This is a genomic window from Listeria sp. ILCC797, assembly GCF_900186185.1.
GTDB lineage: Bacteria > Bacillota > Bacilli > Lactobacillales > Listeriaceae > Listeria > Listeria goaensis.
Window position 1 is genome coordinate 1 of sequence record NZ_FYBS01000013.1, and the last position, 57,671, is coordinate 57,671.

Genomic DNA, 57,671 nt, shown 5'->3' on the forward strand with positions numbered 1-57,671 from the left:
TTTCATTGTCTGGTAGTTATGGCGAGAAGGTCACACCCGTTCCCATCCCGAACACGGTAGTTAAGCTTCTCTGCGCCGATGGTAGTTGGGGGCTTCCCCCTGTGAGAGTAGGTCGCTGCCGGGCAATTTGGAAGCACTTGGAATTATATTCCAAGTGCTTTTTGTTTGTAAACTTATTTGGGCGTGGAGCTTGCTAGAAGGGGCATTTTTCGTGTATAATTAAAGTCAATTATAGTCAAAGTCAATTTGGACGGCTGGGAAGGAGTATTCGGATGAGAAATATTTCTGATATTATTGAGGCCTACTTGAAGCAAGTTTTAGAATCGAATGAAGCTGTGGAGATTAAGCGGAGTGAAATTGCGAGTAAATTTGAATGTGTTCCTTCGCAAATTAATTATGTTATAAATACGCGTTTTACGATGGAACGTGGCTATATTGTTGAAAGCAAACGTGGCGGAGGCGGTTATATTCGGATTATTAAGGTTCGGATGAATGATAAGGTGCAGCTTTTGGATGCGATTATCGGGATGCTTCGAGATAAGAAGGTGTCACAGGCTTTTTCGGAGGATGTCATTTTACGGCTGTTGGAAGAGGATGTTGTGACGAAAAAAGAAGCGCGTATGATGGTTGCTGCTCTTGATCGCGAGGTTTTAATTATTCCACTACCAGATCGGGATATTTTACGGAGTCGTATTTTGGAAGCGATGCTAGTGGCGTTAAAATACGATTGATTGGGGCGGATGTTGAATGCTATGTGAGAAGTGTGGCAAGAATGAGGCGGTTACGCGAATTCAGGAGTTGCATGCTGATGGGACGATGAGTGTGTATTACTTGTGTGAAGACTGTGCGATTGAAGGTGAAATGGGGCAGTTGGATACTATTAATGATCTTGCGTTAGAGTTTTTATCCCTACTGGAGGAAGTTGCTTCTAAGCATTGTGCGCATTGTGGTTTGGAGTATGCGGCTTTTCAGGAGTCGAAACGTCTTGGTTGTGCGGAATGCTATGAGAGTTTTGCGGAACAGTTGGCTCCGACTTTGAGACGGGTGCAAAATGGGCATGTACGGCATATTGGGAAGGTTCCGAAGATTTTTCAGGAGGAGATGGATACGGCGGTTGTGCTATCTGAACTTTCTGAGCAGCTCCAGAAGATGGTTGAGATGGAACGGTTTGAGGAGGCTGCTAGGCTGCGGGATCAGATTCGAGATTTGAAGTCGAGGAGGGAGAATTTGAATGGGGAAAGCGAATAAGATACTTTTGCCGGTTCTGAGTTCTTGGCTTGACTTGGATGGGGATGATTCGGATGTTGTGATGAGTTCGCGAATTCGAATTGCTCGCAATTTGGCGGAGGAGAAATTTCCTGCTGCGTTTGAAAGTGAGGCGCTTATATCACAGGTTGCTGGTGTTTTAGATGATGATTATGCGCTTTTTAAAATGGCGGACTTGTCGCTTTTGGAACGGGCGCTGCTTGTTGAAAAACATTTGATTAGTCCGTATTTGATGAACAAGAGTAAACTAGGCGCGGTTTTCATAAATGAAGCGGAAAATACAAGTGTGATGATAAATGAGGAGGACCATTTGCGAATTCAATGTATGGAACCGGGGCTTAGGCTTTTTGATGCTCTTGAACGGGCTATGCGTATTGAATCCGAAGTGGAGGACGTGGTGCCCTTTGCGTTTAATCCGGAACTTGGGTTTTTAACCAGTTGTGTGACAAATGTTGGTACTGGGCTGCGTGCTTCGGTTATGGTGCATTTGCCGGGACTTGTTTTGACGAAGCGATTTGGGAAAATGGCGGAAGCGATTAGAAGTGTTGGTTTTGTGGTAAGAGGAATATACGGGGAAGGTAGTGGCTCTCTCGGGCACATTTTTCAGATTTCGAATCAGGTGACACTTGGTAAAACGGAAGAAGAAATTGTGATGGATTTGACGCAGATGATGGAGCAGGTCATTATGCAGGAGCGTGTGAGCAGGACTCATTTGAAGCAGAAATTCCATATTACACTGGAAGACCGTATTTTTAGATCTTTTGGTTTGTTGAAAAATGCGCGTATGCTTACCATGCTGGAAAGTGCGAGCGCCATTTCTGATTTGCATTTAGGTATGGAGCTTGGTATTTTTGAGCATATTACTCGCCAAAAGATAAATGAATTGATACTATTTTCCCAACCAGCTTTCTTACGAAGGGCTGCAGGGCAAGATATGTTAGAGTTAGAAGAAAAAGTTATTCGTGCTTCTGTTATTCGTGACATTTTGCAAGACGTCTAACGGGAAGTGCCTTAAGGAGGAAAACGATATGATGTTTGGCCGGTTTACACAAAGAGCACAAAAAGTACTTGCTTTGTCACAAGAAGAAGCTATGCGTCTAAATCATAACAATTTAGGCACTGAGCATATTTTGCTTGGGCTTGTTCGTGAAGGTGAAGGTATTGCTGCGAAAGCGTTATATGAACTAGGCATTAGTGCTGAAAAGGTTCAACAAGAAGTAGAAGGTTTAATTGGTCAAGGTGAAAAAACAGTGACGACCATTCAATATACACCGCGTGCTAAAAAGGTTATCGAATTATCGATGGATGAAGCGCGCAAACTTGGACACACTTATGTAGGAACAGAACATATTTTACTTGGTTTAATTCGTGAAGGTGAGGGCGTTGCGGCGCGTGTACTTAGCAATTTAGGTGTGAGTTTGAATAAAGCGCGTCAGCAAGTCTTGCAACTTTTAGGCGGCGGGGATAGTGCGGCGTCTGGACGGCAGACGAATACACAGGCGACGCCGACACTTGATAGCTTGGCGCGTGATTTAACAGTGATTGCCCGGGAAGAGAACTTGGATCCGGTTATTGGTCGCGCGAAGGAAATTCAGCGTGTGATTGAAGTATTATCAAGACGGACAAAGAATAACCCCGTTTTAATTGGAGAGCCGGGGGTTGGTAAAACAGCGATTGCTGAGGGGTTGGCGCAGCAAATTGTGCGAAATGAAGTTCCGGAAACACTTCGCGGAAAGCGTGTGATGACGCTTGATATGGGGACTGTTGTTGCGGGTACGAAATATCGTGGTGAGTTTGAAGATCGTTTGAAAAAAGTGATGGATGAGATTCGTCAAGCTGGCAATGTGATTTTATTCATTGATGAGTTGCACACACTGATTGGTGCTGGTGGAGCGGAAGGCGCGATTGATGCTTCGAACATTTTGAAGCCACCTCTTGCTCGTGGGGAGCTCCAATGTATTGGGGCGACGACACTTGATGAGTATCGTAAATATATTGAAAAGGATGCGGCACTTGAAAGACGTTTCCAACCGATTAAAGTGGATGAGCCGAGTGTTGAAGAATCGATTCAAATTTTACACGGCTTGCGGGACCGTTATGAGGCACACCACCGTGTGGCAATTACGGATGAGGCGCTTGATGCGGCTGTTCGCTTGTCGGATCGCTATATTTCCGACCGTTTCTTGCCGGATAAGGCAATTGACGTGATTGATGAAGCAGGTTCGAAAGTGCGTTTAAAAGCGTATACGACACCTTCTGATTTGAAAGAGATGGAGCTTGAACTTGCGGAGCTGAAGAAGGAGAAAGACGCCGCTGTCCAAGGTCAAGAGTTTGAAAAAGCGGCATCATTCCGCGACCGTGAGCATAAACTTCGGAAAGCTTTGGAAGAAGAAAAGCTTAGTTGGAAGGAAAAACAAGGCCGAGATAACAGTCAAGTAACAGAAGATGTGGTGGCGGAAGTTGTAGCGAGCTGGACTGGAATTCCGGTTATGAAACTAGCGGAAACGGAAACAGATAAGCTGCTAAACATGGAAAAATTACTGCACGAACGTGTGATTGGGCAAGACGAAGCGGTTAAAGCTGTGTCACTTGCGGTTAGACGTGCTCGTGCAGGGTTAAAAGATCCGAAACGCCCAATTGGGTCATTTATTTTCCTAGGTCCGACTGGGGTTGGGAAGACGGAATTAGCACGCGCGCTTGCTGAATCGATGTTTGGTGATGAGGATGCGATGATTCGCGTGGATATGTCGGAATACATGGAGAAATTCTCGACGGCACGATTAGTTGGGGCACCGCCTGGCTATGTCGGCTATGAGGAAGGCGGACAATTGACGGAAAAAGTTCGTCAAAAACCGTATTCTGTTGTTCTTTTAGATGAAATTGAAAAAGCGCATCCAGATGTGTTCAATATGTTATTGCAAGTTTTGGATGATGGTCGTTTAACAGATTCGAAAGGTAGAGTTGTTGATTTTCGTAATACGGTTATCATTATGACTTCCAATATTGGAGCGCAAGAAATGAAAGTGGATAAATCGATGGGCTTTAACGTTACTGATGTGACGAAGGACCATAAGGCGATGGAACATCGGGTCTTGCAGGAACTTAAAAAGGCGTTTCGCCCAGAGTTTATTAATCGGATTGATGAAACCATTGTCTTCCATTCGCTAACGGAAAAAGAATTGAAGCAAATTGTAACGCTGTTAACTGGGCAGCTTACAAGCCGGTTAGCGGAGCGTGACATCCACGTAAAACTGACAGACGGTGCGAAGTCTAAGATTGCGAAGGAAGGCTATGATCCGGAATACGGGGCGCGGCCGTTAAAACGTGCGATTCAAAAAAGTATCGAGGACCGCCTTTCAGAAGAGCTTTTGCGTGGTAATGTTCAGGTTGGGGATACAATTGAGATTGGCGTAAAAGATGGTGAGTTTGAGGTTCGTAAAAAGGATGCTAAAAAGAAGAAGGTAACAGCTAAAAAAGCAAAAGTAAAATAAGGCGTAAAGGCTTTTTTCGCGGGGAATCCGTGAGAAAAGCCTTTTTTTGAGGTGTCACAAACTTGAAAATACTTTTTTCACCAAAAAGAATATGCGTTCGTTTGTTCTATGTTACAATGGATTAGGTGGAGGGTGAGAATTATGGCAAAAGCGAGAAGAACAACTAAATTTGTCTGTGGCTCTTGTGGTTACGAGTCGCCAAAATGGATGGGGAAATGCCCAAATTGCGGAGAATGGAACCAAATGGTGGAGGCGCTCGAACCATCGAAGAAAGCGACAAGACAGACGTTTACACATACGGGTGAGGCGTCTAAGGCGACTAAAATTACGGATGTTGTGAGTGAACTGGAGAAACGCGTGCAAACGAATATGCCAGAGCTAAATCGTGTGCTTGGCGGCGGTGTGGTCGTTGGCTCGATGGTTTTAGTTGGCGGGGACCCTGGAATTGGGAAATCAACGCTTCTTTTGCAAGTTTCGGCGGCACTAACTTTGGCTGGAAAACGCGTGCTTTATATTTCTGGTGAGGAATCAGTTAAGCAGACGAAGCTTCGTGCAGAACGGCTCCATGTTTCAGGCGACAATTTATATGTATACGCGGAAACGAACTTGGAAGCCATTCAAGAAACGATTAATTTTATTGAACCGGATTTTGTTATTATTGATTCCATTCAAACGGTGTATCATCCGGATGTTACGAGTGCGGCGGGTAGCGTGTCACAAGTAAGAGAATCAACGGCCGCATTAATGCGGGTTGCGAAATTGCAAAATATTACAGTGTTTATTGTGGGGCACGTTACGAAAGAAGGCGCAATAGCTGGGCCTAGACTTCTTGAACATATGGTAGATACGGTGCTTTATTTTGAAGGTGAACGTCATCACGCTTACCGAATTTTACGCGCGGTCAAAAACCGGTTTGGCTCTACGAATGAAATTGGGATTTTTGAGATGCGTGATGTGGGGCTTGTTGAGGTTCAGAATCCTTCTGAAGTGTTTTTGGAGGAGCGGCTTGAGAATGCTTCTGGCTCTACAGTTGTGGCTTCCATGGAGGGAACAAGGCCGGTTCTTGTGGAAATTCAAGCACTTGTGTCTCCAACGATGTTTGGGAACGCGAAACGAATGGCAACGGGGCTTGATTACAATAAAGTGTCACTTATTATGGCGGTTCTTGAAAAACGAGTTGGTTTGCTTTTGCAAAATCAAGATGCGTATTTAAAAGCGGCGGGTGGCGTTAAATTAGATGAGCCAGCTGTAGATTTAGCTATTGCGGTAAGTATCGCTTCAAGCTATCATGATCGTCCGACAAACAGTACGGACTGCTTTATTGGGGAGCTTGGACTTACGGGTGAAGTGCGCCGTGTTGCACGAATTGAGGAACGTGTGAAGGAAGCGGCGAAGCTTGGATTTAAACGCATTTTTGTGCCAGCGAATAACCGTTTGGAAATTAAAATGCCGAGTGGTGTTTCAATTATTGCAGTTGAAACGATTGCAGAAGCGTTAAAGAAAGCCTTGCCGAAATCTTAAGCTTTCTTTTAAGGAGAAAATTTGCGGGTTGTCTGTTTCATGGTGTAAAATGAAAGATGTATGAAGCAACGCACAAATATGAAATGAAGGGAGGAAAAAAGATGCTGAAATGGGTAATTAGAGCTTGTTTTGTTTTACTTGGTGGTACAGCGGGTGTTTTTATTTTGCCAGCCGTTTACGCGAAAATGGGTTTGGCAGACCACTTATGGCTTAATAATCCTTATGCCAATGCTTTTGTTGGTGCAATTATATTTTATCTTATTACTTTTTGGGCGGTGAAATATATAGAAGCCGCACTTAATTGGCTTGAGGAAAGATTAACAAAGATTTCGAGTGTGACCATTGTATACGGGGGACTAGGCCTGATTATTGGGCTGGTTATTGCATTTTTTGCAGGCAATGCGTTCAGTCAAACAAGGATTCCAATTATCAATTCGGTTGTGCCGATCGTTTTAACGCTTGTTTTGGGCTACCTTGGTTTTCGTGTGGGGATTAGTCGGCGGAATGAGCTAGGGACGCTGTTTTCTGGGAAAAATGTACGTAAGAAAGCGGCGGATTCGGCTGGTAGAGAAACTCAAAATAGCGACTCGATGGACTATAAAATTCTAGATACGAGTGTTATAATTGATGGGCGCATCGCGGATATTTTAATGACAGGATTTTTAAATGGCGTGATTGTGATACCGCTGTTTGTTTTGGCAGAACTGCAACATATTGCTGACTCCTCGGATACGTTAAAACGGACTCGTGGTCGCCGTGGGCTGGATATTTTAAATCGTATTCAGAAGGAAGATAAGATTAAAGTTGAAATGTATGAAGGCGACTTTGAAGAAATTCCGGAAGTGGACAGTAAACTGGTTAAGCTGGCTAAAATAATGGGTGGCACGGTTGTAACGAATGATTACAATTTGAATAAGGTTTGCGAATTTCAGAATGTACCGGTGTTAAATATTAATGATTTGGCGAATGCGGTTAAACCGGTTGTTTTACCAGGCGAAAAAATGACAGTTCTTGTCGTGAAAGATGGCAAGGAGCATAATCAAGGCGTGGCGTATTTAGATGATGGCACGATGATTGTTGTGGAAGACGGGCGTAAATTTATGAATGAAACGATTGAAGTTGAGGTTACAAGTGTACTTCAGACGTCGGCAGGAAGAATGATTTTTGCAAAACCAAATTGATATTTGGATATTAGGCAGGAGTTAGTGTGAATGAACTATGAACTGATTTTTTTAGCGGCTGGGCAAGGAAAACGGATGAATGCCAAGCGAAATAAAATGTGGCTAGAGTTATTTGATGAGCCGATTTTTGTGCATGCTTTAAAGCCGTTTTTGGCTGATAGCCGCTGTAGTCATATTGTAATTGTTTGTCAGGCGGAGGAAACGGGTTTGGTGAGCGCGGCGCTTGGAAATCTTGAGTTAGCTGATACGTTTGTTGAAGTTGTGGCTGGGGGAACTGAACGGCAGTATAGTGTCAGGAATGGGTTAGCCAAATGTGACGCGGAGCAAATTGTTCTTGTCCATGATGGTGCTAGACCTTTTGTGACGCTTGATATTGTGGACCGGTTGCTTGATGCAGTTTCTGAAAAAGATGCTAGCATTTGTGCGGTGAAGGTGAAAGATACGGTGAAACGTGTTTCGCTTGGCCTAGTTCGAGAGACGGTTGATCGGGAAAATCTTTGGCAAATTCAGACGCCGCAAGCTTTTAAGTCATCGCTTTTAAAAGAGGCGCACGAGAAGGCGTTCGCGGAAGGCTTTCTTGGAACAGATGAAGCGAGTCTTGTTGAGCGTCTTTCTGCCCCGATAAGTGTTGTGGAAGGTAGTTATTACAACATTAAGTTGACAACGCCTGAGGATATGCCGCTTGCGAAGGCGATTTTTGGTGAGATGGGAGGGAATGTTAGATGATTCGAATTGGTCAGGGCTATGATGTGCATCAGCTTGTGGCGGGTAGGAAGCTGATTATTGGTGGGATTGAGATTCCATATGAGAAGGGCTTACTTGGGCATAGTGATGCGGATGTGTTGCTTCATACGGTGACGGATGCGATTATTGGTGCTGTGGCTAGGCGTGATATTGGGCATTTCTTCCCGGATACGGATATGGCTTATAAGGATGCGGATTCGGCTGAGCTTTTGCTTAAAGTGTGGCAAGAGGTTAAGGCGGAAGGATACAAGTTATCCAATTTAGATTGTACGATTATTGCTGAGAAGCCAAAAATGGCGCCTTATGTGGATGCTATGAAAATACGGGTTGCGGAGCTTTTAGATGCTTCGCCGTCAGATGTGAATGTGAAAGCGACGACGACGGAAAAATTAGGTTTTACGGGTCGTGGCGAAGGAATAGCGAGTTTAGCGGTTGTACTGCTTGAAAAGTAAAAGGAGTGAATAGTTTTGGTTGAAAATAAGAAGGTTCGTGTACGGTATGCGCCAAGTCCAACTGGTTTTTTGCATATTGGGAATGCGCGTACGGCACTTTTTAATTATTTATTTGCAAGACATAATGATGGGGACTTTGTGATTCGTATTGAGGATACGGATTTAAAGCGTAACGTCTGGGACGGCGAGGAAAGCCAACTTAGAAATTTGAAATGGCTTGGGATTGACTGGGATGAAGGCATTGATAAGCCAGGTAAGTACGGACCGTATCGCCAGTCGGAACGTAAAGCGATTTATGATCCACTTTTGGAACAGCTTTTAGAAGAAGGTAAGGCGTATAAGTGTTATTGTACGGAGGAAGAACTCGAGGCGGAACGCGAGGCGCAAAAAGCACGTGGTGAAATGCCACGTTACGGCGGGAAATGTCGCCATCTAACTGATGCTGAACGTGCTGAAAAAGAAGCAGCAGGGCTAAAACCGAGCATTCGTTTTGCTGTGCCAGAAAATGAGACGATTACATTTAATGATATGGTAAAAGATGATGTTTCTTTTGATACGAATGGCATTGGCGACTTTGTTATTGGGAAAAAAGATGGTATGCCAACGTATAATTTTGCGGTGGCTGTGGATGACCACTTGATGGAAATGACGCATGTTCTTCGCGGTGATGACCATATTTCCAATACGCCGAAACAAATTATGATTTATGATGCGTTTGGTTGGGAAGCACCAATTTTTGGTCATATGACGCTGATTGTTAATGAAAGTAGACGCAAACTCAGCAAGCGTGATGGTTCAATCATTCAGTTCATTGAGCAGTATCGCGACTTAGGCTATCTTCCAGAAGCGCTATTTAACTTTATTGCGATGCTTGGATGGTCGCCAGAGGGTGAGGAAGAAATTTTCTCGAAGGAAGAATTTATTAAAATTTTCGACCCGAATCGGCTTTCGAAATCGCCGGCACTCTTTGATACAAACAAATTGACGTGGGTGAACAACCAATACGTGAAGAAGCTACCGCTAAACGATGTGGTCGAACTTTCTTTACCACACTTGCAAAAAGCGGGCGTGGTGCCTGAGCAATTGGATGCGGAAGAACTAGAATGGGTACACAAATTGGTGTCGCTATATCATGAACAAATGAGTTATGGCGCGGAAATCGTGGGCTTGACGGAAATGTTCTTTGCGGATGCTGGCCAATTGAATTTCGACGAGGAAGAACAGGCGGTGCTAGCTGAGGATACGGTGCCGGTTGTCATTCGTGCCTTCGCAAATGAGGTGGCAAGTTTGGATCCGTTCGTGGCGGATGAAGTCAAAGCGGCCATCAAACGCGTGCAAAAGGAAACTGGTGTGAAAGGAAAAGGCCTCTTCATGCCGATTCGTATTGTCGCAACTGGTGAGATGCACGGCCCTGAATTGCCGCTTGCGATTGAAGTTTTGGGCAAGGAAAAGGTTTTAAGTCGTCTAAATGGCTGGCTGAAAAAATAAACTGAAAGGACGTTGTGAGGCAGAAGCGCCTCCGCGTTCTTTTTGCTTTATTCCCAAATAATAATGGTTGCGATTCTCGTTTTTGTTGTTATAATAGAAGTACTATAGTTGTCCGAAAACGGTGATGGGAAGAAGTACGGAGTTGCGCGCTTACAGAGAGAGCCATGTTGCTGCGATTGGCTTAGCTCAACAACTCCTGAAATGCATCCCTGAGTTCTAGTGGGAAATGCGAAGAGTATCACTAGACGTCAACAGGTCGTTACCCCTGTATACAAGGTGGGGCTTGATATTTCAAGCCCAATCAGAGTGGAACCGCGCAAGACGTCTCTGTATGGGGGTGTCTTTTTGTTTGGGCTCTTACGGGCTAAGCCCGTTAGAGCCCAAATATAAGAACGAGCAAAGCGAGTTGTTAATCCAAGGTTTTAACCTTACGGGCTAAGCCCGTTAGAGCCCAAATATAAGAACGAGCAAAGCGAGTTGTTAATCCATGCAGTGAAACTAAAAGGGCTAAGCCCGCATGAAGACTACACGTGCATGAGCGAAAGCGAGTTCAGACCCACAAACGCCCCCAAAAAAATCCCAACCCAATGGAGGAACTGAAAATGGCAAGGAAATTTATAGAGGATTTAGATACTGTCATCAAAAATGACCCGGCGACGCGCAAAAGAATCGATGCTTTTTTCACAAATGCAGGGGTCCACGCTATCTGGATTTACCGTGTGGCACACTTTTTCTATCAACATAATATGATTGTGTTGTCGAAGATGCTATCACAATTTGCGCGGTTTATGACAAATATTGAAATTCACCCTGGGGCTGTGATTGGCAGACGCTTGTTTATTGACCACGGGGCGGGGGTTGTCATTGGGGAGACGGCTGAACTTGGAACGGACGTGATTTTGTTTCATGGCGTTACACTTGGCGGGACGGGAAAAGATACAGGGAAGCGGCATCCGACGGTTCGAAACGGGGTGCTGATTTCAGCGGGCGTTAAAATACTTGGGCCTGTTGAAGTTGGTACGGAAGCAAAAATAGGGGCTGGAGCTGTTGTTTTAAAGGATGTTCCACCGTGTGCGACAGTAGTCGGAATTCCTGCAAAAGTGGTGCGGCTAAACGGGCGCACAGTGGCGCATACAGAGCCAAACTTGGAAAGCCTTTTTGAAAGAATCGAACAGTTAGAAGAAAAAATAGCGAAATTTGAACGAGGAGCTGGTGAATAAGATGTCTTTGCAAATTTATAATACGTTGACGCGTGAAAAGGAGATTTTCAAACCGATAAATGATGGGAAAGTAAAAATGTATGTCTGCGGACCGACTGTGTACAACTATATCCACATTGGGAATGCGCGGCCGATTATTGTGTTTGACACGGTGCGCCGGTATTTCACGTATCGCGGGTATGATGTGCAGTTTGTATCGAATTTCACGGATGTGGATGATAAGTTGATTCGCGCGGCGGAGGAGCTCAAGCTTACGGTTCCGGAAGTGGCGGATAAATTTATTGGCGCGTATTTTGATGATGTCGACCAGCTAAACGTGGCGAAAGCGACGGTGAATCCTCGTGTGACGGAAAATATGGATGAAATTATTGATTTTATTTCGGCACTCATTGAAAAGGGCTTTGCGTATAAGTCTGGCGGGGACGTGTATTACCGCACGAAAAAATTTGATGGCTACGGGAAATTATCGCATCAGCCGCTGACGGAGCTTCAGATGGGCGCGCGAATTGAGGCGAATGAATTGAAAGAAGACCAGCTTGATTTTGTTCTTTGGAAAAGTGCGAAACCAGGCGAGATTTTTTGGGAGAGTCCGTTTGGCAAGGGGCGTCCGGGCTGGCATATTGAGTGCTCGACGCTTGCACGCAAATATTTAGGCGACACGATTGATATCCACGCAGGCGGTCAAGATTTGATTTTCCCACATCATGAGGATGAAATTGCGCAATCGGAAGCGTTAACGGGCAAAACTTTTGCGAATTACTGGATGCATAACGGCTTTTTAAACATTGATGGGGAAAAAATGTCGAAGTCGCTTGGGAATTTTATTACGCTACATGACGTTTTAGAGGACCATGACCCGAATGTGATTCGGTTTTTCATGCTTTCTGTTCATTACCGCAGACCGATTTCGCTTAGCGATGCGACACTAAATGATGCGGAAAATGGGCTTGAACGCCTGCGGACGACGTATCACAATTTGGACTACCGGATTCAGTCGGTGGAGGAAGATTTTAGCGACGCGGAGCACAAAGAAGAATGGCTTGAGCAACTTACGGAGCTAAAAATGCAATTTGAAGATGAAATGGACGATGATTTCAATACGGCGAATGCGATTACAGCTTTTCATGAGCTTGCTAAACGCGCGAATATTTATTTGACACGTGACCACGTTTCGGTGACTGTTTTACGTGAGTTTTATAGCATGATGCGTTTGTTTGCAGAAGTTTTAGGGGTTCGCCTTGCGGGAACTTCGGCAGCCACGCTTGATGACGCTGAAATTGATGCCCTCATTGAGGAACGCTTACAAGCACGAAATGAGCGAAACTTCGCGCGCGCCGATGAAATTCGTGATTTGCTCAAAGAAAAAGAGATTATTTTGGAAGACACAGCACACGGTACGCGCTGGAAACGAGGGTAAGAAATGGCGAAGGTGAAAGACTACAAACAGCTGAACGGCCTTGCGCTCGCGTACATGGGCGATGCGGTTTACGAGCAACATATTCGGCTCTACTTATTAAAACTAGGGAAAACAAAACCCAATCAGTTGCAAAAAAAAGCGACGGAATTTGTTTCGGCGAAAGGGCAGGCAAAAGTTTTAAACACGCTCTTAGAACGCGGCTTTTTAACGGAAGACGAAACGGCTGTTTATAAACGTGGTCGCAATGCGAAATCCTACTCGCTACCTAAAAACACAGATGCGGCGACATACAATTTATCGAGCGCATTTGAGGCGGTCATTGGTTATTTGTATTTGGGTGAGGAAGAAAATCGGCTTATGGAATGGCTAGATGCGGCAGTTCAGATTATCGAGGAGGGGAACTAATATGGAACAAAATGAAGAATGGATTGGCGGCAGAAACCCTGTACTCGAAGTGCTCCGTTCAGGTCGCGACATTCATAAAATTATTATTTCAGAAGGCTCGCAAAAAGGAGTCATGAAACAAATTATTGGCCTTGCCAAAGAGCGACACGTGGAAGTGCGTTTTGTCCCAAAAGCAAAGGTTGATAAAGTAGTACCGGGTTCAAATCAAGGTGTGGCGGCGCAAATTGCGGCGTATCGCTACTTTGAGTTAGAAGATTTATTTCGCGCAGCGGAACAAAAAGATGAGTTGCCATTTTTCATTATTCTTGATGAACTGGAAGATCCACATAACTTGGGCTCGATTATGCGTACAGCTGATTCTGTAGGGGCGCACGGGATTATTATTCCGAAACGCCGTTCAGTAAGCTTGACGCAAACAGTGGCGAAGGCTTCAACAGGTGCGATTGAATATGTTCCCGTTGTGCGCGTGACGAACATTACGAAAACGATGGAAGACTTGCAAAAAAGAGGTTTATGGATTTTTGGTACGGATGCGTCTGGCAGCAGTGACTACCGCACGATGGATGCGGATTTGCCGCTCGCGTTTGTGATAGGCAGTGAAGGCCGCGGAATGAGTCGCCTTGTGCGCGAAAAATGTGACTTCCTGATTCACTTGCCAATGGTCGGAAAAGTAACGTCTTTAAATGCATCGGTCGCAGCTAGTATTTTGCTCTATGAAGTTTATAGGAAGAGAAATCCACTGGAATGAACCGCGTTTTGCTGGTTGATGGCTATAATGTAATCGGTGCATGGCCTGAACTTGCTCGTCTAAAAGATTATGACCTCGAAGCAGCCAGAAATACTCTTATCGCCTGGATGGCGGAATACAAAAGTTATACAGGCTACCGCGTAGTAATCGTATTTGATGCACAATATGTGCGCAAAGTGGAGCGGAAAATAACACGAAATAAAGTAGAAATTGTTTTTACAAAAGAAGATGAGACTGCGGACGAATATATTGAACGAAAAGCAATTGAATGGAAAAACGCTAAAACGCAAATTATGGTCGCAACAAGTGATTATACGGAGCAGTGGGCGATTTTTGGGCAAGGCGCGTTACGAATTTCCTCACGCGAATTGCTTTTTGAAATTCAAGAAATGAGCCGTACAATTGACCGGAAAATGAAACGGATTCGTGCCGAAATGCCAAAATCAAAGCTGGATTTAGATTCTGAAACAATAAAACGCTTAGAAATGTGGCGCAGAGGCGAAAAATAAAGGTTGACGATGCGGGAGTGAACTCTGTATAATAAAGCAAAATCTTTAGCAAAGGAGCCAAATCGAATTGACGAAAGAACAAAATCAGGAAATGGATTTGCTGACACTTGCTAGAGGAGGAAACACGGAAGCGCTTGAATATTTCTTTGATAAGTATCAAAGCGTGGTTTACTGGAAAGCGACCCAATATTTTTTGCAGGGTGCCGACCGTGAAGATTTAATTCAAGAAGGCATGATTGGGCTTTTTAAAGCTATTCGGGATTACAATCCGGAGAAAGCGGCTTCGTTTAAATCATTTGCAGAAATTTGTATTAATAGGCAGCTTTTATCGGCGGTCAAGCGCGGGGCACGAAAGAAAAATAATCCGCTTAATCAATCGATTTCTCTTGACACACCAATGAGCTCGGACGATGAGCTAGACTGGACGCTCATCGATGTCATCTCGGAAAAGCAAGCGGAAACCCCGGAAGATTTTTTAATCAAAAATGAAGATTTTACAAATGTTGCAAAGAAGCTCGAGGCGCTCACGAGTGAATTCGAGCGAAATGTTTTGAAGCAGTATTTAGAGGGAAAAAGTTATCATGAAATGGCGGTAGCTTTTAAGGTGAAGGAGAAAGCAATCGATAATGCTTTGCAGCGCATCAAACGAAAGATGACGAAAGACTTATGAACGGCTTTATGGCGGTTTTGTCACAAAAATTCGTTTGACTTGAACTTTATGAGATGATATATTTATAGAGATGCAAAGTCTTCTAATAAGACTACGCAAATGAGAGTAGCGGAGTTGACAGAAGCATATGAAGAAAAAAACATCACTTGCTTGTAGCGAGTGCGGTTCAAGAAATTATTCAATTAGTGCCAGTGGTTCGCATAAACAAGTTCGTTTAGAGGTTAAGAAATTTTGCCGGCACTGTAATAAACACACTTTACATCGAGAAACAAAATAGTTTTAATTGGAGGTTTAAACATGTCTGCGATTTCAAGATTTTTTAAAAACGTGACGTCTGAAATGCGAAAAGTGACTTGGCCAACTAGAAAAGAATTGACAAGTTACACGGTAACAGTTGTCATTACGGTTATTTTATTTGCTGTATTCTTTATGCTGTTAGACTTTGGAATTGAACAGCTTATTCAACTTATTCTGTAATGCTGGGCAATTTTAAAAATTAATGGTATAATACTACTTGTGATGAAACCCGAGTGAATCCGGGTTTTTTGTTTTGGCTGAATCGAAAACAAAGGAGGATGGTGACAAAAGGTGTCGCCAACTAACAAATGGAAAAAAATTGGTATGTCGTCCACACTTACTCGGGCTATGAAAATAAAGTAAAAGCTAACTTGGAAAAACGTGTTGAATCAATGGGCATGTCGGATAAAATCTTCCGCGTTATTGTCCCAGAAGAAGATGAAACAGAAGTGAAAAATGGTAAAACAAAAACGATTAAACGTAAAGTATTCCCAGGTTATGTGCTTGTTGAAATCGTGATGACAGATGACTCTTGGTACGTTGTTCGTAATACACCGGGCGTTACGGGATTCGTTGGTTCCGCTGGTTCAGGCTCAAAACCAACAGCCCTTTTACCTGAAGAAGCTGATCGCATTCTGAAGAGCATGGGCATGATGGATAAACTGCTTGATGCTGACTTTGAAATTGGTGAAACGGTTATGGTTAAAGAAGGTCCGTTTGCTGATTACTCTGGTAAAGTCGACGAAATGGATATGGATAAAGGTAAAGCAAAAGTTATGGTCAACATGTTCGGTCGGGAAACTCCGGTTGAAGTTGATTTCAATCAGATTGAGAAAATTTAATTGGAAGGCGCAGTTCCGTTTTGGAGCTGTGTTTTTTTGTTAAAAAATAATGTTTTTGACGTAACCGTGAAAATTTATGAAAAAATTTTCTAAACTGTAGTTTTTTTATCGAAAATTAGCTAAAAAAGTTTTTGCAATCCGTTGTAAGATTATTTGTGAAGGTAGTGAATGAAAAAGGAGGGAAATAAGTTTTAAAGGAGTTCACTAAATAATTTTTCGCAATCAGGAGGAGAAAATGAAAAAGAAACAAATTTTGAAAAAAGGTGCTGTGGCGCTTGTTGCATTTAATGTATTAGCGTCTACAGCTTTAACAGCAATACCAGCAACTGTAAGTGCGGCGGAATCTACTAGCCCGCAAGTACGCTCGACAGTTGTTACACCAGTGAATATTCTTAAAAACCCAACTTTTACAGCGAATGCAATAGGATTTGATGACTGGACGCCTGCGTATAATGATCAAGTTATTACAGGTGGCATGAGTAAAGATAGCTCAGGATCATTTATTTTTGAATCTGGACAATCGACAGTAAAACAAATTACTGGTGGATTACGCTTTTGGTCGTATGGAGGTAAGGGAACACTTACACAGAAAGTTCATGTTATTAAAGGTGAAACATATCGTTTAAGTGCAATTGTTAAAGATACTGGTAGCATATTAGATGCAGGAGCTGACTTTTATTATAAAGTTGGTGAAACAGAAGTTCATAAAGCAGCTAAAGAAATCGGGACATTTAATTATGACTATACTGCACCTGCAACAGGTGACATTGACGTGATGATTGGGATGGCACGTGGTGGAAATATTGGTGTTAATACCGCAAGTATGTCATTGACTGATTTATCATTTAAAAATACAGATGTTACACCACCAGAAGTACCGACAATTAATCCGATTTATACAGATGCCAACCTTGCGACAGGTAAAGCAGAGCCAAATACAACAGTCATTTTAACAACGGAAGATAATCAAGTTGTTAAAGGTGATGTAGATGCAGATGGTAACTATTCCGTTCTGTTACCGCGCCAAATTATGGGACATGTTGTCACTGTTGCAAACCAAGATATTGCAGGGAATATTAGTGATGTAACGACTTCCTTACCTGTACGACAAGGGGAATTAAGTAAGCCAATCATTAATGCGGTGACAAATGATACTACGGTTGTTAGCGGGGAAGCTGATTTAGCTGTTAATGTAAATGTTAAAGTTATTAAAGAAGATGGTACTGAAAAAGCATACGTAGGAAATACAGATAATAGCGGACATTACTCAGTAGAAATTGCTAAACCTGAATATGGTGATAAAGTTCAAGTTGTGACTTCAGGAAATGGTAAAGTAAGTCCTGTAGGAGAAACGACTGTTATAGATGCGATTAAACCAGCCGCACCAATTGTAGAAGATGTTTATACAGATACTGTTGAAATTAAAGGTCAAGGAACTTATGGTAACAAAGTGGAAGTTACGTTACCAACAGGTGCACTAGATCCAGTTTCAGTTTCAGCTGATGGAACATTCAACATTGAAATTCCAGCACAAGCTGAAGGTGCTAAAATTAGTATTGCTCAAATTAAACCATCTGGACTAAAAGGTGATGCGACAGTTAAGACTGTTCAACCTGGTGATTTACCGCAACCTATCATTAGTGAAATTACAGATCAATCTACAAAAATCGAAGGAACAGCTACACCAAACGCTGATTTTAAAATTATTGTAAAAGATCAAGATGGTACTGCTGTTAAAAATCCGTACATTGGAACAGTGGATTCAACAGGTAAATTCTCAATTTTGGTAGATAAATTATTGCCGACATATACAGTTACAATGACATTATCGAAAGGTGAACAAGTCAGCAAAGAAAAAGTTGTACAAGTTAAAGATGTGACAGCTCCAGCTACTCCGGTAGTGAAAGACATTTCAGCAGATGATAAAACGATTACTGGTACTGGTGAGGCTGGTACGACAGCGATTGCTAAAGTGAATGGTCAAGAAATTGGACGTGCTACAGTTGCTGAAAATGGACAGTTCCAAATTGCAATCTCTCAACAAGCTGAAAATGCGGTTATTAGTGTAGTGCTTGAAGATGCAGCTAGTAATGTTTCGCAAGCAGTAACAAAAACAGTGACTCGTTCAACTAAATTTGATTTAACGGTTCCAGAAACACTAACTGTTGGAACAAGCACATTTAGCGGAACATACGGTGCTGGTATTTCTAAAGTGCGTCTATTTGTTAACGGCACAGTTGTTTCACAAGCTACGACAAGTAATGGTACTTATACGTTTAATAATATTGATAAATTTATTGTGTCTGCAACGGATATTGTGGAAGTAGTCGGCGTAGATAGTAAATATGCTCCAGTTAAAAAAGTACAGGTTGCACTAAAAGGAAACTTAATTAAAGTCCTTATACCGGATACTTACAGCTACGGGGCAAGTCAATTAACAGGTCAATATGATGACAGTGCTTATAAAATCCGTCTAATTGTTAACGGAGAAATTAAAGCGCAAGCGACAGTAGATGCTTCAACACATAAATTTACTTTTAATAATGCTTCAAGCTTAATTACAAGCCCATCTGATACTGTTGAAGTGGTGGCTGTGAATAAGCAGTATGCAGAAATTTATCGCGCGCCGGTCGATGTGGAAAATTCGACAGCGAATGCGCTGACTGTAGAATCTTACGAAATGGGAAGTACTACTTTAGCGGGAACATATGGTTCAGGAATTTCTAAAGTACGGCTTGCTATTGACGGGAAAATTGTTGCACAAGCTATTAACAATAATGGCACATACACATTCAATAATGTAGATAAACTGATTACTTCTAACCAAGCTAAAGTTGAAGTGGTAGCAGTCAACTCTCTTTATCAAGAGGTTAGCCGTAAACCAGTTGAACTAAAAGGGACATTATACACGTTAACAGCTAACACATACAATGCTGGTGATACAGTGTTAAGTGGAACATACGGGGAAGGCATTTTGAAAGTGCGTTTATTTGTGAACGGTGTAGTGAAGGCACAGGCAACAATGGATGAAGCAACACATAAGTTTACATTTAACAATGCAGGAAGCTTTATTGTAGGTCCATCTGATAAAGTTGAAATTGTAGCGGTTAATTCGCAATATGTTGAAGTGAAGCGACTAACAGTAAACGTTGTTAATGCGGCTGAATTAAATGCGCTAACAGTTGATAGTGCATATAAAATTGGTGCAGATACATTAACAGGAACATACGGGACATTAGGCTCTAAAGTACGTCTGTTTGTAAATGGAGTTGTGAAGCGCCAAGCGGATGTAGCGGACGGAAAATATACTTTTTCTAACCTAAAAGCCCTAGGAATTGCTTCTGCAGATAAAGTTGAAGTAGTTTTAGTGAATGCGGCTTATCAAGAAATTAATCGCGTTACAGTAAATGTTGTAGAATAAAAGAAGAAGGATTCCTTAACCCTTTTAAATCGGGGATGGGAATCCTTTTTTATTTGGAAATTATTAATGAAACGCTAAATGATTTTTCTTCATTTGAAATAGTGTAGTCCACATTGCTGTATTTGTGAGCAATCTTTTGGAAGATATATAGGCCTCGCCCTTGGTGGCCTTTTTTACTTGTTCTCCCTTTTTGAACCAATTGGCTTGTTTGGAGTATGTGCGTATCTGAAGTGGAATTTGTTAAATTAACTTCTAGCGCATCAGGCTGGGCAGCTAGACGGAGCTTGATTGTGGGATTTTCAGCATGTTCCGTCGCTTCGATGGCGTTATTGAATAGGATAGAGAGCACCCTAAGAAAATCGATTGTGTTTATGATGGTACGCTCGACTGGATAGGGAATATCTAGTTCGATGTGAATGTTTTTTTCTCGAGCTCGCGAAAGGTAATACATGATGGAGCTTTGTACGCTAGGAAGATAGATTTGCTGCACTTCTGTAAATTGTTGGTCGGGTGTATGACTTTTGATGTACGTATGCAGATTAGTCGTCATTTCTTTTACCTTGACCAAGTCGCCTTTTTCAGCGTGAATTTGAATAGTGAGCAGCAGTGCTTCGAAATCGTGGATAAAATCAAGTGCGAATTCGGTTTTTCGATGTTGTTCTTCGAGGTAAGCTAAATGTTGCGTTAAGAATTGGTAATCTCGGGCGGTTTTCGTTAGTTGAATTAAGAACAGCAGCAAGATTACGAAAAAAATCGAATTGATTAAGCCGAATATGGCAAAGAGGAGGCGGTTGTCTCCGAAAAAAACAAGACGAATTGTGTTAATGATAAAAAGTGCAGGAATAACAATTATTACGGACAACTGTGTTAAGCGGCTTTGCTTATTATTGACTAATATGTCAATCCAGTGAAACTTTTTATTTAAATATAAAAGGAGTAGGTCTATAGCGATAATGATGATGATGAAACTAATACTTAAAAGTAAAAAATATTTTTCTTCCCATAAACCAGCAAACGTCATGATTTTAACCTTAATAAAATCGAGCGATAGGGAAAAAGACAGTATGATGGTGAGAAAATTAATGGCGATAATAATCGCAGCTGCGAACAAATTATTTAGACGGCGGTAAGCGAAATAACAATGTGGGAGTGTGAGTAGAAATGGTACAAGCCACATTGCTGAAAGTGTAACTAAGGTGTGATTTGAAATAATAAAAAACATGCCAAGAATCATGAGGATCATAAAGCCGACCAATTTGAAAGCATCGCGGTAGCTTATAAATAAAGGAGCATTAAGCAGCAATAAATTAACAAGTAGTCCTGAATAACCAGCAATTAGAATAATGTAATCAGATAAAATAAACATGGAGTGGCTCCCCCTAAGAATTCAAATGTTTAAGTAGTTTATCGATGATTTTTTTACTGGCATATAGTTCATAACCATAATTGAAGTGAATAATACCGAGCTTTCGATCAATGGAATTTATTTCATTTGTATTAATAATGAATGATTTTAAATTGGTATAAAAATTATTGTCCTCACATAGTAATTTTAAAGCACTAATTGGATAGCGTACGGAAAGACTACGGTTTTTACAATTGATTTCGGAATAGTTTTTACTACCCGTTAATGTTTGAATAAAAACAATATCTTTTTTTCTTAAAAAAAGTCGTTCTGACCCATTTTTTAAAATAATATCGCCTGTCAAAGCTTTTTTGGCTTCTTTTTCTTTAATGTCCTCGAAAATTTTTTGAATTTGCGCTGGAATGGAATCTAAACTATCAGATTTTTTGATGAGGTAACCGGAAGGGAGAATATGTCGATTGATAATTTCTAAACTTTTATTCTGATAAGATGTGATGAAGTAAAGATAGCAGTGGGCGTTTTTGCGGCGAATTAATTCAGCGATGTCAATGCCAGACATGGCTTCCTTTAAAGCGATATCAAGAAAATAAATGTCGTTATCCATAATGGGAAGTGTTTCAAGCTGATTTATAAAGGAATTGATATTGGAAATGATATGCATATCGGAAACAATGTCAAGTTCTTGAGTGGAAGTCAAGATGCAATTTTCGATGAATTCTCTATGGAGAAAATCATCCTCAACCAGGAAAATATTCATTTTATCCATACTCCTTCCTCCAAAGTGCCAAAAATAGGTCACAAAGGAGTTAAAAAAACTATTAATTGCTTTATCATTATATTTGTAACACGTTAAATGTTGAAAAACAATAGCTAAGATCAAGTTTACATTAATTTTAAAGAATAAGATAGATGTAGAACGAATATTCTTTATTATATTCAAAAATCCGCATGTATATAAAATATACATTTTTGTAGCAAAAAACAAAGCGAAACCATAAAATTTCACGAAAAAAAGCGTATATTTGCACTAAAGTTGACATTTTCGTAAAAAATTGACCGTATCTGCAACTTTTATTACACTTTGGCCTATTCTTCCTTGAAAAGATTTTAGATACAATAAATTGGGAGAGGAGGGGCGTCATGGACTTTCTAAGTCTGCATGAGAAAATAACTGAGCATCAAAATTTATCGTTATTTCTGTTAAGTAAGTTCAAATATAAGAAGACAGAGTTGAAAAAGAATATGGAATATCGTGTAAAAGAAAATGAATTTATTATTGTGCTAAACGGATTATCGATAAAAAAAATTAACAATCGGATTACAGGGGAATATCAGTATAGCTTTAATTCAGAAGGCGATTTTATTTTTATGGTAGAGGATGATGAAACTTATTATTTAAGCAATATAAAAAAATGTCATATTGCAATCCTAAATAAAGACGCTATTTTTGACACACTCGAAGAAGACGGCTTACTTGTACATCTTTTTTTGGAACAATATTTGAAAGTTGAAGAAGAAATGCATTTCTTAAATTTACAGCTTTTAAACTCAAATAAGCGGATTATTCACTATATATTACAAATTTCTAGACTCAATCAACAAGCTTTTAAATTGCCATATCTGTTGTTTCCTAAAGAAATTACTGTAACAAGCTTAGCGAAATACTGCAATTGCAATCGAATAACGGCTTCAAGGCTGTTAAGTAAATTAAAAGAGAAAAAGTACATTTTTCCAGAAGAAGAGGGCTTTATGATTCCTGAGGAAAATGTGGAGTATCTTTTAAATATGTAAGAAGGAGAGAATTTTATGAAAAAAGTTGGACTTATAATGAGCTTAACGCTCATGCTGCTTAGTCTAATGGCCTGTGGCAATAATGCGGAAACGACAAAGTTGGAACAGAGAAAAACGGCATCATGGCAAATCACACCCACAAAAATTGTGCAGCAAGATAGTTCGGAAAAAGGTAAAAAAGAATTGGTGATTTCATACAAAGTAAAAAATATCTCGAAAAAAGAGCAAGGAATTGTGGCTGCTGACTTTTTCTTAACTGACAATGATGAACATTATTTTTATGCAAAAGGTAGTTTGAAAAACATAAATGAAGTTGTGAAACCGGGTGACGAGAAAGAAGGAAAAGGATATTACATTATTCCAAAAGACTTGAAAAAAGCAGACTTAATCTATAGCCCAATTAATTCAGAAGAAAAAACTACTTGGAAAAATCTATCTATTCAAAACTAAGTATGGAAAAGGATGACGGGCTATTGAATATCTTGTATTTGCATCAATATTTTGCAACACTATCTTCCTCGACCTCCATTAGAAGCTTTATTTTTTCACAGAAATTGGTCGAAAATGGACATCAAGTTACCGTTATAACGACAGATGCGTTCATGAAGCAGGAAGAACCTTACAAAATTACAGGTGATGTGAAATATTATCATATCGAAGGCGTAGAAATTTTGGCGGTTCATAGCGATTATAGTAATTTTTTAGGGAAAAAAGCTCGGATTATAGAGTTCTTAAAATTTATGCGGAAAGCTGAACGCGTTGGTAAGACGTTGCCCAATATTGATTTAATATTTGCTACTTCTACACCACTTACAATTGGTATTACCGCGATGGGATTAAGTAAAAAACTGAAGGTGCCTTTCGTATTTGAAGTTCGTGATCTATGGCCAGAAGCGCCAATTCAAATGGGCTACATAAAATCTAAGCCCCTTCAACATATATTACGACGAATGGAAAAACGGATTTATGAAAAAGCCGCACATATTGTCTGTTTATCACCAGGCATGGCGGACGGCGTGCGACTAAGTGGCATTTCAGAAGATAAAATTTCGGTCATTCCTAATTTGGCAGATTTAGAACTATTCACTGATGAAAATATTAATTATTCGCTGAAACAGGAAATTAAAGAAAAATGGAATTTGGAAAATCAATTTATTATTTCGCACATTGGCGCGATGGGAGAGGCAAATGGCTTACACTATTTGTTAGACGCGGCGGAACGAATTAGCAAGCAAAATGTGCCGGACATTCAGTTTCTTATCGTAGGCAGTGGGAAAACAAAACCAGAACTTGTTTCTGAATGTGAAAGGCGGAATATTCAAAATGTTATTTTTCTAGATATGATTGAAAAAAGAGATGTGCCAACATATTTAGATTTGGCGCATATCACAATAACGAGCTTTTTACCTAAACCGATATTAGCTACAAATTCGCCAAATAAATTTTTTGATGCATTAGCAGCTGGAAAACCAATCATCGTGAATTCTGATGGCTGGACGAGAGAGATTGTTGAAAAGCATAAAATAGGTTACTACGTTGATGCTAGAAACCCGCAACAATTAGCTGATTTGTTAATAGAGCTAAAAGATAACAAAGAAACTTTACGAGGTTTGAAAAAAGAAATTAAGGCTGTGGCGGAAGCTGAATTTAGCGCTAGACGTGCAGCTAAAGACTTACTTGGAATTTTAGAACAAGTTGCGATGAAGAGGGGGCAGAAATATTGAATATTGCGATTGTAGGAACAGGGTACGTTGGATTAGTGACAGGTGTTGGTTTGGCAGCAATTGGTCATAATGTGACCTGCATTGATATTGATCAAACGAAAATTCAGAAGTTAAACAATGGGGTTTCGCCGATTTATGAACCGGGCATTGAGTCGCTCATTTTAAAAAATATTGCGGAAGGAAGACTAAGTTTTACATCGTCTTTTGCTGAAGGTGTTTACTTGGCAAATGCTGTTTATTTAGCGGTTGGAACGCCTACTGGAAGTGATGGGCGAATTGATATGACTTATTTTAATCAGGCTGCTAGCGCAATTGCTGAGGCTATTACAAAGCCAACTGCTGTGGTCATCAAAAGTACTGTGCCAGTTGGGACGAATAAGGAATTACAATGCTTGATGAATCAACAAGCGGGTTGCAAAGTTACGGTAGTTTCAAATCCGGAATTTTTACGTGAAGGAATGGCGCTTCATGACATGTTTCACGGGGACCGAATTGTGATTGGCGCGACTGATGAAAAAGTGATTCAAATGATGGAGGAAATTAATTCACCTTTTGAAATTCCAATTGTGACAACGACACCGAAAAGTGCGGAATTAATTAAGTATGCGTCGAATGCTTTTTTAGCTACTAAAATTAGTTTTATTAACGAAATTGCTAATTTATGCGACCGAGTTGGTGCTGACGTGCAGGAAGTTAGTTTCGGAATGGGTCTCGATAAACGGATTGGAAAGAAATTTTTACAAGCAGGTATTGGTTACGGGGGCTCGTGCTTCCCGAAAGATACACTTGGTTTATTGCAAATTGCGCATGAAGCGGGTATGACATTTCCATTACTTCAGGAGGTTATTCAGACGAATGCCGAGCAGCAGCGAGTGCTTGTAAGTAAATTGCTTGAAAAAATGGGAGCAATTCGGGGTAAGAAAATCGCGATTCTAGGAATCGCTTTTAAACCAAATACGGATGATGTTCGTGAAGCGCCAGCGCTTAGAATTATAGATGAGCTTGCGAGTTACGGAGCGCTCATTTCTGCGTTTGACCCGGTTGTGAAGGCGGAAGATGTGGCAATGCCTGAGAACGCTAAGCTTTCTAGTTCTATTCGGGAGACACTTGAGCAAGCGGATGCGGCGCTAGTTGTGACGGAATGGGATGAAATTAAAGCGATTCGAGCGGAGGATTTTAAAGAATGGATGAGTCAGGCGCATGTGTTTGACGGTAGAAATTGTTTTAATCCAGACGAAATGTCTAAGCTAGGCGTTTATTATGAAGCGATTGGTCGCGGAGGAGAAATTAAAGAGTTGGTTGCGAAATAAAGGAGGGGAGCGTCATGGAAGGCAGGCGTTATTTGCGGCTAAAAGCGCTGCTGGATTGTCTAATGGCAACAATTGCTTTGCTAGTAGTAGTCATTCCCTTTATAATACTTACTTTATTTTTAGCTTCTTATTATCGGGGGAATCCATTTTACATTTGTGAGCGTGCGGGGCTCTTTGGACGACCGTTTAAACAATATAAATTCAAATCGATGTTTGATGAGACGACAGGAATAGAAACGGGGGAACAAAATCGGATTAGTCCAGTCGGGAAATTTCTGCGGGAGTGGAGTATTGATGAAATTCCGCAACTTATCAATATTTTAAAGGGTGATATTAGTTTTATCGGCCCGCGTCCACTTACTTGTGATTACATCGCTTTTTATAATGACAATGAAAAAAGGCGGCTCGAGGTTAAACCGGGTCTAACGGGGCTTGCACAAGTGAACGGGAGAAATACAATTAGTTGGACGGAAAAATTCAAGTTGGATGTGGCATATGTCGATCGCTTTTCCTTAAAGCTTGATATGAAAATTTTGCTTCGAACGGTCCGAGTTGTTCTCACACGAGAGGGGGTTAATCAAAATGAATCGATTACAGCAGAGCGTTTCAAAAGATGAGCGGCCATTAGTGATTATCGGGTGTGGCTCGCAAGGTCGAATGTTGCGCAATATCGTGGAACATTATAATCTAGGCTACAAATTTGTCGGCTTTTTAGACGATCAAATTACGGATTTCAGAGGAATAGACGGTGGATTTGAAGCGCCTGTTAGTTATAGTCAATCACTCCTAAGCGAAGAAGTATTTTTCATTTTAGCAATTGGGAATGTGGATAATCGGTATAACGTGGCTAAAAGGTTAACGCATATTCCAGAAAATCGCTATGCTACGATTATTCATCCGCATGCTTACGTGGATCATACTGTTGAAATTGGCTACGGGACATATATTTCCGCGAGCGTAGCGATTATGCACGGGGTAACGGTTGGCAGTCATACGAGCATTTTGACAGGGAGTGTCATTGAATACGAGTCCCAAATTGGCTCATTTGTAAACATTTCGCCGAACGCTACTTTATGCGGGAATGTTCGTGTCAACGATATCTCTTTTGTGGGTGCTGGGGCATCGATTATTCAAGGCATTACACTTGGGGAAAGAAATCTGATTGGTGCAGGTGCTACAGTGATTCATGATGTTGCTGCAGACTCCCTTGCCCTCGGTACCCCTGCGGTAGTAAAGCCGCGTAAAAAAGAAATGACACTATCCAATGTGTTTATGTAAACGAGGAGATTGTGATTCGATTGATGAGAAATAAATTAACGAATATCTTCTATGGCGTCATTATTTTCACAATGAGTATTCAAATTTTGTCGATGTTACGGACCGCGTTATTAGCTAAACAATTTGGAGTTTCGAGCGAAATGGATGCGTTCAATCTTGCGAATTTAATGATGGTCGCCATTGTGAACATTGGCGGGGCCGCAATACCTACAGTTGTCATTCCTTTTTTAACGACAATGCCAGAAAATCAAATGGCGAATGCAAAGCGGATTTTAAATTCCTATGTAGTCACGATTATGTCAGCAAGTCTATTTTTTCTTATTGTTGTCTATATAGCAGGGTTTGTTGGGATGGAACATTTTCAGTGGCAAACAAATCGTCCTTTTTATTACATGACGTATTTGCTCACCTTTATTATGGGGGCTGGTCAGCTATTTAGAATGTATTCATGGCTTCAAACTTCATATTTGGAAGTAGAAGGAAAATTTATTTGGATAAAAATTGCGGGCTTAGTTGCGGCACTTTTAAACTTCTTGTTTCTCCTATTCTTTATTACGCACTTAACGATTTATCAAGTGGCGCTTTCTGTAGCGGTTTCCTTTCTCATTGAAACTTGCGTGCTTGCCGTCTTTAACCGGAAGTGGTCCTTTCGCTTTTCCTTTGATTTTCATTCTCCTGAGTATTTGCGTTTAGTTCGGTTGACGATTCCTTCGCTTTTAGGGGCCATCATTTATCAAGTGACGATTTTACTTCCGGGGATGCTTGGCAGCTATTTTGGGACAGGCTACATTTCGACAATGACTTACGCCAATCAAATTGTAAGTATTTTTCAGGTGTTGCTCATTACGAACTTGCTTTCCATGGTATACCCCAATTTAAGCAGAAGCTTTCATGAATCAATGCAATATGGTCGCGAGAAATTTGTGCAATATTTGAAGCTGTTTTTTATGCTCGTCATGCCAGTTGTTGCGGGTATGATTGTGCTCGGGCGAGAGGTGATTGCGCTGCTATTTGAACGCGGGAATTTCGATAGCGCTTCTAGCAATCAAGTTTTCATCTTTCTGCTGTTCCTGTTGCTCGCGCTACCGTTTACTGTGTTTAAAGAGCTCACATTTAAAATATTTTATAGCATAGGTGACACTGTTACCCCGGTCGTGAATAGTACTTTAAGTATCGCGTTCCAAATTTTATTTTTGATTGTAGGTGTTTTTCAATTAGGCGTCATCACGCTCATGATTTCGCCGCTCGTTGTTGCACTTTTTGCCGCCATATTAGCGATTTTTACTTTAGTTAGAAAGCTAAGTTTTAAACGCGAATTTATTCTCATCGCTAAAGAACTAGCCAAAGCGGTAATAAATGCTGCTCTAATGGCCTGTATTGTTTATCTCGAAAAAATCACCATCGTGACCCCATCCGAAATTGTTAGTTTGCTGCTTTACGTTATAACAGGTGTTGTTGTGTATGGCTTGCTCACAGTAATAACGGATTATAAATATGTGCGGGGTTTCTTGCCAAATAAAAGAAGGAGGGACTAAATGATGTCTATTAAAAGATGGATTCCACCACAGTTCAGCAAGTATTTAGCATTACAAAAAGTGCGACGGAAATTTCCAAACAACCGTATTATGTCTGGTTCCGTATCTACAGAAGTTGAATTAGGACGTGGGTGTTGGATTAACTATGATGTCCATGTTGGAAAAGGCGTGAAGCTAGGCGACTACTCATATGTTAATAAAGGCGCGATTATCGCTTCTGGTGAAATTGGCAAATATTGTTCGATTGGTGCTTACAGTTTTATTGGCTTAGATGAACATCCACTTGACCACTTTTCAACCTCTCCTTTTACGTATCAAAAAGGGGACTTGTTTGGCACGAATCAGCCGTGGAATTCTTTTTCAGCGCCGCCAATTATTGGGCATGATGTGTGGATTGGCAGTACGGCCGTTGTACTTCAAGGCGTTAAAGTTGGAACAGGCGCCGTTGTTGGAGCGGGAGCAATTGTGACAAAAGACGTGCCGCCATATGCGATTGTAGGTGGAAATCCAGCAAAAATAATTCGTTATCGCTTTCCAGAAGTGACTCGCGGGAAACTTTTAGAACAAGAATGGTGGAACGTGCCACCAGAGGAAATGCCTACTTTTATCCGAAAATTTGAAGGAGGAGATCCATGAAAGTATTATTTTTTATCTCAAGTTTCCCGAAACTGTCTGAAACCTTTATTTTGAACCAAATTACAGGGTTTATAGATAGGGGGATGGATGTTGAAATTCTTGCCTGGAATCAGGCGGTAAATGAAGCGGATCATCAGGCGGTTGCTAAGTATGATTTGCTTGCGAAAACAACTTTCATTCGCATTCCGAACAGCAAGATAAAGCGATTCCTGAAAGCCATTTTCTTATTTGGTAAATTATACCGACAAAATCGGCAAGTCGCGATTGAAACAATGAAGTGGCGCAAATATGGCCAGATGTCGTCCTCGCTGCGGTTGCTCTACAGCGCATCCTACTTTTTATCCAGAGAGAAAGCGAATGCGGTCGTCGTTCATTACGGGCCAAATGGAAATATCGCCAATTTTTATAAGAATTTAGGGCTCTTGCCAGAGCGAACAATGGTGTTTTTCCACGGTCAAGACATTACCTCTTTTGTGAAAAAATGGGGAAAGGACGTTTATCGCGATTTATTTGCAAGCGAAATCAGTTTGCTCCCAATTAGCGACTATTTTGCTACAAAGTTAGTTGAATATGGTGCAAATGAAAAATGTGTTTCCGTCCATCATATGGGGATTGACACTAAGGAATTTAGTTACCAGCCTTCGAAACAGCAACCAATCATCCGTTTCTTAACAATTGGAAGATTAACGGAGAAAAAAGGGATTGAAACGACTATCGAAGCAATGGCGCTTTTGAAATCCCGCCTAGATATGCCTTTCCACTTAGATATACTTGGGGACGGCGAACGAAAAGAAACGCTTTTAAAACTAATTGCTAGTTTGGACGTTCAAGATGTCGTGACGCTTCATGGCGCTAGGACACAAGAGGAGGTAAAACGCGCTGTTAAGAAAGCGACGATGGTTATCCAATTAAGTAAGACTGCTGAAAATGGTGATATGGAAGGGATTCCGATGGTGCTTATGGAAGCTATGTCTCGTGGGAAAATTGTCGTTTCAACCTATCACAGCGGTATTCCAGAGCTGATTGAAAATGGTAAAAATGGCTTTCTAGTGCCAGAGAATAATCCTATGCAAGCGGCGGATATTATCGAAACGGTGTTGAAAAACAAGCTCATTTCTTGGCCGCGAATTTCTGCATCAGCTCGCGAGACGATTACGCGCGATTTCAGTTTAGATACATGGAACGATACTTTAGTAAAACGGTGTAAAGGAGAAAAAATTTGAAGAGAAGAGATCCGAATAAAATTTTTATGTGTAGCTCTGTGCACGTTTGGTCTGACACGCGGATTTATTTTAAGGAAGCTAAATCACTTGCTGCTGCGGGCTTTCAAGTTGAGTTTTATGCACTGAACTTCGGCGGAGAAAAAGAAGAAATTCCTAATTTGATGATGCACTATCTTCCTGTTTTGTCGCGCAAAAAACGGTTTCGCCATATACAAACTTTGCTGGAAGCTTTTGCTGAATCAGACGCGAGAAATTTTCATTTCCATGACCCAGAACTCCTTTTTTTAGCCAAAAAAATAAAGAAAAAATACGGTGATGAAGTAAAAGTGGTTTATGATATGCACGAACATTTGCCGGCAGCGATTTTAACGAAGCAATGGATTCCGCGTTTTAGTCGTCCGTTTGTGTCGAAAGCTGTTGCGACTGTTGAGAAGTCCTTTTTAAAGTGGGTGGATGCGGTCGTTTTTGCGGAAATTTCGTACAAAGAAAATTATCGTGCGATGGACTTAAAAACGGTGGATGTGTTAAATTATCCCGTCATGCCACCTGAAAGAAATGAGATGGTTTCAAAAGTATTCACGCTAATTTATGTGGGTGTGTTAACGGAACAGCGCGGTTTGTTCAATATGTTGGAGCTCGCAAAAAAGCTGCGTGAGAAAGGTTGCGACAATTTTAAATTAAAATTAATTGGACCAGTTTTTACAAATGAAGAAGCATTTACGGAATTTATTATCAAGAATCAGCTTGAAAATTATGTGGAGCATTTGGACCGAATGCAGTATAAAGATATTTGGAGGCATTATTATCAGAGTCATGTTGGTTTGTGTTTGCTTCATCCGACGCCGAACAATTTAAATTCACATTCGACGAAGTTGTTTGAATATATGGCGGCCAAATTGCCAGTGGTGGCGTCTAATTTTCCAGATTTTGAACGGATTATTTCAGAAGCTGGTTGCGGCTATACGGCTGACCCATTTGACTGCGAAGAAATCGCTCACTTAGTCATCAGGTTGAAAGAAAACCGCGATGAAATTTGGGAACTAGGGCAAAATGGTTTTGAAGCCTTCCAAAAATTATATAGTTGGCAGCATGAAGCGGAAAAATTACTGACATTATACGAAAGTTTCGGGAAATCGAAAAATTGAGGTTGGGAATTTATGAATATAAAAAATATAACAGTGCGCAGTTTGCTGCAAACGGTCAGAAAAAATGTGCTGTGGATTGTGTGCATCATTTTTATCGCACAAGCTGGTGTGTGGATTTTTCAAAATTACATTCATAACGATGAATACCAAGCAGAAACATCGCTGTTAATTAACGTTGAACAAAAAGAAAATAACCTTTATACGCAAGAGGGCATACGGAATAGCATTCAACTGATTACTACCTACTCTTCTGTTTTAAAAAGTAGTAAGATTATGGATTTAGTAAGCGTAGACGAAAAAATAGGTGGACAAAGCAGCAAGACGCTAGCTAATCAGTTAGTTATTAGTTCAGATCAAAACTCATTAGTTTTTCATATTTCCTACACGGATCAAAATAAGAAACAAGCGGAGCGTGTCAGTAAAGCATATGTTAAAACTGTCGAAAAAGAAATCCCAAGACTGTTTAAAGGCAGCACGGTAATTGTCCTAGAGCAACCAAGTGTTCAACTCGTTACGCAAGGTTTGTCCATGAATTTGATTGCGTTTTTTGTCAGCCTCCTGCTAGTCGCATTATTTATTATGCTTATGACTTTTACGGATAAGACGATTAAAACGAAAGAGCAAATTATGAATTTAAATATTACTTATTTAGGGGATGTCCCCGTTATGAAAGAGTAAGGAGCTACTTTATAATGGAAAAAAATTCGAACGAGAACCAGATGTCCATGAACCGTATTGTTCAGGAAAAGTTTTCAGCCATTCAAACGAATGTTCAATATATGCATAGTCAAGACGATGTGTTTCGAACGATAGCGATTACTTCTTCTAATAAAGGCGAAGGAAAAACCTTCTTTAGTACAAATTTCGCCAAGACCTACGCGAATTTTAAACAAAAAGTGCTGCTCATTGATGCGGATTTTTATTCGCCAAGTTTGACTAGGCAATATCAATTGAAGGGACGGAGCGGTCTGTCAAACGTTTTAACAGGACGTGCTACGCTACAAGATGCGATGTACCATTTTACGGACAATCTAGATATTTTAGCTGTTGGCGCGATTCCGCCAAATCCACTCGAATTGCTTCGCGTTCAGGGGCTCTCTAAACTTATTGAAGAAGCAACTAGGCTTAACTATGACTATATTATTTTTGATTGCCCACCGATTAACTTGTTTACGGACTCGCGAATTGTCGCTTCTGCGTGCGACCTAGGAATTTTAGTTGTCAATAACAATAAAACAAAAGAAGAAGAACTCGCTGTTGCCAAAAATCTGTTGGATAATTCAGGCGTGAAAGCTGTTGGAGCGGTGTTAAACAATGTTAAATACAATAAAAAGAAATACGACTACTATGGCTATTAAAAAAGCTTTTTTAGGCGCATCATTTATTTTAATTAGTCTTATTGCGGCTATTTACCCACTCATCATTGTCCCCGTTTTCATCATCAGTGTTTGCGTCATGCTCATGGATATCCCACTTAGTCGGCTGACGCATTTTTTATTCTACGTTATTTTAGTTAGCGCGATACTAGGCCCCTACTTAAGTATTCCCGGACTCGGTGGTTTGTTTTTGTTCCGTATCGCGTTACTACTCCATTTTTCTTTCTTTTTGTTTGAAAAAAAGGATTGGTCCGAGTTTTCGTTGCTGAAAATCCCGCTTATGGGTTTTGCTTTATGGATTTTAGTAGCCACTCTGACGTTGATTTGGAGCGGAGACCTCAGTTTAAGTATGCGCGCCATCTACTTTCAGCTAGAAAGTTTCTATGTGATTTTCCTTTGCGTTTATTACGTTCGAAGCATTGCTGACATTAGAAAAATGTTCATGTGGATTATGCCGCCATTTATTTTATCAGTTGGTGTCGGTTGCTATGAAATGTTAACCGGCAAGCATTTATGGTATTCCAGTTTAAAAGAAAGCGGCTATTTAGACTATCGTCCGACTGGTTTTCTTACAAATACAAATGATTTTAGTTCTTATTTATCTATCTATTTTCCAGTATTTATTTACTTGGTGCTCCAAAAAAAGACAATGTGGCGAACTTTAATCGCTTTAAGTAGCGCTATCGTTCTATTTTTGCTCGTCATCGCAACGGAATCCAGAACGGGGTTACTGGCATTTTTAATGACAGTCGTTTTCATGGTTTGGAAGCTTTACTCCAAGCAAATAGCGAGTTTTATAATGTTTGTCGGGGGATGCTTAGGCGGGATTTATTTCTTGATGATGAAGTTTTTTGAGACGCAGGAATTTAGTTACTTTGTTGGCAAGCAAACTTCGACGGATCAGCGGCTATTCATTTATGAAACAGTATTAAATGTGGCGAAGGAAAGCCATTTTTTAGGTGTCGGCATCGGTGTCATTCCGAAATTTGTTTTTGAAGCGTTGTACGGAACCGTTAATATTCCAACAGATTTGCAGCAAACGATGAGTGCGCATAATTTCTGGCTTGCCACTTTAGCTGATGTAGGAATTATTGGTTTGGGCTGTTTCGCACTCTTTTTTGGCTGGCTTTCTTTTCAAGCCATCAAGCTGTTTTTGACAGAAAAAGGGATGTTAGCAGGGTTGCCATTATGTATTATTATTGCTTTTATTGCGATTTCAATTGGTAGCAGTAGCATTTTTGAAATGCGTGTTGTTTGGCTAGGCATAGGCCTAGCGCTGGCAATCATCCATTTAAACTTAAAGGAAAAGGAGGGGAATTTATGAAAAAAAAGCTGGTTGGGCTTTACTTCAAAATGATGAGCAAAACATTCCGAGCAAGTGCCGGTGTGAGCGTTCGTTATGCGTTAAAAAAGAAGCGCGCACACGACACATTAGTTATTGTATTTAGCGCGTTTTCACGACCAGGGATTCCTGCGACTTACAATTATATGGCGACAACAAAAGAGATACCAGCTGACCGTCTTTTCATTTTAGACGACTTTGGGTACAACAAACAAGGCGGCTACTACTTGTTTCACGAGGGATCTAGGGCGCCCGAGCAAGCTGTCACTGAACTGATTGAACATGTCATGGAGCGGGAAAAATATCGCCAAATTGTTTGTGTTGGAACGAGTAAAGGGGGCTATGCAGCGCTATATTATGGCTTGAAAATGAAGGCGAATGCGGTCGTTGCTGGGGCGCCGCAATACTTCTTAGGTAACTATTTAACGGATATTCCTGAAAAGAAACCGACCTTTGAAGGTATGGTAGGGGGAAAAGAGAAATATTCTGTCGCCTATTTAAATCGCCTATTGACGGAAAAAATCAAGGAAAAACCTCGATTTCCCATCCAATTTTATGTCCACTATTCGAGAAATGAGCACACGTATGAAGAGCATATTACCGATTTAATTAAGGATTTAAAAGCGGGTGGGTACAAGGTGATTTTAGATGAGCAGAAGTATTTGAAACACCAAGAAGTGGCATATTATTTTCCGCCATTTTTACAAAAAACGTTGAAAGAAATCGTGAAGGGGTGAAGGGATATGGTGAAAAAAATTGGTGTATTAGGGACTTGTTTTAGTCGTAACTTCTTAAATTCTAGCACGTATTTTAATCCGGATTATAAGTCGCATTATGAAGTTGTATTTACGCAATTTCACTCCTCATTTATCGCGCTGATGACGGATTCATTTTCCTTCCCAATTGCAGACTACGAAGATATTCCTGTTGAAAAAAAGCAATTTGTTGTGACTGACTTTGAAAAGACTTTTTTTCAGGCGTTAAAAAAGGAGCGACCAGACTTTTTGCTCATCGATTTATATGCGGATGCGCTTAAGGAAACTGCTTTCGTTGGGCACAATCAGGCGATTACTATATCTCCCATCATTGAGCAAAGCGTGATTCGTAAAAATTTGCCCGTTACGAAAATTATTAGCCAAACAAATTGGCCGCTTTTTTTGGCTCACTGGACAGACGCCGTACAGCGCTTTAAGGAAGCCATTTCGCCATATTTGCGTGAGGAACAACTGGTTTTAAATCGCTGCCAACTCACAACACGCTATTTGGATGAAAAAGGGGATGTGCGATGTTATGCTAATGTGCCGAAACTTGAACAGTACAATGGGATTTGGCGCGAGCTAGATCGCTGTTTTTTAGCTATTTTTCCAAAAGCAAAGGTTGTGAATATGTTGGAAGAAAAGTATGTTGGGGATGTGCGCTACCCGTTCGGGCATTCTGTTTCGCATTATGAGTCAGGTTATTATAAAACGTTATACACTAAGTTTAAAGAAGTGACGGAGGGTGGAGGATGATAAAGTCAGTTTTATGTGTGGGTGCAACGTTTCCCGGGGCAAATAGTTTATCTTTGTTTCACGGTTTTCGTGCGCTTGGTTTCCAAGTGATGACGGTTGCGACGGATATTCCGTTTTATAAATATTCGCTTGCCGAACGTGCATATATGCGTCTAGCTGGAAAACCATATCCACATAAATATCAGCAATTTAATGATGAAATTATCCGAATTTTAAAATCGCAAACGCCACAAATCTTGTTCGTTGTAAAAGGATTGTGGGTTAGTGTGGAAACGATTGAATACGCAAAAAAACTTGGTGTAAAAACGATTCACTTCCATCCGGATTTTTTATTCGATGACCGGTACCATACTTCAAAAGTGTTAAATGATGCGATTACTGCGTATGATGTGGCTGTTACACCAAAAATGACGGAAGTTGCGAAGTATCGCCAGCATGGTTGTGCGCATGTTTTGCAAGTTCAATACGCATTTGATCCAGCTATCCATCGCCCGGTGACACTAAGTGATGCGGATAAAAGTCGTTACGGGGCAGAATTTACTTTTGTTGGGCGCATGGAAGAGCAGCGTGCCTTCTGGTTAAATGAAATGGCTAAGCAAGATTACGATTTGAAAGTGTGGGGGACAAATTGGCAGAAAATCCCCTCTAATGCGGAGTTAAGGAACTATTGTACTTTTCAAGGCGTCTATACGGAAGATATGGCTAAAGTATTTGGCGCAAGCGGTGTGGCGCTTGGTTTTTTAACACATTTATCAAGTGAACAACATACGGCTCGGACATTTGAAATTCCAGCTTGTCGTGGCTTTTTGCTAACGGAACGAACGGAAGAACAGCAAGCCTTATTTAAAGAAGGAATAGAAGCTGATTTTTTTTCAGATACAGAGGAACTGCTAGAAAAAGTCGCGTTTTATCATGCTAAGCCAGAACTAAGGGAATCAATTCGGCAAAAAGGATATGAAAAGGTGCTGCAGCTCGACGCCACTTATGCGCGCCGTATACAGGAAATCTTAGCTTTTTAACAAAAGAAAATGGTCTTGCAATTGTGTTTTTAAAGTGGTATTATGTATAAGTACGTTTTTGCGTATGTTTCACGTGGGAGGGGAAATCTTAATCCCCATTTAACCACAGCACGGACTTAAGGAGGTATGTCTCGTGGCTAAAAAAGTTATTAAAGAAGTTAAACTTCAAATTCCAGCAGGGAAAGCAAATCCTGCACCTCCAGTTGGACCTGCACTAGGTCAAGCTGGTGTTAATATCATGGGATTCTGTAAAGAGTTTAACGCTCGTACAGCCGATCAAGCTGGTCTTATCATTCCTGTTGTAATCAGTGTATTTGAAGACCGTTCGTTTACGTTCATCACGAAAACTCCACCAGCTGCAGTATTGCTTAAAAAAGCTGCTAAAGTGGAAAAAGGTTCTGGTGAGCCTAACCGTAACAAAGTTGCAACTGTAACTCGTGCTCAAGTACAAGAAATTGCTGAGCTTAAAATGCCTGACCTAAATGCTGCAAACGTTGAGTCTGCAATGCGTATGGTTGAAGGTACAGCTCGTTCTATGGGATTCGTAGTAGAAGACTAAGAAAAAAGCAATTTGAACAATAAGGAGGAAAAGAAATGGCTAAGAAAGGTAAAAAGTATCAAGATGCTTTGAAAAAAGTAGATACAACAAAAGCGTATTCTGTTGAAGAAGCAGTAGCGCTTGCTAAAGAAATTGATTTCGCCGGTTTCGATGCAACTGTTGAAGTAGCATTTCGTCTTGGCGTAGACCCTAAAAAAGCGGACCAACAAATCCGTGGTGCCGTAGTATTACCAAACGGTACTGGTAAAACACAACGCGTTTTAGTTTTCGCTAAAGGAGAAAAAGCAAAAGAAGCTGAAGCTGCTGGCGCTGACTTCGTTGGAGATGCTGAATTTGTTGAAAAAATCAACCAAGGTTGGTTTGACTTTGATGTTATCGTAGCTACACCTGATATGATGGGTGAAGTTGGTAAATTAGGTCGTGTCTTAGGACCAAAAGGCTTAATGCCAAACCCTAAAACGGGTACAGTTACTATGGACGTAACAAAAGCTGTTAATGAAATTAAAGCTGGTAAAGTGGAATACCGTGTTGATAAAGCTGGTAACATTCACACTGCTATTGGTAAAGTTTCGTTTGACACTGATAAATTAATTGAAAACTTCCGTACTGTAAATGATGTATTACAAAAAGCGAAACCAGCTGCTGCCAAAGGTACTTACGTGAAAAACTTAAGCGTAACAACTACTTTTGGACCTGGTATCCAAGTTGATCCATCTTCTTTATAAAACGTACTTGACGACCTAACGAATCTTTGATAAGATATGATAGGCTTAAAAAGTGAATATCCTTACCGTAGACAGCAGGTACGCATTTGCGTTTAAATACGCCCGCCGAGGATTTTAGATGAACAGGACATTTTTGTCTTGTGATTTAACCCTTGCTGTTACGGTGGCAAGGGTTTTATTATGTAGCCATTTTGGCGTTTAGACTATGGACGGAGGTGTAAAAATGAGTAAAATTTTAGAAGCTAAACAAAGTGCAGTTGATGAAATTTCAGCTAAACTTGCAGATAGCGTATCTACAGTTATCGTGGACTATCGTGGACTAAATGTATCTGAGATTACTGAATTACGTAAGCAATTACGTGAAGCAGGCGTAGAATTTAAAGTATACAAAAACACATTAGTACGTCGTGCAGTAGAAGCTAAAGGTTTTGAAGGACTTCAAGAAGTGCTTACTGGACCAAACGCTATTGCTTTCAGTAACGAAGACGTTGTTCTTCCAGCTAAAATTTTGAATGACTTCGCGAAAGATCACGAAGCGCTTGAAATTAAAGCAGGTATCATTGAAGGGAATGTTTCTTCTCTTGATGAAATCAAAGCTCTTGCAACACTTCCATCTCGCGAAGGTTTGCTATCTATGCTTTGCAACGTATTACAAGCTCCTGTTCGCAACCTTGCTCTTGCTACAAAAGCAGTTGCGGATCAAAAAGCTGAACAAGAAGCTTAATTACCGGGTGTTAGCCCAATAAAAAAATTAAAACAATAATGGAGGAATTTTAAAATGGCTTTAAACATTGAAGAAATCATTGCTTCTGTAAAAGAAGCGTCTGTATTAGAACTTAACGATTTAGTAAAAGCAATCGAAGAAGAATTTGGCGTAACTGCTGCTGCTCCTGTAGCTGTAGCTGCTGCTGGTGCTGCTGGTGGCGCTGCTGAACAAACTGAATTCACAGTTGAATTAGCATCTGCTGGCGATTCTAAAATCAAGGTTATCAAAGTGGTTCGTGAAATCACTGGTCTTGGCTTAAAAGAAGCGAAAGAATTAGTTGATAACGCTCCTAAAGCAATCAAAGAAGGCGCTTCTAAAGAAGAAGCTGAAGAAATCAAAGCGAAACTTGAAGAAGTTGGCGCTGGCGTAGAATTCAAATAATTAATCGAAAGAGGCTGATTTGATTATCGGCCTCTTTTTTAGCTTGTTTTTAGGAATAGGCTTTTTTTAATTGTATTTTGTAAGTAAGCCGTGCTACTATTGAAAAGTAGAAAGTTTTTTGGAGGGCTATGTATGCATAAAAGTGTGTCTAAATCTGAGCTAGAGGTCATGAAGGTAGTATGGAGTTTTGGTCGAGCAGTTCAGTATGCTGATGTTGCCGAAAAACTGGGAGAGCAAGGTTTTGAATGGAAGAAAAATACCATTTTAACCTTTCTAGCACGATTAGTGGAGAAAAAAATAGTCGGTGTGAAAAAAGTCGGTAGAAAAAATGAATATTATGCACTTATGAGTGAGGAAGAATATTTAGGGAATCAAACGGAAGCGTTTTTAGAAAATGTTTATGAAGGCGACGTAAGAGGTTTAATTACGAATCTCGTCCAAAAGGATTTAATTTCGCCAGACGAAATCGATAATTTACAACAATTTTGGAAAAGGAAAAAATCAGACGAATGAGTGAATTACTTAAAATAATTTTGTCCATGTCAATAACATCAATCGTTTTAATACCTCTGGTTTGGCTTTTTAAAAAAGTATTCGGCCAATTTTTAACTAAAAGAAAGAGCTATTACGTTTGGCTCGTTGTGTTTTTCTTTTTGGTAGTGCCGTTTGCTTTTTTCTTTGTGCAAAAAAGTAGCGACTTTTTGTGGGCGACGCCTGGTGAGTTTGACGGGCTGACGTCCATGGTGATTGGAGAAGATGGTATTACGGTGGGGCGCGACACAAAAACAATAGTCATCCGTTTTATTTTGAATTATCTATGGGTGGCTTGGCTTATTGTTGCAGTCATCTTTTTAGTTTACCGGATTGCCTCTTATCGGAATTTTAAGAAATATGTTATGTCGGGTGCGAGTTTTCTTGATGATCCGGAGAAACTTGATATTCTTTCGGAAGCGATGGAGGAAGTTCAGATTACAACGCCGGTTGAAGTAGTGGTGAATCCAATTATTTCGTCGCCTATTTTTTTCGGGATTCGTCGGGGAACAATTGTGCTGCCGGGGACCTCGTTTTCTGACAAAGAGTTGTGGCATATATTTTTGCATGAATTGATTCATTGTAAGCGTCGGGATATGCTTTTTGTGTGGATTACGCAAGTTTTCACTTGTTTGTATTGGTTTAATCCTTTGATGTACTTTATGAATAAGCAAATGGAGCGGGACCGGGAGCTGGCCTGTGATGAGGGTGTTTTGGCTTGTTTGGCTGAGGATGAATATTTAGCCTACGGGGACACTTTGCTTCGATCGGTTGTCAAATCGGGAAAGTATAAGGAATCTTATGCGGCGGTTTCTTTGCACGAAAATGCGAAGACGCTTAAAGAACGACTTATTTCGATTGCGGCGTACAAAAAAGAGCGCGCTAGTTGGCTAGCATTTCTTTGCTTGGTTGGCACATTGTGCGTTGTTGGTTTGCTCGCTGATACTTTTCAGGCGAAGGTTTTTGCTTACGCGAAGGATAGTGGCATTGAAATCACGCGTAAAGATACTTCTGAAAAGGGCACGTTTTCTGCGATTGATTTGCAAGAGGCCGAGCAAAATGTCACGATTAAGAGCGGGGACGAGGAGTCTTTTGATGTGAGGGATTATGATGACGAGGCAGAATTAGTTGTGAAAAATGGCACATTAACTTATAAAAAGCCGAATCCTGAAACGCATGCGGATATTGAAATTACTTTAAAAAAAGATAAGGTTTATAATGGGATTCACGTTAAAACTTCTGGAAATACTGTGAAAATTTCGGATGTTCAGGCAAAAAAGATTAACGTTGAGGGGGCTGGCCTGTTAAATGAGTTTGATAATGTAAAAGCGGACACTCTTTTAGCGACAACTGATTCTGCAAACGTGAAGATAATGGGGGGACAGATCAAGGAGACTGTGCGCGTCCAGAGTAATCGTTCTTTTGTTCAAATTGGGAAATCACATGTAGGAAATCTTGACTTGTCGACTTTTTCAAACGCTGAATTAAATGAAACGGATATTACAGGTAAGTTTGCCATTAGTGGTGGAACCTTACTAGATGTTCAGAATGTAACGGCGAATGAGCTTGAGTTGACTACTAAGAGCGGCGGGAAAATGGGATTCCGAAATATGGTAGTTGAGAATGCGGCAAAAATAACGAATAATGAAAGTGCGCTCTTGGATTTTAATGGTGTCTTAAACGGGGATACTGTCATCTCTGTTGTGAGCCCTTTTGATACGAAAATTACGATTCAAGGAAGTATAAATGATTATGCGATAAAAGCTCAGGCGAGTCAGGCGGATACGTTTATTTTGAACGGCAGTCCGGTGAGCTATCCTTTTGAAAGCAATTTGGCGGCGCGAAATAAGATGCAAATCACGAATGATTCGAGCATTAGCAATCAATTTAAGTTGTTTTTTGCGAAATAAGTTTTCCACCTAGCAAATTTGTTAGGTGGATTTTTCTTTTTGGGTATTGACAAATTAAACTACGGATTGTAGAATTATAAATGTTCATAAAATCAAAAGAGGGTGTGCAGAATGGGATTATTTAGTAGAAAAGCAATAGTTGTTCCAGAAGAGTATGTAACTTTCAACAAATTCTCAGCAGACAAGGAAAAATTATTATGCGTAGGAGGCGCGACTACAGAGTGTAAGCACAAGGTGGAAACGAAATTAAGTGGTTGCAACAAAGATTTAAAGCTGTACTATCCAAAAAATCAAGCTGCGAAAATAATCAAATATTGGTTACCGATGTTTGAGATTTATGATGGTCATTCAGCGATGAGTCTCATTTCTAACTGGATTGAGAAAAATAACTATGTGAACACGGTTTCGGATAAGACAACTTTAGCTGTAAAAAAGGATATAAATCGAGCGGCGCAAAAGTTTAATTTCGATGCGACTTCGCTACTTCAATCCGCTGATAAAGTTAAAATATACGGAGCTTTTGATTTAGAGCGTCTTGGCTATATTGTGCGTGTTTGTTTTTCGGTAGGGTTTTTAACGGAAGATCAAGCGTGGAACTGTCTGGAGCAATTATGGGAAGATTCGACGGAACATTTTGAAAATTGGGATGATTATATGGTGAGTTTTCTAAATGGGCAAGAAGAACTTGATACAAACTGGTATAGCGATACAATTGTATCATATGTTGAATTAAAACAGAATCAAGCAAGTTTAATAAATCGCTACAAACTAACATAAAAGAGGAGAACAAACATGAAGAAAATTTTAAGCTTTTTAACAGTATTATTAGTAGCTCTGGCGCTATCCGCTTGTGGTAGTGGAGATAAAAAAGCAAATTTGGAGAAAGATACATATGTTGCTGAAGTTAGTGGAGCCAATCTAGAGGCGACATTTACTCATGATGGAGATAAGTTGAAGAAAGTCGAACAAACAATGGAATATCCGCTTAGCTATTTCGGCCTTGCTGAAGGTGAGAAACTAGATGATGCAACGAAAAAAGAGTATGAAGAGAAAGCGAAAGAGCAGTATAAAGAATATGAAGACGGAAAAGGTACTTCTTTAAAAGCAACATTTACGGATGAGGCACTTAAACTTGAAATGTCTATTGACTTAGATAAAGTTGATGCAGATAAAGTAGGCGCATTACTCGGTGGAACAACTAATCCGAAAAATGTGAGTTATAAAGATACAGTTGAACAATTTGAAGCGCAAGGTTTTAAGAAAAAGGACGCGTAAATATCGCTCGTTTTGTATGAATAGATAAGTTTTAAGCCCGAAAGAGTAGATCTTTCGGGCTTTATTTATACTAAAAATTCCATTTCGATTAGCCTCACTTCATGTGGTTTTAAGGCTTGCTGGACGATGTAAGTGTCTGTGACTTTCGCTGTATATTGAATGACTTTTGGGTGAGTAGAAAGTTTCAATTCATCAATTTGTCGTTCGGTTAAGTCTTTTTGCGCGCCGTTTTGAAGCCAAATATCCATTGCAGAGCCGTATTCGCGAGAAAGAATATGTTCGGTCACGCGATATGAGCCAGCCTTTAAATTTTGCAGTTCCAGATGAATAGCTGCCATTTTTTCTTCGGGGAAAGCTTGGTACGGGTCGTCAAACGCGATTTGTCCTTCTTGAAGGAAAATAGAATGGAAATGCTGATAATGATAAGTTAAAATCTGGTAACCGGTTTGACTTTTCGTGACAATATAACGTTCGCCTTGCGATAAAATTCTAGAACCGAGTTTCTTTAAAAAGGAGAAGGCGAAAAAACCGCTTTTTTTAATGCCATTTCTTGTAAATAAGCCGAGCCCGCCGTGAAATTCCTGTTTAGGGGCGCGAAATTCTTCGTGGAAATCGCTTAAAAGCCAGTAACCGAAACTGTCGATGTGGACGTTGTTTTCAAGAATGTTTTTAATAATAAAAGGCGCTTTATAGGCGGAATCATTCGTTAAGTCGGCGTGACTAGGCGTGCTGTTCCACTCGGTTAGATGCCATTCTTTTATAGAGAGGTCAGAAAAAAGCGTTTTAACCATTTGAATCATAGCACTTAAATAATGCAAATTGCCGCTCGAATAGGCAGGAAGCTGGGCGGACTGAGCATGATTAGTTGGCAGATTATCTGTGTAATAGCAGTGAAAGGAAACGAAATCAGGCGTTATTTTTTTGTTTTTTAGAAAATCGGCGAATTTTTTCACTGTGGGATTTTCAGGTTGGCTTGGGAAAGGAAAGATGCCCGGCGTCCCAATTTTGTAGTGCGGATTGATTTCGCGAATGGTTTGATAAGTTTCGGCGTAAAAGCAATTGAATGCCTCTATGGAATCCTGCCAGAAAATCGCAATATCAGGCTCATTCCAAATTTCAAAATACCAGCTAGCGACTTCTTTTTTGCCGTAGCGTTTTTCGATATGTAGGAAAAAATTTTTGACGAGAAAAAGCCATTTTTGCATGTCATTTGGGTAGGAAAGATAGCTTTTCTTGTGAAAATGATGATGCTCACTAGAACGTAGCTTTTCCGGCATGAAACCAATTTCGATAAAAGGTTTTAACTGATTCTTCAGCAGGAAATCAATGAGCATGTCGACATACGCAAAATTTAGTAGGGGCTCGCCTGCCGAATTTTCATCATAAACGTGCATCGCGTCATCGAAAATCCCGTGGAAACGGATGTACTCAAAACCAATTTCCTGCTGCGTTTCTTTCAACTGCTCTTGAACGGGGGCTAAAAAAAGCTCTTTTGCTTTGCTCACGGTAATGAGTTTTTGAAAACACCAATTGGCGGTTCGACCGGGTTTGTTCATGGCAATTTGCGTAGCGGGAAGGGTTGTGTGGATAATGGAATCTTGTGGGTTGATGGTCTGATTTAAAAAGGGTGCTAAATGCTGATAAATCTCGTTCATATCAATTTCAATGTACTGCTTTTCGATGCTGTTGTTAGTAAAGGAAAATGCGGGTGTGCTTGTGTCGTTTTTCCGGTGTTCAGTTGGTGAAGCAGAATAAATTTCTTTGAAGGCTTTTACAAAGGCGGTTTCGCTTGGGAAGCCCGTATCAATTGCAATATTTTTAACAGAGTGATTGGTTGTCATGAGTTCTTTTGTTGCGGCGTTTAACCGAATTGAAGTTAGGAGCTGTTTGAAGGATTGTCCGGTTTGCTGGCGAATAAACTTGGAGAGATGGTCTTTGGACAGAAACACATGGCGCGCGAGTTCTTCGAGTGTTATGTTCGTTTGGAAATTTGTGTTCATATAATTTAAAACGTCGGTTAGCCTAGCGATATGTTTTTCTTTTGGCTGGTTGGAAAGATTATCAATTGGTGCAGAAAATTGATGGACAAGTGTGAAAAGGAGTTTATAGTATAAGCTTGTCAAATTTAAATAGCTGTCACTGCGTTCTTTGCACACTTCTTGAATCATTTCGGCAAAAATTTGCCGAATCTGGTCAAATGAAGCTTGTTCTTCACTTGAAAATTGGGAAGATTGGCAGTGAAATGTAAGGTGGTCGATATTTGGTATGCTTTTTTTGGCTTCGGCGAGAGGGATTTGTAGGACGAGCAACGTGTTGGATTCATTACCATGCAGTGCATGAATTTGGTTAGCATTAACGAGAAAAATGTCGTTTTCAGATAGCTGGTGCGATTTCAAATTGGTATAGAGCGAAATGCTCCCCTTTAAAACAAAAATAATCTCGATGCTGTCGTGCCAGTGGCTTGAAGTAGCAGTTAGACGGTGAATTAGGAGTCGAAAAGGAAGTTTGTCCTCAGTTTGAATCATCTCATATGCTTGTATCAAGCGGCTCACCTCAATAAATTTAGTTAATTTCTTAATTATTATAGCATATTTCTTTTTTTGAGAAAGCGTTATCTTTCTATAAAAAAGAAAATTCTGACTACTTTGATTTAAAACTGGATTATGGTCACTTTCGACTTCAATATGACTGTTCGTTCTGATTGGCGTTCTCTATAATGAAAGCGTAACCAAGTGAGGAGGGAAGACAATGGAATTAACTGAAGAGAAATTGCCGCAAAGTACGACGAGTGTGAAGCTCTCTGTTCGGGAAAAAGTAAGTTATGGCTTGGGCGACACGGCGAGTAATTTAGTTTTTAGCATGATTACGATGTACTTAATGTTCTATTATACAGATGTGGCGGGAATTAATATCGCCGCTGTTGGAACATTGATGCTTGTCGCAAGAGTTATTGATGCTTTTGATAGCCCAATTTTTGGTATACTAATTGATAAGACGAATACGAAATGGGGGAAATCTAGGCCGTGGTTTTTATGGCTTTGTGTGCCATTTGGGATTTTTGCCGTCTTGGCGTTTTCTGTACCCGACACGGGGGACTCTAGCAAGCTGATATACGCCTATGTGACGTACATCGTTCTTGGAATTTTATACGCGGGAATTAACCTTCCGCTCGGCTCGCTTTTGCCGAGTTTAACGACGGATCCGCAAGAGCGAACCGTTGCCAATACATGCCGCATGATGGGTGGACAGTTCGGTGCCCTCATCGTCGCTTTTGGTGGCTTATTTTTAGTGCAACTTTTGGGCGGGGGAAATGCGCAACGAGGATTTACCTTAACGATGGTTCTGTTTGCAAGCGCTGCCATTTTGATGTTCCTCACTACATTCGCGAATACTAGAGAACGTGTCAACATAAACAATGGTGCAGCGGTGCCGTTTAAGCAAAGTATTAAAGCACTCGTTCCGAATAAGCCGTGGTGGATTATTACGGCGCTTATGTTTATTACATGGACTTGTACATCGGCGAAAATGGCGAATACGGTTTATTTCTTAAAATATAATCTAGGAAATGAACAAATTGCGGGGATTGTGAATGGTTTAGGTACAATTGGGATTTTAGCTGGCCTTTTCATGGTGCCGATGATTTCTCAGAAAATGAAAACGCGTGATATTGTGATTTTAGGAAGTGGCATTGCCATTTTCGGACAGCTCATTCTATACATTTCGTCGCTATATAGTTCTATTCCAATTGTAATAATTGGGACGATTATCGGTTCCATTGGGAGCGGTTTGCCGGCGGGAATTATGGGCGTTATGTTGTCTGACACAATTGATTACGGGGAAGTGAAGTTTGGCGTTCGGGCCCAAGGACTCCTTTCAAGCGCGGTTGCTTTTGGCGTGAAATTTGGAATGGGTATCGGGGCAGCAATTAGTAGTTTGATACTTGGTATGGCGGGCTATACGGCCAATCAGGCGCAGGCAGGTGGGGCACTCCGGGCGATTGAAATGAATTTCGTTTGGCTGCCGGCAATTGGGTTCATTCTCATCATTTTAATCGTATTCTTCTATAAATTGGATGATGAACGAGATGCGATTCGAATGCAAATTGAGGAAAATCGACAACAGGAAGGATTGAAGGATATTGAATAGAGAAGTAGATTTAAGGAAGGCACCGTATTCGTTAACAGAGGAGGCCATCAATTGGGTGGAGGAAACGCTCGCGAATATGGACGAGGATACGAAAATTAAGCATTTATTTGCGCCCATTGCGATGAGTACGGATCAGGCGGAACTTACGGCGTGGGTGCAGGAATTTAAACCGGCTGGAATTATGTATCGCCCTTCGGCTGCGGCAGATATTCAGGCGGCGCATCGCATTTTGCAAGAGAATAGCGACATTCCACTTTTAATAGGTGCCAACGTGGAAGCAGGTGGAAATGGCTTGGCGTTTGAAGGTACATATGTTGGAAAACAGCTCCAAATTGCGGCTACAGATAATGTGGATTATGCTTATCAGCTTGGGAAAATATCAGGCGTGGAAGCTCGAGCGCTTGGATGCAATTGGGCATTTGCGCCAATATTAGATGTTGACTATAATTTTAGAAATCCAATTACAAATGTACGGACGTTTGGTTCTGACCCGGAGCGCGTCGCAAAAATGGCGAAAGCCTACCAAGCGGGATTTGAGTCGGAGGGTGGTGCGGTTTCAATTAAACATTTCCCAGGTGATGGCGTGGACGAGCGCGACCAGCACTTGCACTTAACGCACAACTCGCTTTCTATCGAAGAATGGTGGAAGAGCTACGGCAAAATTTATCGCACGCTTATTGAGTCGGGCGCGCACACGGTGATGGCGGGGCATATTTCATTCCCGGAATACAGCCGCTCGAAAGGGCTCGCGGACGAAGAAATCATGCCGGCTACGCTGTCAAAAGAGTTGCTTTCGGACCTGCTGCGAGATGAACTTGGTTTTAACGGCATGATTGTTACGGACGCAAGCGTTATGGGCGGGTTTACGATGATGCACGAGCGCGCTTTCTCGGTGCCTTACTCGATTGCCTGCGGTGCGGATTTGTTCCTGTTCAATCGCGATTACGCCGAGGATATTGCTTACATGAAGGCTGGGATTAAAGCGGGTATTCTGACGATGGAACGCGTCCATGATGCCGTAAAACGCACGCTAGGTGTAAAGGCGTCAATTGGGTTGCACAAACAAAAAGCTGAAGGTCGTTTAGTTCCGAGCGCTGCGGCACTAGCCACAATTGGTACGGCAGAACACGAGGAAATAGCGCGCGAAATAGCTGACCAAGCTATCACACTCGTGAAAAATAAGGAAGACATTTTGCCGATTAATCCGCAGAAGCGAAAACGAGTTTACTTGCAGGCGCTTGGCGTAACAGAGGAAACTGAAATTTACCGATATTTTATCCAAAAGTTAGAAGAAGTTGGTTTTATTGTTGATGTGAAGCCAATTGAGGGCTGGGGCTTTAAAGATATGAGCATTTCGGTTGAACAGGTGAAGGCGGACTACGATTTAGCGATTTTTTATGCGAACGAGGCGACGATGAGTAATCGCACGCAAGTTAGGTTGAACTGGGGCATGCTTGGATTTAATATTCCGTGGTTCTTGAAGGAGCTGCCAACGATTGTTATTTCAACGTCGAATCCGTACCACCTAATTGATGTCCCGCAAGTGAAAACGCTGATTAACGGCTACTCAGACAGTAAATATGTTATTGATGCCATTATTCAGAAGCTCATTGGCGAAAGCGAATTTGTTGGCATTAACCCTGTAGATCCGTTTTGCGGTGACCGTTGGGATTTAAAACTATAAGAGGTGAGAAAGTGATGTCAGACTACAGAAAAGATTTACAGTTTCTAGGTAAATATACAGATTTGGAAAAAGAAGATGGAATTGAAGTTTATTTTAAGAAAACAAGAAATCAAAATCCCGGAGAACTAAATCCGTATCTTGCAGCGGATATGCGTAAGGCACAAGAAGGCGGGACGAATCAGGCGGTGGGCGAAATGCCGCAAGATGTGGACTTGTCAAACGTTGAGGCAGCATCGATGGCGGCGCTTGCGATGCGCCAAATGATGGGGAGCGCCAATGTGGACTTGTCAAACAATATCGATGTCGCTGAGCATACGATTAAAACTGCAGAAGGAAGTTTCCCTGTCCGTGTATACCGTCACATGAATCAGAAAGACAAAGCGCCCGCAATTATTTTCTATCACGGCGGCGGCTTTATTGGTGGAAAAATGGACGTTGTAGAAAACTTCTGCAAAGGGCTATCGGAAAAGCTTCCAGCCGTCGTCATTAACGTGGGCTATCATTTGGCACCGGAACATCCCGCCCCTGCCGCGACAAATGATGCGTATCAGGCGGTGCTTTGGGTCGTACAAAATGCCGACATGTTACACGCAGATGCTTCGAAAATTGTCGTTTCAGGAGATAGTGCAGGTGGCACACTTGCCGCAGCCGCCTCCTTCATCGACCGTGAAAAGGGCACTAACTACATCGGCATGCAGGCGCTACTTTACCCATCGCTCACACTTTTAGATGAGGAAAATCAAAAATATGCATGGCCAATCGAACGCTTTCACTTTGAAAAAAATTTAGAAAAACAAATGGGTGACGCGTTTAATTCAATGGGAGGCGCCAATGTTATTTTGCGGACGGCTTACGTGAGAGACCAAGATCCAGCGAGCCCAATTTATTCGCCGCTCTCGGCAAAAGACAAATCAGTCTATCCGCCAACACTCCTTGTAAGCGCCGAATTTGACTATTTAAGACCATTTGCAAATGTGTTTGCCAAAGAACTAGAAGAAGCCGGCGTGAAGACGAAATCAATTTGCTACGTGGGAATGATGCACGCCTTTATTGATAAGTATGGTATTTTCCCGCAAGCAGAAGATTGTGCAGAAGAAGTCATAAAAATGATGCAAGAAGTTTTCCAAGACTGACCTTTCCAGAATTTCTTCCCCTATGTTATATTTAATGGTGAGAGAAATGGGGGAAGAAATTTGACGAAGCATTATTTTTCTAATAACGATGATTTAAAACATGCGCGGAAATATTTGAATTTTGTTCTTCGGGGAAATGAATTTAAATTTATAAGTGATGCAGGTGTTTTTTCAAAAAATGCGGTAGACTTTGGTTCGCGTATTTTAATAGAGGCGTTCCAGTTAAACAAGACAACAGGACGCATTTTAGATGTCGGTTGCGGTTACGGGCCAATTGGCCTCGCTATCGCGAAAAGCTTTCCAGAAGCTACGATTGATATGGTGGATGTCAATTTACGCGCGCTAGAACTTGCGAAGGAAAACGCGGCTTTAAACCACATTCAAAATGTGCAAATTTTTGAAAGCTCCGTGTATGAAAATGTTTCTAAAACAGACTATCAGGCGATTTTAAGCAACCCACCGATTCGTGCCGGAAAAAAATTGGTCCATGCGATTTTGGAAGAAGCTCATGGCTATTTAGCGGACTTCGGGGAGCTATGGATTGTAATTCAGAAAAAACAAGGCGGCCCTTCGGCGGCAAAGAAAATGGAAGAAGTTTTCGGAAACGTCGAAACAGTTGTGAAAGAGAAAGGTTATTTCATTTTTAAAAGCACAAAATAAAGCGTAGTGCCTGTTTATAGCGTTTTTTGGTGAAGGATTCTTGTCTGTATGATGGCGAGAATCCTTTTTTATCCGTGTAGACTTGAGTAGCTAAATTATATATTTCGTCCTTTTTTATCTATGTTTTGTATCTTTTGAGAAATTTTTTCTTTCGCTAAAATAAAAGTACACGAGAAACTGTTTTTCAGAAGAAAGGGAGAGAGTCATGAAGAAATTGGGACGCGAATTTATGAAAAATAAAGCTTTTCTGGCAATGTGCTTGCCGGGATTTGCTTGGCTAATTGTGTTCTTTTATATTCCAGTTTTCGGAAACGTTGTCGCGTTTAAAGACTTCCAGTATGCAGCTGGCGGCTTTATTGACAGCTTGAAAGCAAGCCCTTGGGTCGGCTTTGATAACTTTAAATTTCTATTTAGTTCGGACAATGCTTATTTGATTACACGAAATACCGTGCTATACAATTTAGCGTTTATTGTGCTAGGACTTATTGTGGCAGTAATGATTGCGATTATAATGAGCGAATTGCGTTCGAAAAAACTTGTTAAAGTCTATCAAACGTCGATGCTATTGCCTTACTTTTTATCATGGGTTGTTATTAGCTATTTTGTTTACGCTTTCTTGAGCCCAGACAAAGGGCTTTTAAACAGCATCATCGTTGCAAATGGCGGCGAAGCGATTAGCTGGTATACAGAACCAAAATACTGGCCGTACATTTTGGTGTTCATGGGAATATGGAAAGGCGTCGGTTACAACAGTATTATTTATTTTGCAACGATTATGGGAATCGACCCGACTTATTATGAAGCAGCACAAATGGACGGTGCAAGCAAGTGGCAGCAAGTAAAAAACGTTACGTTACCACAGCTTGTCCCACTCATTACCATCTTATCCATTTTAGCAGTCGGGAATATCTTCCGAGCAGACTTCGGTTTATTCTACCAAGTTCCGCGAAATTCAGGCGCACTTTATGAAGTAACTTCCGTACTTGATACATATATTTATAACGGTTTAACAAGTACCGGAGATATTGGAATGGCCGCCGCGGCAGGGCTTTACCAATCATTAGTTGGATTTATTCTCGTAGTTGGAACAAATCTGATTGTCCGCAAATATGATCCGGAATCCGCACTTTTCTAGGAGGGAGTAAACAATGGCAGAGAAAAAAATCAAAATTACAGAAGTAAGGCACCGCACTTTTGGGAAAAAAACGAATTTACTCTTCTCCATTTTAATAGGTTTATTCGCCTTTACGTGTGTGTTTCCGCTCGTTTTTGTTATCATTATTTCTTTGACGGGCGAGAATGCCCTTGTAACAGAAGGGTATCAACTTATTCCTTCTGAGTGGAGTTTCGATGGTTATCGCTATCTCTATGAAATGAAAGACCAAATTTTGCAATCGCTATTCGTAACCGTCTTTGTAACGGTTTTCGGAACAATCATCAATGTAAGTTTCACATCTACATATGCGTACGCGATTTCAAGACCGAATTTTAAATGGCGCCGTTTCTTAACTATTTTTGCGCTAATTACGATGTTATTTAGCCCAGGAATGGTACCAAACTATATCATCATGACAAACTTACTCCAACTTAAAGACACAGTTTGGGCACTAATTTTACCAATGGCATTAAGTCCATTTAATATTATTGTCATGCGAACGTTCTTTAATCGTTCTGTATCAAATTCAATTATTGAATCCGCACGAATTGACGGGGCAAGTGAAATTCGTATCTTCGTTAAAATCGTATTACCACTTGCCGTTCCCGGAATTGCGACAATTAGTTTATTTGCCGCATTAGGTTATTGGAATGACTGGTTTAACGCCTTGCTTTATATTCAAAGCGACAATCTAGTCCCATTACAATATCTACTTATGAAGATTCAATCAAATATCGATTATATGGCTCAAAATGCCGGAATGAGCGGCAACATGGCAGGTGGCCTTGCGACAATTCCACGTGAAGCAACTCGAATGGCGATGGTCGTTATTTCCACACTACCAATTGCTCTAAGCTATCCATTCTTCCAAAAATATTTCGTCAGAGGAATGACAATCGGTGGCGTAAAAGAATAAGGCCTTTCAGGGAGCAGTTTATTCTGCTTCCTTTCTGGCGTTTTTAAAAGGAGAGAGAAGCATGATTGGACGCGCGATAGAACAAATCTTTATACGGTGCTACACCGTCATTAAATTAAACCTCATTTTTGTCGGCCTAATGTTTTGCGGCGGCATTATTTTAGGGGTCGGCCCAGCGTGGTCGGCCATCACACAACTCGCTTTTGAACAAGGATTTTCCTACAAAGAAATAACTTGGAAAAGAGCTTTTGCACAGTTTAAAGCAAGTTTTAAACGTGGGAATGCATTGTTTTACTTGTTTGCAGGCGCATTTGCACTCCTTGCCTACAATTTATTTCTAGTCGTCCAAATGAAGGGCCTCGTTTTCTTTATCATTACTTTCGTACTCGCGTTTTGCCTATGCGTGCTTTTTTTAGGCTACTTCTTCGTACTCATAACCGATGCGCGCTACGAAACAACTGTGAAAAATATTTTAAATCTATCTGTCATGGCGTTTTTCAGCAATTTTTTCACGCTCATTAAAATGGCCTTAGGCTTTTTCGTTGTCGGTTTTTTGACCTTTAAATATCCTGCACTACTATTATTCGGTGTGGAAGCAATCGCAATCTTTTTTGCCCTATTTATTACCCGTGGAGTTTATGAGATGATAAACAAGAAGTTTGAACTGGAATAAGAGGATGTGGGAGTTTTGTGAAAAAGAAAAATGTTTTCATGTATTTGTTAAAGTGGTATGCCGTCATCTTAATTGTTGGCATCACTATTTTTTCAGCGTTTGTAAGTTACTTTATTTTTGAGCGCGACGAAAAGATTGCGCAAACTGCAACGAATCAATCCGCCGGACATGTAGCAGACATTATCTCGGGGAAAAATTCTAAATTAGAGTTGATTACACGTGATTTACTCAGCAATCAAGCAAAAGTAGATAGCATGCATCATTTTTTTGATATGAATAGCGAAGATTATTTGAATTACAGCCTGCATGCCGAAACGAGTACAGAATATAATTATTTACCACTGCGACTGCGCGAAATTTATTATGATGATGAAAGCGTTCAGTCCATTGCCATTTCGCTCGAAGACGAAAAGCAAGTGCTCTACTCCGATTTAACGAATAAAAACGGCTACTTAGTCGATGCTGTCCCAAAAGAAGAAAACGGTATTCGTTTGCAGAAAAATTTGTTAAATCCGGCGACACTTGAAAAAATGGGCGACTTCTATTTAACGCTCCGCCCAGACGAGTTTAAGGAAACGCTCTCGACATACGGAGAGGACTTGCCAGTTTCGCTCTATATTTTAACCGAACAAGGAAACCTTGTATTTAATTATCAAATGGATAAAAACGATCAAAGTAAGGAAACTTTAGATGCCCAACTACCAAATGGCATCGATAAAACTTTAAGCGAACTAAACAAAAAATATATCGTCAAGCACGTGACATTAGCAAACGGCTATCAAGTCATCACGCTGATTTCCAATCAAAATGTATGGTACTCCATGCAAAGTTCACTTATCTTTTTATGGGTAGGCGTATTTTTACTTAATTTATTACTTATTTCAGCACTCTATAAAATTTTTTCAAAATATAATAGGCAAGTAAAAGGCATTCTTTATTCCATTCAAGATGTTTCAAATGGGGAGCTCGCAGCACGAATTGATGAGGGCAGTAAAGAAGGGGAACTATACGCGATTTCACACGGGATAAACGCAATGCTCGACAGTATTAATCAATACATTACCGATATTTATGAACTAGAAATTGCGCAAAAAGATGCCAATATGCGGGCGCTCCAGTCGCAAATTAATCCGCATTTCTTGTACAACACGCTCGAGTATATTCGGATGTATGCGGTAAGCCTTGAAGCAGATGAACTTGCAGAAGTCGTATACGCGTTTGCTGCGCTACTTAGAAATAATATTTCACAAGAGAAAACAACGACGGTCGCCGCTGAACTCGATTTTTGTGAAAAATATTTTTACTTGTATCAGATGCGTTATCCCGATCGTCTGGCGTATTCTTTTTCGGTCGCGCAAGAAGTGCGAGATGTGCGAATTCCGAAATTTATTATTCAGCCGTTACTTGAGAATTATTTTGTTCACGGCGTCGACTACACGCGAATTGATAATGCCGGTAGCATAAAAGCCTTTTTGGAAGAGGAAATGGTCGTCATTATTGTGAAGGATAATGGCATGGGCATGTCGCCTGAGAAGCTAGTCGAATTGGAGGAAGATTTACTTAAAGATAATTCTCTTGAAGAAGGAAAATCAATTGGCATTAAAAACGTAAATGAAAGAATGCGCGGTTTTTTTGGAAGTTTGTATCGTATGCGAATTATGCAAAACGAAACGGGTGGCGTAACGATTGAAATTCGTTTTCCTTTAAAAAAAGAGAGGAGTGAATCCTAGTGTACCGAGTTCTTTTAGTAGACGATGAATATATGATTGTAAATGGACTGAAAAAGCTAATTTCTTGGCAGGAGTATGGCTATGAAGTTGTGGGAACTGCTGCCAATGGAGAAGAAGCGCTCAACTACGTTCGCAAAAACCCAATTGATTTAGTCGTTGTTGATGTCAACATGCCAGTTCTTTCGGGAATTGAATTTGTTGCGAAAGCGAGAGAGGAAGGGATTCCATTTCGCTTCATCATGCTTTCTGGTTATCAGGAATTTCAATATGTGAAAGATACGCTGAAACTTGGCACGGAAAATTATTTGCTGAAACCGGTGAATAAAGCGGAGATGATTGAAACGCTACATGCCGTAACGAAAGCGCTAAAACAAGATGAACAAGACGAACGCGATCAAGGGTATTTGGCGGAATATTTCATTCTCAGTTGGATTCATGGCGACATCATTTATAGTGATTTAAGCACGTATTTACTAGAAAATAAGATTGACGTTTTAACGGAAAACTACACGGTTATTTTTATAAAACGCGGGCCAAATGAGACGCGGATTCAAGAGTATTTAATTCTAGAAAATCAGCCGCTCGTTCATTATGCGCTAGAAATTGATATGTGGTTGCTTATTTATCTGGGGGATAAAATGCCGCTTAAAATTTTTACTGGGAAGATGAAATCGGCGCTTGGTTTAAGTGATGCGGATTTAGTTGTCGGGGAAACGGTTGTCGATATGAAAGATGTGCCGTCAAGTTACGACAGCGCACTTAGTTCCAGTAGGCTACATGAATTCTACGATTTTAACGGTCTGAAAAATAGCGATGTGGGCGATGTGGATGCGCGCGGGGCGCTACCGAGTATTTCTTTTGTTGAATTTAATAAAGCTTTATCGCTGCGGGATTTTGAAACGATTCAAGGTGAAATTGAAATTATCTTTGCAAAATTACGTGCAGCAGCCGCAAAACCAGATTACACCCGGCATATCATTTTCCTGATTTTCATTGACCTATATCGCCAATTCGAAGGTTTAAGTGAAACATTTTACCAAAATCAGGCGGAAAAGATTACATCGGGCCTTAATTTTGAAGAACTTGAACCGGTCATTTGGGACACGATAGAAGAAATTAGAAGTAGTAAAGGTCGGAGAATGTATTCGCAGCACGTGCAAGACGTTATCGAAATCGTCCAAGAGGAATATCATCTTGCACTGTCGCTGAAGGAAATCGCTGGCAGGATTCACATGAACACGATGTACCTCGGTCAGCTTTTCAAAAAAGAAACGAACAAAAGTTTTTCCCAGTATTTGCATCAATATCGCATTAAGCAGGCGCAAAGTTTCTTGGTGGATACGGGCATGACGATTAGCGAAATCGCGGAAAAAACGGGTTATACGAGCGCGGGCTACTTCTATAAAAGTTTTAAGAAGATTTGCGGCATCTCGCCAAAGGAGTTTCGTGAGGAATATCAAGCGAATTTCGACCCTATCGAATAGGAGGAAAAAGCGTGAAATACAAAGAAAAATATTTAACAGGCGAATATCTTTCGTTTAAAAAGAGAGCGTTTAAATTACGCTTGGAAAGCCGCTTCATTCGCTTCGGCAAGCCAGTAGATGTGCCGTACGGAATGAAGAACCCGAGACACTTATTTGACATTTTGCCGGGTGACACGGAAGAAATGTGCGATTTAAGACTGCGTCACGTTTTTGACCGTGGGATTCTAGGCGATGGCTTTAGACTTGAGGTTGACCGGGAGCTAGTGACCATTCACGCGTCTTGTCGGCGCGGCCTGAGATATGGAATGGAAGCGTTTATGGAGCACATTGTGATGCGTGCGGATACGATTTTTGTGCCACTTGGGGGCAATTAGTCACTCGGCGTCCTTGCCGATGCGCGGCATTGTTGAAGGCTTTTATGGCAGACCATGGCAGCACGAGGACAGGCTAGAAGCTCTCCGTTTCATTCGTGACCATAAGCTGAACACATATATGTACGCGCCAAAACATGATACGCTTTCTCGCATGAATTGGCGTGAGTTTTATCCCGAAAAGGAACTTGCTCTTTTTGAAGAATATGTGCATTTTTCGGCCGACTGGGACATTGATTTTTACTATATGATTAGCCCGGGAAATGATATTGATTATACGTCAGAGGCTGATTTAAAGGCCCTTTTTGCGAAATTAAAGCAGCTAATTGATGTTGGTGTGACGCGTTTTGGTTTGTTGCTCGATGATATTGACTATATTTTGAAAGGCGAAACAAAAAAGCGCTTTGCGACGCCGGGCGTGGCGCATGCCTATTTAGTTCGCGCGGTTGATGCGTTTTTGCGCGAGACGCTTGTTCATTACGAGCTTGTCGTCTGTCCGACCGAATATGACAATGGCTTTGATTCGCCGTATTTGGAAGAGCTCGAAAAACATACGCCGCCTGAAATTCCGTTCTTTTGGACGGGCCCCGAGACGCTCGCGCATGCGATTACAACGGCTGATATGCAGCGCATGCGGGACGTG

Annotated in this window: 57 protein-coding genes, 1 rRNA gene and 2 other annotated features (1 of these 60 running past the window's edge); of the genes, 55 read left to right on the plus strand and 3 right to left on the minus strand. The window is 40.9% G+C overall.

Going from position 1 to position 57,671, the window contains the following annotated elements; all coding sequences use genetic code 11:
- Nucleotides 1-8: 8 nt before the first annotated feature.
- The 20 genes from rrf (at nucleotide 9) to BN1609_RS12140 (ending at nucleotide 19,672) form a co-directional block, all read left to right on the plus strand.
- A 5S ribosomal RNA gene (gene rrf / locus BN1609_RS12045) occupies nucleotides 9-124 on the plus strand.
- A 148-nt stretch (nucleotides 125-272) separates the two neighbouring features.
- Nucleotides 273-731 (plus strand): CtsR family transcriptional regulator, encoded by a 459-nt coding sequence (locus tag BN1609_RS12050; protein WP_088811022.1) that lies wholly within the window; start codon nucleotides 273-275, stop codon nucleotides 729-731.
- Nucleotides 732-747: 16 nt separating this feature from the next.
- On the plus strand, nucleotides 748-1,248 hold the full coding sequence (locus BN1609_RS12055; RefSeq protein ID WP_088839366.1) for a UvrB/UvrC motif-containing protein: 501 nt from the start codon (nucleotides 748-750) through the stop codon (nucleotides 1,246-1,248).
- Complete coding sequence (locus tag BN1609_RS12060; RefSeq protein ID WP_088811020.1) at nucleotides 1,232-2,266, plus strand: protein arginine kinase; 1,035 nt, start codon at nucleotides 1,232-1,234, stop codon at nucleotides 2,264-2,266. The genes BN1609_RS12055 and BN1609_RS12060 overlap by 17 nt, the downstream gene beginning before the upstream one ends.
- A 28-nt stretch (nucleotides 2,267-2,294) precedes the next feature.
- Entirely contained in the window at nucleotides 2,295-4,757 is a 2,463-nt protein-coding gene (locus BN1609_RS12065) for an ATP-dependent Clp protease ATP-binding subunit (protein WP_088825934.1), read from the plus strand.
- A 141-nt stretch (nucleotides 4,758-4,898) separates the two neighbouring features.
- Complete coding sequence (radA, locus tag BN1609_RS12070; RefSeq protein WP_088825935.1) at nucleotides 4,899-6,278, plus strand: DNA repair protein RadA; 1,380 nt, start codon at nucleotides 4,899-4,901, stop codon at nucleotides 6,276-6,278.
- Between the two features lie 101 nt (nucleotides 6,279-6,379).
- Nucleotides 6,380-7,459, plus strand: a complete 1,080-nt coding sequence (locus tag BN1609_RS12075; protein WP_088811017.1) for a PIN/TRAM domain-containing protein — start codon at nucleotides 6,380-6,382, stop codon at nucleotides 7,457-7,459.
- Nucleotides 7,460-7,489: 30 nt separating this feature from the next.
- Complete coding sequence (gene ispD, locus BN1609_RS12080) at nucleotides 7,490-8,185, plus strand: 2-C-methyl-D-erythritol 4-phosphate cytidylyltransferase (RefSeq protein WP_088811016.1); 696 nt, start codon at nucleotides 7,490-7,492, stop codon at nucleotides 8,183-8,185.
- Nucleotides 8,182-8,655 carry a 2-C-methyl-D-erythritol 2,4-cyclodiphosphate synthase gene (gene ispF / locus BN1609_RS12085; RefSeq protein WP_088840907.1) on the plus strand — a complete coding sequence of 158 codons (474 nt, stop codon included), beginning with the start codon at nucleotides 8,182-8,184 and terminating at the stop codon, nucleotides 8,653-8,655. The genes ispD and ispF overlap by 4 nt, the downstream gene beginning before the upstream one ends.
- 15 nt (nucleotides 8,656-8,670) lie before the next feature.
- Nucleotides 8,671-10,143, plus strand: coding sequence for a glutamate--tRNA ligase (gene gltX / locus BN1609_RS12090; RefSeq protein ID WP_088811014.1), 1,473 nt, complete (start codon nucleotides 8,671-8,673; stop codon nucleotides 10,141-10,143).
- 112 nt (nucleotides 10,144-10,255) lie between these two features.
- Nucleotides 10,256-10,475, plus strand: a binding site (T-box leader).
- 270 nt (nucleotides 10,476-10,745) lie between these two features.
- The gene (gene epsC / locus BN1609_RS12095) at nucleotides 10,746-11,363 is read left to right on the plus strand and encodes a serine O-acetyltransferase EpsC (RefSeq protein WP_088811013.1); all 618 of its coding nucleotides are present in this window, start codon (nucleotides 10,746-10,748) and stop codon (nucleotides 11,361-11,363) included.
- Nucleotide 11,364: 1 nt separating this feature from the next.
- Complete coding sequence (cysS, locus tag BN1609_RS12100) at nucleotides 11,365-12,780, plus strand: cysteine--tRNA ligase (RefSeq protein WP_088811012.1); 1,416 nt, start codon at nucleotides 11,365-11,367, stop codon at nucleotides 12,778-12,780.
- Nucleotides 12,781-12,783: 3 nt separating this feature from the next.
- Nucleotides 12,784-13,185 (plus strand): Mini-ribonuclease 3, encoded by a 402-nt coding sequence (locus BN1609_RS12105; protein WP_088811011.1) that lies wholly within the window; start codon nucleotides 12,784-12,786, stop codon nucleotides 13,183-13,185.
- Nucleotide 13,186: 1 nt separating this feature from the next.
- On the plus strand, nucleotides 13,187-13,933 hold the full coding sequence (gene rlmB / locus BN1609_RS12110; protein ID WP_088840908.1) for a 23S rRNA (guanosine(2251)-2'-O)-methyltransferase RlmB: 747 nt from the start codon (nucleotides 13,187-13,189) through the stop codon (nucleotides 13,931-13,933).
- Nucleotides 13,930-14,442, plus strand: a complete 513-nt coding sequence (locus tag BN1609_RS12115) for an NYN domain-containing protein (RefSeq protein WP_088816281.1) — start codon at nucleotides 13,930-13,932, stop codon at nucleotides 14,440-14,442. The genes rlmB and BN1609_RS12115 overlap by 4 nt, the downstream gene beginning before the upstream one ends.
- A 91-nt stretch (nucleotides 14,443-14,533) precedes the next feature.
- A complete protein-coding gene (locus BN1609_RS12120; RefSeq protein WP_088811024.1) occupies nucleotides 14,534-15,112 on the plus strand; it encodes an RNA polymerase factor sigma-70 in 579 nt (192 codons plus the stop codon).
- A 127-nt stretch (nucleotides 15,113-15,239) separates the two neighbouring features.
- Nucleotides 15,240-15,389: a 50S ribosomal protein L33 gene (rpmG, locus tag BN1609_RS12125; protein ID WP_007471971.1), complete on the plus strand. Its 150-nt coding sequence runs from the start codon at nucleotides 15,240-15,242 to the stop codon at nucleotides 15,387-15,389.
- A 20-nt stretch (nucleotides 15,390-15,409) separates the two neighbouring features.
- Nucleotides 15,410-15,589, plus strand: a complete 180-nt coding sequence (secE, locus tag BN1609_RS12130; RefSeq protein WP_088811008.1) for a preprotein translocase subunit SecE — start codon at nucleotides 15,410-15,412, stop codon at nucleotides 15,587-15,589.
- A gap of 128 nt (nucleotides 15,590-15,717) precedes the next feature.
- A complete protein-coding gene (gene nusG / locus BN1609_RS12135) occupies nucleotides 15,718-16,251 on the plus strand; it encodes a transcription termination/antitermination protein NusG (RefSeq protein WP_088811007.1) in 534 nt (177 codons plus the stop codon).
- A 235-nt stretch (nucleotides 16,252-16,486) separates the two neighbouring features.
- Entirely contained in the window at nucleotides 16,487-19,672 is a 3,186-nt protein-coding gene (locus tag BN1609_RS12140) for an immunoglobulin-like domain-containing protein (RefSeq protein WP_088816282.1), read from the plus strand.
- Nucleotides 19,673-19,721: 49 nt separating this feature from the next.
- On the opposite strand, the gene BN1609_RS12145 is transcribed toward BN1609_RS12140, so the two are convergent.
- Together BN1609_RS12145 and BN1609_RS12150 are read right to left on the minus strand one after the other, a co-directional pair.
- Nucleotides 19,722-21,038 (minus strand): GHKL domain-containing protein, encoded by a 1,317-nt coding sequence (locus BN1609_RS12145; RefSeq protein ID WP_088816283.1) that lies wholly within the window; start codon nucleotides 21,036-21,038, stop codon nucleotides 19,722-19,724.
- Between the two features lie 13 nt (nucleotides 21,039-21,051).
- On the minus strand, nucleotides 21,052-21,804 hold the full coding sequence (locus BN1609_RS12150; protein WP_255377381.1) for a LytTR family DNA-binding domain-containing protein: 753 nt from the start codon (nucleotides 21,802-21,804) through the stop codon (nucleotides 21,052-21,054).
- A 374-nt stretch (nucleotides 21,805-22,178) separates the two neighbouring features.
- Here BN1609_RS12150 and BN1609_RS12155 point away from each other — a divergent pair, with 374 nt between their 5' ends.
- The 24 genes from BN1609_RS12155 (at nucleotide 22,179) to BN1609_RS12270 (ending at nucleotide 43,075) form a co-directional block, all read left to right on the plus strand.
- Nucleotides 22,179-22,829, plus strand: coding sequence for a Crp/Fnr family transcriptional regulator (locus tag BN1609_RS12155; RefSeq protein WP_088816284.1), 651 nt, complete (start codon nucleotides 22,179-22,181; stop codon nucleotides 22,827-22,829).
- Between the two features lie 15 nt (nucleotides 22,830-22,844).
- Complete coding sequence (locus BN1609_RS12160; RefSeq protein ID WP_088816285.1) at nucleotides 22,845-23,279, plus strand: DUF4352 domain-containing protein; 435 nt, start codon at nucleotides 22,845-22,847, stop codon at nucleotides 23,277-23,279.
- Nucleotides 23,280-23,302: 23 nt separating this feature from the next.
- Nucleotides 23,303-24,553 (plus strand): glycosyltransferase family 4 protein, encoded by a 1,251-nt coding sequence (locus BN1609_RS12165; protein ID WP_159458170.1) that lies wholly within the window; start codon nucleotides 23,303-23,305, stop codon nucleotides 24,551-24,553.
- Nucleotides 24,550-25,863, plus strand: a complete 1,314-nt coding sequence (locus BN1609_RS12170; RefSeq protein WP_088840909.1) for a UDP-glucose/GDP-mannose dehydrogenase family protein — start codon at nucleotides 24,550-24,552, stop codon at nucleotides 25,861-25,863. The genes BN1609_RS12165 and BN1609_RS12170 overlap by 4 nt, the downstream gene beginning before the upstream one ends.
- Nucleotides 25,864-25,877: 14 nt before the next feature.
- Nucleotides 25,878-26,480 (plus strand): sugar transferase, encoded by a 603-nt coding sequence (locus BN1609_RS12175; RefSeq protein WP_088840910.1) that lies wholly within the window; start codon nucleotides 25,878-25,880, stop codon nucleotides 26,478-26,480.
- Nucleotides 26,446-27,141 carry an acetyltransferase gene (locus tag BN1609_RS12180; RefSeq protein WP_088840911.1) on the plus strand — a complete coding sequence of 232 codons (696 nt, stop codon included), beginning with the start codon at nucleotides 26,446-26,448 and terminating at the stop codon, nucleotides 27,139-27,141. The genes BN1609_RS12175 and BN1609_RS12180 overlap by 35 nt, the downstream gene beginning before the upstream one ends.
- Before the next feature lie 23 nt (nucleotides 27,142-27,164).
- Nucleotides 27,165-28,676 carry a murein biosynthesis integral membrane protein MurJ gene (gene murJ / locus BN1609_RS12185; RefSeq protein ID WP_088840912.1) on the plus strand — a complete coding sequence of 504 codons (1,512 nt, stop codon included), beginning with the start codon at nucleotides 27,165-27,167 and terminating at the stop codon, nucleotides 28,674-28,676.
- The gene (locus BN1609_RS12190; RefSeq protein WP_244169974.1) at nucleotides 28,677-29,312 is read left to right on the plus strand and encodes a CatB-related O-acetyltransferase; all 636 of its coding nucleotides are present in this window, start codon (nucleotides 28,677-28,679) and stop codon (nucleotides 29,310-29,312) included.
- On the plus strand, nucleotides 29,309-30,535 hold the full coding sequence (locus tag BN1609_RS12195) for a glycosyltransferase (RefSeq protein WP_088816291.1): 1,227 nt from the start codon (nucleotides 29,309-29,311) through the stop codon (nucleotides 30,533-30,535). Before BN1609_RS12190 ends, BN1609_RS12195 begins: the two co-directional genes overlap by 4 nt.
- The gene (locus BN1609_RS12200; protein ID WP_088816292.1) at nucleotides 30,532-31,680 is read left to right on the plus strand and encodes a glycosyltransferase family 4 protein; all 1,149 of its coding nucleotides are present in this window, start codon (nucleotides 30,532-30,534) and stop codon (nucleotides 31,678-31,680) included. Before BN1609_RS12195 ends, BN1609_RS12200 begins: the two co-directional genes overlap by 4 nt.
- A 12-nt stretch (nucleotides 31,681-31,692) precedes the next feature.
- Complete coding sequence (locus BN1609_RS12205) at nucleotides 31,693-32,358, plus strand: YveK family protein (RefSeq protein WP_088816293.1); 666 nt, start codon at nucleotides 31,693-31,695, stop codon at nucleotides 32,356-32,358.
- 14 nt (nucleotides 32,359-32,372) lie between these two features.
- A complete protein-coding gene (locus tag BN1609_RS12210) occupies nucleotides 32,373-33,038 on the plus strand; it encodes a CpsD/CapB family tyrosine-protein kinase (RefSeq protein ID WP_088816294.1) in 666 nt (221 codons plus the stop codon).
- The gene (locus BN1609_RS12215; protein WP_088840913.1) at nucleotides 32,995-34,380 is read left to right on the plus strand and encodes an O-antigen ligase; all 1,386 of its coding nucleotides are present in this window, start codon (nucleotides 32,995-32,997) and stop codon (nucleotides 34,378-34,380) included. Before BN1609_RS12210 ends, BN1609_RS12215 begins: the two co-directional genes overlap by 44 nt.
- A complete protein-coding gene (locus BN1609_RS12220; RefSeq protein ID WP_088816296.1) occupies nucleotides 34,377-35,135 on the plus strand; it encodes an accessory Sec system protein Asp2 in 759 nt (252 codons plus the stop codon). Before BN1609_RS12215 ends, BN1609_RS12220 begins: the two co-directional genes overlap by 4 nt.
- A 6-nt stretch (nucleotides 35,136-35,141) precedes the next feature.
- Nucleotides 35,142-35,909 carry a DUF6270 domain-containing protein gene (locus BN1609_RS12225; protein WP_088816297.1) on the plus strand — a complete coding sequence of 256 codons (768 nt, stop codon included), beginning with the start codon at nucleotides 35,142-35,144 and terminating at the stop codon, nucleotides 35,907-35,909.
- A complete protein-coding gene (locus tag BN1609_RS12230; protein WP_088840914.1) occupies nucleotides 35,906-36,928 on the plus strand; it encodes a glycosyltransferase in 1,023 nt (340 codons plus the stop codon). Before BN1609_RS12225 ends, BN1609_RS12230 begins: the two co-directional genes overlap by 4 nt.
- A 133-nt stretch (nucleotides 36,929-37,061) precedes the next feature.
- A complete protein-coding gene (gene rplK / locus BN1609_RS12235) occupies nucleotides 37,062-37,487 on the plus strand; it encodes a 50S ribosomal protein L11 (RefSeq protein WP_007471922.1) in 426 nt (141 codons plus the stop codon).
- Between the two features lie 35 nt (nucleotides 37,488-37,522).
- Nucleotides 37,523-38,212: a 50S ribosomal protein L1 gene (gene rplA, locus BN1609_RS12240; RefSeq protein ID WP_088811006.1), complete on the plus strand. Its 690-nt coding sequence runs from the start codon at nucleotides 37,523-37,525 to the stop codon at nucleotides 38,210-38,212.
- Nucleotides 38,213-38,259: 47 nt separating this feature from the next.
- Nucleotides 38,260-38,400 (plus strand) — a sequence feature (ribosomal protein L10 leader region).
- Between the two features lie 35 nt (nucleotides 38,401-38,435).
- The gene (gene rplJ, locus BN1609_RS12245) at nucleotides 38,436-38,936 is read left to right on the plus strand and encodes a 50S ribosomal protein L10 (RefSeq protein ID WP_088811005.1); all 501 of its coding nucleotides are present in this window, start codon (nucleotides 38,436-38,438) and stop codon (nucleotides 38,934-38,936) included.
- A gap of 54 nt (nucleotides 38,937-38,990) precedes the next feature.
- Nucleotides 38,991-39,359 (plus strand): 50S ribosomal protein L7/L12, encoded by a 369-nt coding sequence (rplL, locus tag BN1609_RS12250; protein ID WP_088811004.1) that lies wholly within the window; start codon nucleotides 38,991-38,993, stop codon nucleotides 39,357-39,359.
- 132 nt (nucleotides 39,360-39,491) lie between these two features.
- Complete coding sequence (locus tag BN1609_RS12255) at nucleotides 39,492-39,872, plus strand: BlaI/MecI/CopY family transcriptional regulator (RefSeq protein WP_088816299.1); 381 nt, start codon at nucleotides 39,492-39,494, stop codon at nucleotides 39,870-39,872.
- Nucleotides 39,869-41,800, plus strand: a complete 1,932-nt coding sequence (locus BN1609_RS12260; RefSeq protein WP_088839375.1) for a M56 family metallopeptidase — start codon at nucleotides 39,869-39,871, stop codon at nucleotides 41,798-41,800. The genes BN1609_RS12255 and BN1609_RS12260 overlap by 4 nt, the downstream gene beginning before the upstream one ends.
- Nucleotides 41,801-41,911: 111 nt before the next feature.
- Complete coding sequence (locus tag BN1609_RS12265) at nucleotides 41,912-42,577, plus strand: DUF1266 domain-containing protein (RefSeq protein ID WP_088840915.1); 666 nt, start codon at nucleotides 41,912-41,914, stop codon at nucleotides 42,575-42,577.
- Between the two features lie 15 nt (nucleotides 42,578-42,592).
- A complete protein-coding gene (locus BN1609_RS12270) occupies nucleotides 42,593-43,075 on the plus strand; it encodes a DUF1307 domain-containing protein (RefSeq protein ID WP_088811000.1) in 483 nt (160 codons plus the stop codon).
- A 65-nt stretch (nucleotides 43,076-43,140) separates the two neighbouring features.
- On the opposite strand, the gene BN1609_RS12275 is transcribed toward BN1609_RS12270, so the two are convergent.
- Nucleotides 43,141-45,618, minus strand: coding sequence for a helix-turn-helix domain-containing protein (locus tag BN1609_RS12275; protein WP_159458334.1), 2,478 nt, complete (start codon nucleotides 45,616-45,618; stop codon nucleotides 43,141-43,143).
- Nucleotides 45,619-45,823: 205 nt separating this feature from the next.
- Here BN1609_RS12275 and BN1609_RS12280 point away from each other — a divergent pair, with 205 nt between their 5' ends.
- The 11 genes from BN1609_RS12280 to BN1609_RS12325 all read left to right on the plus strand — a co-directional run.
- A complete protein-coding gene (locus BN1609_RS12280; RefSeq protein ID WP_088839377.1) occupies nucleotides 45,824-47,221 on the plus strand; it encodes an MFS transporter in 1,398 nt (465 codons plus the stop codon).
- The gene (locus tag BN1609_RS12285) at nucleotides 47,214-48,905 is read left to right on the plus strand and encodes a glycoside hydrolase family 3 protein (RefSeq protein ID WP_255377382.1); all 1,692 of its coding nucleotides are present in this window, start codon (nucleotides 47,214-47,216) and stop codon (nucleotides 48,903-48,905) included. The genes BN1609_RS12280 and BN1609_RS12285 overlap by 8 nt, the downstream gene beginning before the upstream one ends.
- 14 nt (nucleotides 48,906-48,919) lie before the next feature.
- The gene (locus BN1609_RS12290; RefSeq protein ID WP_088840917.1) at nucleotides 48,920-50,038 is read left to right on the plus strand and encodes an alpha/beta hydrolase; all 1,119 of its coding nucleotides are present in this window, start codon (nucleotides 48,920-48,922) and stop codon (nucleotides 50,036-50,038) included.
- 60 nt (nucleotides 50,039-50,098) lie between these two features.
- Complete coding sequence (locus BN1609_RS12295; protein WP_088840918.1) at nucleotides 50,099-50,698, plus strand: class I SAM-dependent methyltransferase; 600 nt, start codon at nucleotides 50,099-50,101, stop codon at nucleotides 50,696-50,698.
- A 205-nt stretch (nucleotides 50,699-50,903) separates the two neighbouring features.
- Nucleotides 50,904-51,833, plus strand: a complete 930-nt coding sequence (locus BN1609_RS12300; protein ID WP_088810995.1) for a sugar ABC transporter permease — start codon at nucleotides 50,904-50,906, stop codon at nucleotides 51,831-51,833.
- A 13-nt stretch (nucleotides 51,834-51,846) separates the two neighbouring features.
- Nucleotides 51,847-52,770: a carbohydrate ABC transporter permease gene (locus tag BN1609_RS12305; RefSeq protein ID WP_088810994.1), complete on the plus strand. Its 924-nt coding sequence runs from the start codon at nucleotides 51,847-51,849 to the stop codon at nucleotides 52,768-52,770.
- 61 nt (nucleotides 52,771-52,831) lie between these two features.
- A complete protein-coding gene (locus BN1609_RS12310) occupies nucleotides 52,832-53,443 on the plus strand; it encodes a YesL family protein (RefSeq protein WP_088810993.1) in 612 nt (203 codons plus the stop codon).
- A gap of 17 nt (nucleotides 53,444-53,460) precedes the next feature.
- On the plus strand, nucleotides 53,461-55,173 hold the full coding sequence (locus tag BN1609_RS12315; protein WP_088810992.1) for a sensor histidine kinase: 1,713 nt from the start codon (nucleotides 53,461-53,463) through the stop codon (nucleotides 55,171-55,173).
- Entirely contained in the window at nucleotides 55,173-56,657 is a 1,485-nt protein-coding gene (locus BN1609_RS12320) for a response regulator transcription factor (protein WP_088810991.1), read from the plus strand. The genes BN1609_RS12315 and BN1609_RS12320 overlap by 1 nt, the downstream gene beginning before the upstream one ends.
- A gap of 11 nt (nucleotides 56,658-56,668) precedes the next feature.
- Nucleotides 56,669-57,031 (plus strand): hypothetical protein, encoded by a 363-nt coding sequence (locus BN1609_RS14120; protein WP_255377383.1) that lies wholly within the window; start codon nucleotides 56,669-56,671, stop codon nucleotides 57,029-57,031.
- Nucleotides 56,994-57,671, plus strand: partial view of a beta-N-acetylglucosaminidase domain-containing protein gene (locus tag BN1609_RS12325; protein ID WP_255377384.1) — the 5' portion only. 600 nt of this gene lie beyond the right edge of the window; the window shows 678 of its 1,278 coding nt (coding positions 1-678); its start codon is at nucleotides 56,994-56,996; the stop codon falls past the right edge of the window. Before BN1609_RS14120 ends, BN1609_RS12325 begins: the two co-directional genes overlap by 38 nt.

Bases quoted from the DNA above. Each gene is read 5' to 3' on its own strand.
- BN1609_RS12215 (WP_088840913.1), top strand. From the start codon at position 32,995: ATGTTAAATACAATAAAAAGAAATACGACTACTATGGCTATTAAAAAA.
- rplA (WP_088811006.1), top strand. From the start codon at position 37,523: ATGGCTAAGAAAGGTAAAAAGTATCAAGATGCTTTGAAAAAAGTAGAT.
- ispD (WP_088811016.1), top strand. From the start codon at position 7,490: ATGAACTATGAACTGATTTTTTTAGCGGCTGGGCAAGGAAAACGGATG.
- BN1609_RS12060 (WP_088811020.1), top strand. From the start codon at position 1,232: ATGGGGAAAGCGAATAAGATACTTTTGCCGGTTCTGAGTTCTTGGCTT.
- ispF (WP_088840907.1), top strand. From the start codon at position 8,182: ATGATTCGAATTGGTCAGGGCTATGATGTGCATCAGCTTGTGGCGGGT.
- BN1609_RS12220 (WP_088816296.1), top strand. From the start codon at position 34,377: ATGAAAAAAAAGCTGGTTGGGCTTTACTTCAAAATGATGAGCAAAACA.
- BN1609_RS12300 (WP_088810995.1), top strand. From the start codon at position 50,904: ATGAAGAAATTGGGACGCGAATTTATGAAAAATAAAGCTTTTCTGGCA.
- rpmG (WP_007471971.1), top strand. From the start codon at position 15,240: ATGAAGAAAAAAACATCACTTGCTTGTAGCGAGTGCGGTTCAAGAAAT.
- BN1609_RS12260 (WP_088839375.1), top strand. From the start codon at position 39,869: ATGAGTGAATTACTTAAAATAATTTTGTCCATGTCAATAACATCAATC.
- BN1609_RS12155 (WP_088816284.1), top strand. From the start codon at position 22,179: ATGGACTTTCTAAGTCTGCATGAGAAAATAACTGAGCATCAAAATTTA.
- rplJ (WP_088811005.1), top strand. From the start codon at position 38,436: ATGAGTAAAATTTTAGAAGCTAAACAAAGTGCAGTTGATGAAATTTCA.
- BN1609_RS12290 (WP_088840917.1), top strand. From the start codon at position 48,920: ATGTCAGACTACAGAAAAGATTTACAGTTTCTAGGTAAATATACAGAT.
- radA (WP_088825935.1), top strand. From the start codon at position 4,899: ATGGCAAAAGCGAGAAGAACAACTAAATTTGTCTGTGGCTCTTGTGGT.
- BN1609_RS12180 (WP_088840911.1), top strand. From the start codon at position 26,446: ATGAATCGATTACAGCAGAGCGTTTCAAAAGATGAGCGGCCATTAGTG.
- BN1609_RS12255 (WP_088816299.1), top strand. From the start codon at position 39,492: ATGCATAAAAGTGTGTCTAAATCTGAGCTAGAGGTCATGAAGGTAGTA.
- murJ (WP_088840912.1), top strand. From the start codon at position 27,165: ATGAGAAATAAATTAACGAATATCTTCTATGGCGTCATTATTTTCACA.
- BN1609_RS12050 (WP_088811022.1), top strand. From the start codon at position 273: ATGAGAAATATTTCTGATATTATTGAGGCCTACTTGAAGCAAGTTTTA.
- BN1609_RS12310 (WP_088810993.1), top strand. From the start codon at position 52,832: ATGATTGGACGCGCGATAGAACAAATCTTTATACGGTGCTACACCGTC.
- BN1609_RS12145 (WP_088816283.1), bottom strand. From the start codon at position 21,038: ATGTTTATTTTATCTGATTACATTATTCTAATTGCTGGTTATTCAGGA.
- BN1609_RS12075 (WP_088811017.1), top strand. From the start codon at position 6,380: ATGCTGAAATGGGTAATTAGAGCTTGTTTTGTTTTACTTGGTGGTACA.
- BN1609_RS12140 (WP_088816282.1), top strand. From the start codon at position 16,487: ATGAAAAAGAAACAAATTTTGAAAAAAGGTGCTGTGGCGCTTGTTGCA.
- rlmB (WP_088840908.1), top strand. From the start codon at position 13,187: ATGGAACAAAATGAAGAATGGATTGGCGGCAGAAACCCTGTACTCGAA.
- BN1609_RS12055 (WP_088839366.1), top strand. From the start codon at position 748: ATGCTATGTGAGAAGTGTGGCAAGAATGAGGCGGTTACGCGAATTCAG.
- BN1609_RS12205 (WP_088816293.1), top strand. From the start codon at position 31,693: ATGAATATAAAAAATATAACAGTGCGCAGTTTGCTGCAAACGGTCAGA.
- BN1609_RS12210 (WP_088816294.1), top strand. From the start codon at position 32,373: ATGGAAAAAAATTCGAACGAGAACCAGATGTCCATGAACCGTATTGTT.
- BN1609_RS12150 (WP_255377381.1), bottom strand. From the start codon at position 21,804: ATGGATAAAATGAATATTTTCCTGGTTGAGGATGATTTTCTCCATAGA.
- BN1609_RS12120 (WP_088811024.1), top strand. From the start codon at position 14,534: ATGGATTTGCTGACACTTGCTAGAGGAGGAAACACGGAAGCGCTTGAA.
- BN1609_RS12065 (WP_088825934.1), top strand. From the start codon at position 2,295: ATGATGTTTGGCCGGTTTACACAAAGAGCACAAAAAGTACTTGCTTTG.
- BN1609_RS12265 (WP_088840915.1), top strand. From the start codon at position 41,912: ATGGGATTATTTAGTAGAAAAGCAATAGTTGTTCCAGAAGAGTATGTA.
- BN1609_RS12270 (WP_088811000.1), top strand. From the start codon at position 42,593: ATGAAGAAAATTTTAAGCTTTTTAACAGTATTATTAGTAGCTCTGGCG.
- BN1609_RS12115 (WP_088816281.1), top strand. From the start codon at position 13,930: ATGAACCGCGTTTTGCTGGTTGATGGCTATAATGTAATCGGTGCATGG.
- nusG (WP_088811007.1), top strand. From the start codon at position 15,718: ATGGAAAAAAATTGGTATGTCGTCCACACTTACTCGGGCTATGAAAAT.
- BN1609_RS12225 (WP_088816297.1), top strand. From the start codon at position 35,142: ATGGTGAAAAAAATTGGTGTATTAGGGACTTGTTTTAGTCGTAACTTC.
- BN1609_RS12160 (WP_088816285.1), top strand. From the start codon at position 22,845: ATGAAAAAAGTTGGACTTATAATGAGCTTAACGCTCATGCTGCTTAGT.
- BN1609_RS12230 (WP_088840914.1), top strand. From the start codon at position 35,906: ATGATAAAGTCAGTTTTATGTGTGGGTGCAACGTTTCCCGGGGCAAAT.
- cysS (WP_088811012.1), top strand. From the start codon at position 11,365: ATGTCTTTGCAAATTTATAATACGTTGACGCGTGAAAAGGAGATTTTC.
- epsC (WP_088811013.1), top strand. From the start codon at position 10,746: ATGGCAAGGAAATTTATAGAGGATTTAGATACTGTCATCAAAAATGAC.
- BN1609_RS12305 (WP_088810994.1), top strand. From the start codon at position 51,847: ATGGCAGAGAAAAAAATCAAAATTACAGAAGTAAGGCACCGCACTTTT.
- rplL (WP_088811004.1), top strand. From the start codon at position 38,991: ATGGCTTTAAACATTGAAGAAATCATTGCTTCTGTAAAAGAAGCGTCT.
- secE (WP_088811008.1), top strand. From the start codon at position 15,410: ATGTCTGCGATTTCAAGATTTTTTAAAAACGTGACGTCTGAAATGCGA.
- BN1609_RS12190 (WP_244169974.1), top strand. From the start codon at position 28,677: ATGATGTCTATTAAAAGATGGATTCCACCACAGTTCAGCAAGTATTTA.
- BN1609_RS12195 (WP_088816291.1), top strand. From the start codon at position 29,309: ATGAAAGTATTATTTTTTATCTCAAGTTTCCCGAAACTGTCTGAAACC.
- BN1609_RS12280 (WP_088839377.1), top strand. From the start codon at position 45,824: ATGGAATTAACTGAAGAGAAATTGCCGCAAAGTACGACGAGTGTGAAG.
- BN1609_RS12175 (WP_088840910.1), top strand. From the start codon at position 25,878: ATGGAAGGCAGGCGTTATTTGCGGCTAAAAGCGCTGCTGGATTGTCTA.
- BN1609_RS12105 (WP_088811011.1), top strand. From the start codon at position 12,784: ATGGCGAAGGTGAAAGACTACAAACAGCTGAACGGCCTTGCGCTCGCG.